This window comes from Ulvibacter sp. MAR_2010_11 (assembly GCF_002813135.1).
Classification (GTDB): Bacteria; Bacteroidota; Bacteroidia; order Flavobacteriales; family Flavobacteriaceae; genus Altibacter.
Genome location: NZ_PHTY01000001.1, coordinates 2,687,501 through 2,745,171, shown reverse-complemented (window position 1 = coordinate 2,745,171; position 57,671 = coordinate 2,687,501). Strand labels below are relative to the sequence as shown.

The 57,671-nt window shown below is 38.8% G+C and carries 46 protein-coding genes, 1 rRNA gene and 1 pseudogene (2 of these 48 running past the window's edge); 30 read left to right on the top strand and 18 right to left on the bottom strand.

Annotated features, from left to right (window positions below; genetic code table 11):
- Positions 1-3,111, top strand: the 3' portion of a protein-coding gene (locus tag ATE92_RS12600) for a metallophosphoesterase (protein WP_100804046.1). 600 nt of this gene lie to the left of the window's left edge; the window shows 3,111 of its 3,711 coding nt (coding positions 601-3,711); its start codon lies off the left edge, out of view; the stop codon is at positions 3,109-3,111.
- Positions 3,112-3,133: 22 nt separating this feature from the next.
- Complete coding sequence (locus ATE92_RS12595; RefSeq protein WP_157809634.1) at positions 3,134-6,778, top strand: phosphoesterase; 3,645 nt, start codon at positions 3,134-3,136, stop codon at positions 6,776-6,778.
- Positions 6,779-6,784: 6 nt separating this feature from the next.
- Here ATE92_RS12595 and ATE92_RS12590 read toward each other — a convergent pair whose 3' ends face one another.
- From ATE92_RS12590 to ATE92_RS12580, 3 genes are all read right to left on the bottom strand, one after another.
- The gene (locus tag ATE92_RS12590) at positions 6,785-10,504 is read right to left on the bottom strand and encodes a ShlB/FhaC/HecB family hemolysin secretion/activation protein (RefSeq protein WP_198515623.1); all 3,720 of its coding nucleotides are present in this window, start codon (positions 10,502-10,504) and stop codon (positions 6,785-6,787) included.
- Positions 10,505-10,628: 124 nt separating this feature from the next.
- Positions 10,629-11,495: a hypothetical protein gene (locus ATE92_RS12585; protein WP_100804044.1), complete on the bottom strand. Its 867-nt coding sequence runs from the start codon at positions 11,493-11,495 to the stop codon at positions 10,629-10,631.
- A 48-nt stretch (positions 11,496-11,543) separates the two neighbouring features.
- Positions 11,544-12,035, bottom strand: a complete 492-nt coding sequence (locus ATE92_RS12580) for a Dps family protein (protein WP_100804043.1) — start codon at positions 12,033-12,035, stop codon at positions 11,544-11,546.
- A gap of 207 nt (positions 12,036-12,242) precedes the next feature.
- Between ATE92_RS12580 and cysQ the strand changes: the two genes are divergently transcribed.
- From cysQ to ATE92_RS12475, 21 genes and pseudogenes are all read left to right on the top strand, one after another.
- Entirely contained in the window at positions 12,243-13,034 is a 792-nt protein-coding gene (gene cysQ / locus ATE92_RS12575; protein ID WP_100804042.1) for a 3'(2'),5'-bisphosphate nucleotidase CysQ, read from the top strand.
- Complete coding sequence (locus tag ATE92_RS12570) at positions 13,034-13,459, top strand: DUF2061 domain-containing protein (protein ID WP_100804041.1); 426 nt, start codon at positions 13,034-13,036, stop codon at positions 13,457-13,459. The genes cysQ and ATE92_RS12570 overlap by 1 nt, the downstream gene beginning before the upstream one ends.
- 1 nt (position 13,460) lies before the next feature.
- Positions 13,461-14,048: an adenylyl-sulfate kinase gene (cysC, locus tag ATE92_RS12565; RefSeq protein WP_100804040.1), complete on the top strand. Its 588-nt coding sequence runs from the start codon at positions 13,461-13,463 to the stop codon at positions 14,046-14,048.
- Positions 14,049-14,050: 2 nt separating this feature from the next.
- Positions 14,051-14,956, top strand: coding sequence for a sulfate adenylyltransferase subunit CysD (gene cysD, locus ATE92_RS12560; protein WP_100804039.1), 906 nt, complete (start codon positions 14,051-14,053; stop codon positions 14,954-14,956).
- Between the two features lie 68 nt (positions 14,957-15,024).
- On the top strand, positions 15,025-16,281 hold the full coding sequence (locus ATE92_RS12555) for a sulfate adenylyltransferase subunit 1 (RefSeq protein ID WP_100804038.1): 1,257 nt from the start codon (positions 15,025-15,027) through the stop codon (positions 16,279-16,281).
- A gap of 38 nt (positions 16,282-16,319) precedes the next feature.
- Entirely contained in the window at positions 16,320-17,630 is a 1,311-nt protein-coding gene (locus ATE92_RS12550; RefSeq protein ID WP_255396952.1) for an oligosaccharide flippase family protein, read from the top strand.
- 129 nt (positions 17,631-17,759) lie between these two features.
- On the top strand, positions 17,760-18,536 hold the full coding sequence (locus ATE92_RS12545) for a hypothetical protein (RefSeq protein WP_100804036.1): 777 nt from the start codon (positions 17,760-17,762) through the stop codon (positions 18,534-18,536).
- 41 nt (positions 18,537-18,577) lie between these two features.
- Complete coding sequence (locus tag ATE92_RS12540; RefSeq protein ID WP_100804035.1) at positions 18,578-19,483, top strand: sulfotransferase; 906 nt, start codon at positions 18,578-18,580, stop codon at positions 19,481-19,483.
- Positions 19,480-20,403: a glycosyltransferase family A protein gene (locus ATE92_RS12535; RefSeq protein ID WP_100804034.1), complete on the top strand. Its 924-nt coding sequence runs from the start codon at positions 19,480-19,482 to the stop codon at positions 20,401-20,403. The genes ATE92_RS12540 and ATE92_RS12535 overlap by 4 nt, the downstream gene beginning before the upstream one ends.
- Entirely contained in the window at positions 20,403-21,287 is an 885-nt protein-coding gene (locus ATE92_RS12530; RefSeq protein WP_100804033.1) for a sulfotransferase, read from the top strand. Before ATE92_RS12535 ends, ATE92_RS12530 begins: the two co-directional genes overlap by 1 nt.
- Positions 21,284-22,462, top strand: coding sequence for a hypothetical protein (locus tag ATE92_RS12525; protein WP_100804032.1), 1,179 nt, complete (start codon positions 21,284-21,286; stop codon positions 22,460-22,462). The genes ATE92_RS12530 and ATE92_RS12525 overlap by 4 nt, the downstream gene beginning before the upstream one ends.
- Complete coding sequence (locus ATE92_RS12520; RefSeq protein ID WP_100804031.1) at positions 22,459-23,550, top strand: glycosyltransferase; 1,092 nt, start codon at positions 22,459-22,461, stop codon at positions 23,548-23,550. The genes ATE92_RS12525 and ATE92_RS12520 overlap by 4 nt, the downstream gene beginning before the upstream one ends.
- Positions 23,532-24,692 (top strand): glycosyltransferase family 4 protein, encoded by a 1,161-nt coding sequence (locus ATE92_RS12515; protein WP_100804030.1) that lies wholly within the window; start codon positions 23,532-23,534, stop codon positions 24,690-24,692. Before ATE92_RS12520 ends, ATE92_RS12515 begins: the two co-directional genes overlap by 19 nt.
- A 12-nt stretch (positions 24,693-24,704) precedes the next feature.
- Positions 24,705-25,313 carry a sugar transferase gene (locus ATE92_RS12510; RefSeq protein ID WP_100804029.1) on the top strand — a complete coding sequence of 203 codons (609 nt, stop codon included), beginning with the start codon at positions 24,705-24,707 and terminating at the stop codon, positions 25,311-25,313.
- A complete protein-coding gene (locus ATE92_RS12505; protein WP_100804028.1) occupies positions 25,310-25,954 on the top strand; it encodes an acetyltransferase in 645 nt (214 codons plus the stop codon). Before ATE92_RS12510 ends, ATE92_RS12505 begins: the two co-directional genes overlap by 4 nt.
- A 1-nt stretch (position 25,955) precedes the next feature.
- Entirely contained in the window at positions 25,956-27,089 is a 1,134-nt protein-coding gene (locus ATE92_RS12500) for a DegT/DnrJ/EryC1/StrS aminotransferase family protein (protein WP_157809632.1), read from the top strand.
- 36 nt (positions 27,090-27,125) lie between these two features.
- Positions 27,126-29,093, top strand: a complete 1,968-nt coding sequence (locus tag ATE92_RS12495; protein WP_100804026.1) for a nucleoside-diphosphate sugar epimerase/dehydratase — start codon at positions 27,126-27,128, stop codon at positions 29,091-29,093.
- Positions 29,094-29,164: 71 nt separating this feature from the next.
- Positions 29,165-29,920, top strand: coding sequence for a polysaccharide biosynthesis/export family protein (locus ATE92_RS12490; protein WP_100804025.1), 756 nt, complete (start codon positions 29,165-29,167; stop codon positions 29,918-29,920).
- A gap of 10 nt (positions 29,921-29,930) precedes the next feature.
- Positions 29,931-32,315: a polysaccharide biosynthesis tyrosine autokinase gene (locus ATE92_RS12485; protein WP_100804024.1), complete on the top strand. Its 2,385-nt coding sequence runs from the start codon at positions 29,931-29,933 to the stop codon at positions 32,313-32,315.
- A gap of 35 nt (positions 32,316-32,350) precedes the next feature.
- Entirely contained in the window at positions 32,351-33,691 is a 1,341-nt protein-coding gene (locus ATE92_RS12480; protein WP_100804023.1) for a capsule assembly Wzi family protein, read from the top strand.
- A gap of 11 nt (positions 33,692-33,702) precedes the next feature.
- Positions 33,703-35,264: pseudogene (locus ATE92_RS12475) on the top strand (NAD(P)/FAD-dependent oxidoreductase).
- Between the two features lie 72 nt (positions 35,265-35,336).
- Here ATE92_RS12475 and ATE92_RS12470 read toward each other — a convergent pair.
- The 6 genes from ATE92_RS12470 to ATE92_RS12445 form a co-directional block, all read right to left on the bottom strand.
- A complete protein-coding gene (locus tag ATE92_RS12470; RefSeq protein ID WP_100804022.1) occupies positions 35,337-35,549 on the bottom strand; it encodes a hypothetical protein in 213 nt (70 codons plus the stop codon).
- Between the two features lie 192 nt (positions 35,550-35,741).
- Positions 35,742-35,933, bottom strand: a complete 192-nt coding sequence (locus tag ATE92_RS12465) for a hypothetical protein (protein ID WP_100804021.1) — start codon at positions 35,931-35,933, stop codon at positions 35,742-35,744.
- 287 nt (positions 35,934-36,220) lie between these two features.
- Positions 36,221-36,751, bottom strand: coding sequence for a hypothetical protein (locus ATE92_RS12460; RefSeq protein WP_100804020.1), 531 nt, complete (start codon positions 36,749-36,751; stop codon positions 36,221-36,223).
- A gap of 237 nt (positions 36,752-36,988) precedes the next feature.
- Positions 36,989-38,422: a tRNA uridine-5-carboxymethylaminomethyl(34) synthesis GTPase MnmE gene (gene mnmE / locus ATE92_RS12455; RefSeq protein ID WP_100804019.1), complete on the bottom strand. Its 1,434-nt coding sequence runs from the start codon at positions 38,420-38,422 to the stop codon at positions 36,989-36,991.
- 36 nt (positions 38,423-38,458) lie between these two features.
- Positions 38,459-40,450: an ATP-binding protein gene (locus ATE92_RS12450; protein WP_198515622.1), complete on the bottom strand. Its 1,992-nt coding sequence runs from the start codon at positions 40,448-40,450 to the stop codon at positions 38,459-38,461.
- Positions 40,443-41,267: an alpha/beta fold hydrolase gene (locus ATE92_RS12445; RefSeq protein WP_100804017.1), complete on the bottom strand. Its 825-nt coding sequence runs from the start codon at positions 41,265-41,267 to the stop codon at positions 40,443-40,445. Before ATE92_RS12445 ends, ATE92_RS12450 begins: the two co-directional genes overlap by 8 nt.
- A gap of 326 nt (positions 41,268-41,593) precedes the next feature.
- On the opposite strand from ATE92_RS12445, the gene ATE92_RS12440 reads away from it, so the two are divergent.
- Both ATE92_RS12440 and ATE92_RS12435 read left to right on the top strand, forming a co-directional pair.
- Positions 41,594-41,956 carry a DUF4870 domain-containing protein gene (locus ATE92_RS12440; protein ID WP_100804439.1) on the top strand — a complete coding sequence of 121 codons (363 nt, stop codon included), beginning with the start codon at positions 41,594-41,596 and terminating at the stop codon, positions 41,954-41,956.
- Positions 41,957-42,064: 108 nt separating this feature from the next.
- Positions 42,065-42,526: a DUF1573 domain-containing protein gene (locus ATE92_RS12435; protein WP_100804016.1), complete on the top strand. Its 462-nt coding sequence runs from the start codon at positions 42,065-42,067 to the stop codon at positions 42,524-42,526.
- A 76-nt stretch (positions 42,527-42,602) separates the two neighbouring features.
- On the opposite strand, the gene dnaN is transcribed toward ATE92_RS12435, so the two are convergent.
- The 5 genes from dnaN to ATE92_RS12410 form a co-directional block, all read right to left on the bottom strand.
- Entirely contained in the window at positions 42,603-43,721 is a 1,119-nt protein-coding gene (gene dnaN / locus ATE92_RS12430; RefSeq protein ID WP_100804438.1) for a DNA polymerase III subunit beta, read from the bottom strand.
- Between the two features lie 106 nt (positions 43,722-43,827).
- Positions 43,828-45,519 carry a gliding motility-associated ABC transporter substrate-binding protein GldG gene (gene gldG, locus ATE92_RS12425; protein WP_100804015.1) on the bottom strand — a complete coding sequence of 564 codons (1,692 nt, stop codon included), beginning with the start codon at positions 45,517-45,519 and terminating at the stop codon, positions 43,828-43,830.
- Positions 45,519-46,232, bottom strand: a complete 714-nt coding sequence (gene gldF / locus ATE92_RS12420; protein ID WP_100804014.1) for a gliding motility-associated ABC transporter permease subunit GldF — start codon at positions 46,230-46,232, stop codon at positions 45,519-45,521. The genes gldG and gldF overlap by 1 nt, the downstream gene beginning before the upstream one ends.
- Before the next feature lie 9 nt (positions 46,233-46,241).
- On the bottom strand, positions 46,242-46,538 hold the full coding sequence (locus ATE92_RS12415) for a putative quinol monooxygenase (RefSeq protein WP_100804013.1): 297 nt from the start codon (positions 46,536-46,538) through the stop codon (positions 46,242-46,244).
- A 91-nt stretch (positions 46,539-46,629) separates the two neighbouring features.
- On the bottom strand, positions 46,630-47,460 hold the full coding sequence (locus tag ATE92_RS12410; RefSeq protein ID WP_100804012.1) for an S-adenosyl-l-methionine hydroxide adenosyltransferase family protein: 831 nt from the start codon (positions 47,458-47,460) through the stop codon (positions 46,630-46,632).
- Positions 47,461-47,567: 107 nt separating this feature from the next.
- Here ATE92_RS12410 and ATE92_RS12405 point away from each other — a divergent pair, with 107 nt between their 5' ends.
- Both ATE92_RS12405 and ATE92_RS12400 read left to right on the top strand, forming a co-directional pair.
- Positions 47,568-48,521: a PhoH family protein gene (locus ATE92_RS12405; protein WP_100804011.1), complete on the top strand. Its 954-nt coding sequence runs from the start codon at positions 47,568-47,570 to the stop codon at positions 48,519-48,521.
- A 3-nt stretch (positions 48,522-48,524) separates the two neighbouring features.
- Positions 48,525-49,475 (top strand): phosphoribosylaminoimidazolesuccinocarboxamide synthase, encoded by a 951-nt coding sequence (locus ATE92_RS12400; RefSeq protein WP_100804010.1) that lies wholly within the window; start codon positions 48,525-48,527, stop codon positions 49,473-49,475.
- Between the two features lies 1 nt (position 49,476).
- Here ATE92_RS12400 and ATE92_RS12395 read toward each other — a convergent pair whose 3' ends face one another.
- The gene (locus ATE92_RS12395; protein WP_100804009.1) at positions 49,477-50,745 is read right to left on the bottom strand and encodes an acyloxyacyl hydrolase; all 1,269 of its coding nucleotides are present in this window, start codon (positions 50,743-50,745) and stop codon (positions 49,477-49,479) included.
- 79 nt (positions 50,746-50,824) lie between these two features.
- Between ATE92_RS12395 and ATE92_RS12390 the strand changes: the two genes are divergently transcribed.
- Positions 50,825-52,198: a sodium:alanine symporter family protein gene (locus ATE92_RS12390; protein WP_100804008.1), complete on the top strand. Its 1,374-nt coding sequence runs from the start codon at positions 50,825-50,827 to the stop codon at positions 52,196-52,198.
- On the opposite strand, the gene ATE92_RS12385 is transcribed toward ATE92_RS12390, so the two are convergent.
- From ATE92_RS12385 to ATE92_RS12375, 3 genes are all read right to left on the bottom strand, one after another.
- Positions 52,195-53,133, bottom strand: a complete 939-nt coding sequence (locus tag ATE92_RS12385) for a hypothetical protein (RefSeq protein WP_100804007.1) — start codon at positions 53,131-53,133, stop codon at positions 52,195-52,197. The two genes, ATE92_RS12390 and ATE92_RS12385, sit on opposite strands and share 4 nt — an antisense overlap.
- Entirely contained in the window at positions 53,133-54,563 is a 1,431-nt protein-coding gene (locus ATE92_RS12380) for an MBOAT family protein (protein WP_100804006.1), read from the bottom strand. The genes ATE92_RS12385 and ATE92_RS12380 overlap by 1 nt, the downstream gene beginning before the upstream one ends.
- A 78-nt stretch (positions 54,564-54,641) precedes the next feature.
- Complete coding sequence (locus tag ATE92_RS12375; protein ID WP_100804005.1) at positions 54,642-55,727, bottom strand: M42 family metallopeptidase; 1,086 nt, start codon at positions 55,725-55,727, stop codon at positions 54,642-54,644.
- 107 nt (positions 55,728-55,834) lie between these two features.
- On the opposite strand from ATE92_RS12375, the gene ATE92_RS12370 reads away from it, so the two are divergent.
- Positions 55,835-56,533, top strand: coding sequence for a DUF4294 domain-containing protein (locus tag ATE92_RS12370; RefSeq protein ID WP_100804004.1), 699 nt, complete (start codon positions 55,835-55,837; stop codon positions 56,531-56,533).
- Positions 56,534-57,081: 548 nt separating this feature from the next.
- A 16S ribosomal RNA gene (locus tag ATE92_RS12365) occupies positions 57,082-57,671 on the top strand (it continues 928 nt past the right edge of the window).

Sequence of the window (57,671 nt, the reverse complement as noted above, 5' to 3'; positions counted from 1 at the left end):
GAAAAGCTTTTTATTGAGATCGAAACCGAACTTGAAAAACACCAAAATAAAACCATTGTCTTTGCCATGCACCACCCAATGTTTACCAACGGGACCCATGGCGGATATTTCAATGCTCGTAAGCATCTTTATCCTACACAAGGGAATTGGCCTTTGCCTTTTTTGTCTTCATTGGTAGTTCAAATTAGATCTCAGGGTGGAGTTTCTATTCAGGACAGATATAACGAACTGTATAATAATTTAATGAATGAGCTTGCTGCAGTAGCAAAAAACAGCGACCGATTGGTATTTGTTTCGGGACACGAACATAATCTGCAATACATTGAAAGAGACGGATTCAAACAGGTTGTGAGTGGTTCGGGATCGAAAGGCGGTGGAGTTTCCTTAGGTAAAGATGGTTTGTTTGCTACGGGTTCGCAAGGTTTTGCTGTATTACATGTTTATAAGGACGGTTCTTCCTGGATACACTATTACGGTGTCGGCGAAAATTACAGTCCAAAACTCTTGTATGAAAAGGAGATTTTTTCACCAATAGAACATTACAATACAACCGGGTTGACTACAGAGTTTCCTCAAACAACTATAGCTCCTATTTACAAAAGGGATAGTCTCAGCGAGTCTTTATTTTTGAAATCGGTGTGGGGAGCTCGATATAAAGAGGCTTATTCTACGCCGGTTACGTCCAACGTGGCACTTCTGGACACCTTGTATGGCGGTTTGGAAGTAATAAGAGAAGGTGGACAAAAGGAATATCGCTCTCTTCGTTTAAGAGATAAAAAGGGGAACGAATATCGCATGCGAGCCCTGGGAAAAAATTCATTGGATTTTTCGCAAAAAATCGTACTGGATAAGACTTTGGAAGAAGCCGGATCCAAGATTAAAACCGATATAGTCGCTCAGCCTGTATTCGATATTGACTTCTATACGGCCTCACATCCTTACGCTCCCTTGGCAATACCAAAAATGGCTGCCGCAGTAAATATCTTTTACACAAATTCACAATTGTTTTATGTGCCTAAACAGAAGCGATTGGGAAATTATAATGATACCTACGGAGACGAGTTGTATTTAATTGCCATTGACCCTACCGAGCAGAGTGAAGGAGAACAAACTTTTATGTATCCCGATGATATTGAAACCACAGACGATATTCTTATTAAAATTAGAAAGGGAGGCGATGTGTTCGTGGATGAAGAAAACTACATCACTTCACGATTGTTCGATATGCTTATAGGCGATTGGGACCGTGAGCCGGATCATTGGCGTTGGGCCGAATATTATAACAGTTATGGTAAAAACGTATATGTGCCTATTCCCCGAAACAGAGACGACGCCTTTTCGAGTTTTGATGCCAAAATTCTCGACTTGGGAAGCTCTATTTTTAGCGGAACTCGTCAGCGTCATGTGTACAACGAAGACCTAAGTGATTTGCAATGGTTCAATGAAGAGGGAATTATTTTAGACCGTGCCTTGCTGGAAAGATCGGGAAGAAGTGAATGGGTTGCAGCGGCAAAATTAATTCAGGAAAAATTAACTCCTGAAGTAATAGAAGATGCCTTTAATTCAATTCCCGAGGCGGTAAGAGACACAGAACTGCAAACCATCAAAGAAAAATTAGTAGCACGAAAAGAAAAACTAGCAGACATAGCCGACCGGTATTATTCTTTATTGGCGAATCTGCAAACTGTTGTCGGGACAGATATGGACGATTATATCGAAATTACCCGTCTAGCAGACGGCAATACCAGTGTTAGAACTTTTAGTCTCGCCGAAGGAAGCAAAGGAACATTATTGACACAGCGTACATATAATCATTCCGAGACACGTGAATTATGGATTTACGGCCTGGCAGGCAACGATGTTATTGAAGTGAATGGCACGGACGACGATCTTATCTATGTGCGTGTAATTGGCGGACAAGGAAACGATATTTTTAAGATAAATGAAGGAAGAAGGGTGAAAGTCTACGATTACGAGAGCAAACCCAGTACGGTTGAAATAAACAACAAAGGAAGTCTAATATTTAGCGATTTATACGAGTTAAACACCTACGACTACAGAAAGCAAATAGACGACGACAAGCGAGTGGGACCCGCCTTTGGGTACAATCCGGATGACGGATTTCGTCTTGGAGTACAACTCATTTATACTATTAACAGCTTTAAAAGAAATCCCTTTTCAAAACGGCACGCATTAACCGCAGGTTATTATTTTGATACTTCTAGTTTCGATTTGGACTATTCGGGAGAATTTGCCAACTCTATAGGCGATTTAAACTTAAGCATTGGTGCACGCATTACCAGCCCTAATTATGTGGTGAATTATTTCGGCTACGGAAATGAAACCGGAAACCCTCAAAATGAATTGGGCTACGAATACAATCGCTTGGGATTACAAACCATTTCAGCAAATATTGGCCTACTCCGAAACTCAAGTTTTGGTAGTTTCTTTAAAGTACAAACCAAATTCGACGCTATCACCGTTAACAGTTCTCAAAACAACCTGTTCCAAGATTTCGGAAAGGTAATCATAGACGAAACTAACTATTTTGGAACGCTGGAAGGTGTTTATAGCTATCGCAGTTTTGACAATCCGCTTAGTCCATCTCGAGGAATGATATTCGACTTGAAACTTGGAGTAACAGATAACCTTTCAGATTTTAGTCGGGTGTTTGGCTATTTAAAATCCAATATCTCCTTTTACAACGCCTTGATTAAAAATGAGAAGCTTGTTCTTAAAACTACTGTAAATTCGGCCTTTAACTTTGGGAACTCCTTCGAGTTTTATCAAAGTGTTCATGCAGGGGCCAATACAGGTTTACGGGGTTATAGGGAAAGACGCTTTTCGGGAAAATCGGCGTTGGTTGGTAGTGCCGACATACGATATGCATTTGATGAGTTTCGAATTGAACTGTTTCCAATACAAATTGGGCTTTATGCGGGAGCGGATTTAGGTAAAGTTTGGGTTCCAAATCAAGATTCCGAAAAATGGCATAATTCTTTTGGCGGCGGATTGTGGATGAATGGTCAGGGTGGTCTGGGAGGTACTTTTAGCGCTTTCAACTCAATTGAAGGAATGCGTTATTCCTTCGGACTGGGCTTTACTTTTTAATAACCTTTAAGCAATACCTAGTATGATGATAAGATACTTTTTTTGTGTGATTGTTTTGGTTTTCACGCTGGTTTCATGCGCCACCCGAAACATTCAGTTGGCCAGTACTTCCGGAACAGAAGAAGGACCGGCACCTAATTTAAATAGCGAAAGATTTTACCTTTTGGGGAATACGCATGGTAATACGAGAGTATTAAAAGCAATGGAAACCATGATCGTTGAAGATTCCACTAAAAATAAACATCTCATCTTGTTGGGTGATAATGTGAAAGCCAAAGATGAAAAAATACTTAAACAGCAGTTGGACAAGTCCATTGAAGTTGTAAAATCCACAAAGACAACCCCTTATTTCATTTCCGGAAATTATGAATGGGCGTTCGATGGAATCAAAGGGCTTGAAACTATCGAAAACCATCTGGAAGAAAACATGAAGGAGGATGATTTTATGATCCCCAAAAATGGGTGTCCTCTGGAGAGTGTCGAAATTAGTAAAGAGATTCAACTTATCATTTTAGATAGTCAGTGGTATTTGGAAGATTGGGATAAGCACCCCAAAATAAACGATAAATGCGAAATTAAAACCCGCAAGCTCTTTCTGCTTGAACTGGAGGGGGAACTTAAAAAATACGCTAACAAAACGGTGCTTTTAGCGATGCATCACCCCATGTATACCAATGGTCCGCACGGTGGCAGATTTGGCTTGAGAGAACATATTTTTCCTGTCCCCGGCATAGGCTCTTTGGTTGCTGAAATTCGTTCTCAGGGCGCTATAAGTGTTCAGGATAGATTTAACAGTCGGTATAATGAGCTTATGCAGGAGCTTCAGTTGCTTATTGAAAACGATGAAAACCGGATTGTACTTATTTCGGCACACGAAAAAAGTCTTCAATACATAGAAAACGGCCAAATAAAACAAATCATTTCGGGAGGTGGCTCTAAAATTGGGATAGCTTCTATAGGAGCCGATGGACAATTTTCATACGGGAAAAACGGTTTTAGCGTGGTTGATGCAAATAAGGATGGCAGTGTCTGGGTTACTTTCTACGGAATGGACGCATCCAATACAACACGCTCTCTTTTCAGAAAAGAAATCTACAAACCCATTGTTAAACCTGTACTTGATAGCTTACCGGATTCATTTCCAGAAACCATGCAGGCATCGGTGTATGAAATCGATAAGGTTGAAAAATCGGATTTCTTCAAATCTTTTTGGGGTAATCATTACCGGGACGTCTACGGAACAAAGGTTACGGCAAAGACTGCAAATCTGAATACTCTGTACGGAGGATTAGAGGTTGTGAGACCCGGAGGCGGACATCAAACAAAATCCTTGCGATTAATAAGCAAAGACGGTAAAGAATACAATATGCGAGCACTTAAAAAAAGTGCAGTGCAATTCTTAGAGACAACCTCTTTTAAAGGAACAGATGGAGAAAAATACCTGAGCAATACCATCCCCGAAGATTTTATATTAGATTTCTATACGGCAGCACATCCTTATGCGGCATTTGCGATACCAAAAATATCCCGCGCTGCGAATGTACTGTACACCACCCCCGAATTGTACTACGTCCCGAGGCAAAAGGCACTGGGAAAATACAACGAGGAGTATGGTGACCAATTGTATATGATTGTTGAAAAGCCCACCGAAGAGTTTAAAAATCTAAGGAATTTCGGTTACCCCGATGATATTGAAAGTACAGACGATATGTTGCTTGCCCTCCGTAAGGATGAGGACTTTATTATGGATGAAGAAGCCTACATAAGAGCCAGAGTTTTTGATATGCTAATTGGTGACTGGGACAGACACAGCGATCAATGGCGTTGGGCTGCATTTGAAAATGACAACGGAAAGAAGGTATTTGTTCCAATTCCCAGAGACCGCGATCAGGTGTTTGCAAATTTTGATGGCTCTTTCCTAAATATTATGAAAAATATAGTAGGAGCAGTGAATCAATTTGGTGTGTACGGTGAGGATATCTATGACGTAAAATGGTTTAATAAGGCAGGAATGAAACTCGATAGAGCGCTTATAAAGCGAAGTGATAAAACTGTTTGGCTGGAGCAAGCCCTATTTTTACAACGAGCCATCGACCAAAATATCCTCGATGAGGCCTTTGCTATGCTTCCTAGAGAAGTTCAGGACACAACGATTACCGAAATAAAAAGTCATTTTTTAAAGCGGAAGGACAATCTGGTGGACATTGTGGAACGGTATTACAATTCGTTGATGGAGTTTCAAATGCTTACGGGTACCGACAAGGACGATTTCTTTGAAATTATCCGCTTACCGGAAGGGAAAACACAAATAAAGGCGTTTCGAATTAAAGATGGAGAAAAAGCAGATGTATTATTCGATCGAATATTTGACGGAAAGCTCACCAAAGAAATATGGTTGTACGGCTTGGACGACAAGGATTTCTTCGAGGTTTCAGGAGAACCGGATAAAGCGATTTTAATTCGAATTATTGGCGGACAGGATAAAGACACTTATACCATTACGGAGGGTAAAAGGATAAAAGTGTACGACCGTCGCTCAAAGAATAACGATATTACCGAAAGGGGAGGAGCTCATTTCAGATTTACAAACTTTTATGAAGCCAATCTGTACGATTATCAAAAAACTAAAACAAAAGGAGGAAGCTTCCTATTCAAAACAGGATACAATCCCGATGTGGGAACAGGATTGTCTGTTGGTTATACTAAGACCGTCAATAGATTTATAGAAAACCCGTACGGCACCAAAACCGAAGTGCTTTTAAATTATACCTTTTTATCTCAGGGATTGGATTTAAGATTTTCAAAAGCCTACGCCGCAGTTATTTTAGACTATAATTTGGTGGGAACAGGTCGCTATACTTCCAAAAACTACACTCAAAATTTCTTTGGCTTCGGAAATGAAACGATAAACAAAGAAGACTCGCGTACTTTAGACTACAATAAGGTTAATATGGAAATGTACAACGGGGGTATTGGTGTTGAAAGAACATCGGACTATGGCAGCTTTTTTCAGCTGAAGTTTGATGTAGAAACTATTGAAATAGTGCGTAATGGAGCTAATCTAATTAGCGAAATACAACCTTCGGTGTTTGGTGAACGCAGCTATTTTGGAATTCCAAATGCAACCTATCGCTATAAAAATTATGACGACACAAATTTTCCCACCAAAGGAATGCTTTTTAGCACTACTGTGGGCGCAATTGACACGTTCAATTCTTCATCTCTAACGGGTTTTGCAAAAGCAACTCTGCGGTTTTACAATAGCGTGCTATTCAACAATCGATTAATTTTAAAGACCGAAGCGAATACCATGTTGACCACTGGCGATCAGCCAGGATTTTATCACAGTCCGCAGCTGGGAGCCGAAACAGGTTTAAGGGGTTATAGAAACGAACGCTTTACCGGGAAACATAGTCTGGCCGGAAGCGCAGATCTGATCTATAATTTCAGGAAACTGAAAACCTTTATTTTTCCCTTAGAAGTGAGTGTGTTTGGGGGTTACGATTTGGGCCGGGTGTGGATAGAAAACGACACCTCCGAAATTTGGCACAATTCCTATGGAGGTGGTTTTATAATACAATGGACGCAGATGCTTCAGGGGAACTTCAGCACTTTTAAAAGCGAAGAAGACACTCGCATTGCGTTCGGACTTCAAGTTAAGCTTTAAGTTTTTCTAAAAACCAATGTCAAACCCTACTTGAAGGATGGCATCTTCATCTGAAACAAAATAACCTGCTTTTATTCCGAATGAGTTTAGTGCTCCAAAAATTATTCCTCCTCCTTGTGAGGTATGCCAGGTGTTTGAAGTATCATTTTCTACCCAAACTCTTCCGTAGTCAAATCCGCCGTAAAGCGCTATAGTGATGGGAGCCACCCCGGTAATAATTCGTGCAACCCGCCATTTTAAATCGGTACTCTGGTAAAAAGACGTCTGTCCCGCAAATCGTTCATCCCTGTATCCTCTTAATCCGTTATTTCCACCTAAAGACGGTGCGTGATAAAAGAAATAATCATTACCGAAATTGGTCTTTATTTCTGCTTCCGAGCCAATCACAAGATTCCCTGAAGAAACCAGTCGGCGGTCTATCCCAAGTAAAAATGACGCATACCCGAAATTATTATCTTCTAATTCGATATTACTCTTATAACCAAGCGTCACATCGAATTCCAAACCACGAGTGGGGAAGTCGGCTGCATCCTGATTTTTATAACGTACAGATCCTTCAGCTCCCACGTAACTTTGATCGCTAAAAACAGCAGGGTTTACATTTACGGGAGTAAAAAAGCGATCCGGCTGCATTTCTACTTCAAAACGTTCGTACAATGCTTGTAGTTTTATTGTTCTTCTTGCCAATCCTGCGCTTAGCTTAATTTGCCCTATCCGCGCACGGTTAAATTCCATTTCAACGACATCTTCATCGTAAACAGATTCATTTCCATATCCGAAGAAATTAGTGGCAAAGAGTTCACTGGTAAAATAGCCTTCGGCTTCCAGATTCCAATTCGGCATTATATTGGCAAAAGTACCTTTGTAGGCAATTTCAGCTGCTTGAAAGTCGAAATAATAGTTTGCGGACAAATAGTGTTTGTATCTAAAATCTTCCCCGTTAAATCCTTTGTTTGTATAGGTATCACTAGCGCCTAAAAAGAGTCCGTCGTCTGTACGGAAACCAAAATTGGGCAGTAAAATGTTATTGTTTTCATTAAAATTTCTCCAGAAGTAGGTATTGGTTTCGTACAAATCGGTAAACTGTTTTGCAGGAGTTTTGTCTTCAAATTCGGCTTTTTCGTGCTGCCAGTCGTATACTTTCAGTTTTCTACGATTGCTAATTTTAAAGGTATCATCACCATAACCTCCTACCAAACGGATCATTATTTCACGGTCACCTTCTCCCGAAACTTCAAATTCGTCGTCATCGTTCAAACCGTAAATCCATATTTCATTGGTCTCATCACGATTAAAAGTGCGTTCAAAGAAAACTTTATTGGGCCTGTCTTTCAGCAAACGTTTTAAAACCACCTTGGTTTCCCCATTGGCCAGACGTGTAATCTCTATTTTATCGTCTTTATGCGTTCCATGAATGATGACGGTTTCATTAATTCTTTCTCCGTAACGCTTTGCAATTTTATCGATATTCCCGAGGCGTGCCTTGAGATTTTGTTTTATGTTTTCTGAAGCTTCATCTTGTACCTCCTTTGGTAGTCTGTTAAATGCGTCTTCTATTATGGCATCGGTCATATTTTGTTGAATGAATTTGGCCTCCTCTTCCCAAACCGAAGCATCGTACTTGTTGAGAAACGCCTTGTCCAGATTATTTCCTTCCCCGTTAAACCATTTTACATCTTTAATATCGGGACCATAGGACTGCCAAAAACGAACATCGGGCATGATCATTTTAATAAGAGGGATGGCGATTCCGTCGAATTTAGAAAAGGCCGCATCCCGATCACGAGGAATAGGTATAAATCGAATATCATCGTCACTCACCTTGTATTCGGCCCAACGCCACTGATCTTCATGACGATCCCAATCACCTATAAGCATATCGAAAATACGAGCTCTGATATATGCGCGTTGGTCAATGGAATATTTTTCGTCTTCATTCAGTTTTTCAAGTACATCGGTTGTGCTTTCAAATTGTTTTATTTCGCCTTCGTCTTGAGGATTGGCACGATTATACCCTTCAAAATTGCGCTGTTCGTCATTGGGACGCTCTTCAATAAAGTACAATTGGTCTCCGTAATTGTCTCCCAAAAGTCTGAATCCGGGTTGCTTCGGCAAATAGTACAATTGAGTATTCGCGTGATTTATCGCAGCCGATTTGGCCAAGGGGTTGATCACTAATTGCATATAAGGATGGGTAGTGCTGAAAAAGTCGTACACAGCCTTTTCAATAAAAGTCCCCTTAAATTCTTCTTCATTATAGGATATTCCTTTTACTTTAAAGCGAAGAAATTTTAAGGCATTTTTTTCCAAACCACGCATCGCATATTCTTTGTCGTTAGCATCTGCCAAACGTGCCGAAAAGGATTGGTGTCCGCCGCCTTCCTTGGTAATCTTCAATCCCGAATAAAGGGTGTCTAGGATTGCAATTTCTGCTGTAACCGGTGTTCCAAAGTAGGAGCGGTATCTTTTTCCCCAAATGAATTTGTAAAAGCCGGATTTGTCAAGTTTTTCCTCGTCTGTAGTGATAGGCACTGTTTTTGTTGCTTCGGAAAAATCTGGAGTTTTAAAATCGGGCTTTTCTTCCGGGAAACGGTTCAGCACTGCGAATGAATTTTCGGAATCTGTTGTGATAAATTGTACTTCCGAAGAACCGTCTTCAAAATACTTCAAAATAGCAAATCCCTCTTCGCCATAGGTGAATTTACCTTCATAATCTAACGTTCCACCAATGTTTGCAATACTTCCCTTTGTTCTTCGGGTAGCTGTTTTCCCGCCTAAGGAACCGCTAACAATTTGTCTGATATTTTTACCGGTTAGGTATTGAAGACTCTCTTCATGCCCGGAAACAATGGTCACTCTATCCGATTCCTGTGCCAAAGCACTCACGGTAGTACATAGATAATTGTAGCGTTGTGATCTTAACTGCTGATTGGAAAAACTTCCCAGCTCACTAACTTCATCGATAATATTACTTACGATGGGAAGGGGTGTGATACTCTCTAAAAAAGTGTCTTTACCTGCATATTTTCCATTGCTGAAAATAGGATGGTGCACTACAATTAGGAGATTTTTCCCCCGTGAATCCTTTATATAACCTTCCAATTCTTCAACAAATCGTCGTTTTGTATTGATGTCGGTACACTTTTTATTAATTCCTTCCACACTATCCCAGTTAGTGTCGAACCACTGCGAATCGATTAAAACCATATCCAGGGTTTTGTTCACTTCAATATATTCCAACGGACAGACATTATTAGGAGCAACGCGAATATTTTTATTGTTTTTATCTTTCAGATAATCCTCCACCCATTCTATCTCGTCGGTGTTTTTACTTTCCCATTCATTATTTCCCGGTACAAACAGCGTCTCGCCTTTAAAATTTTCGGCAAGACCTAGTTGCTTGTCAATAAGCGCTTTATTTGCATCTTTATTAAGTTCTTTGGAAGTATAATCCCCTACATATAAAAGAGTGCTTTGTTTGTCGGCTTTAGCAAGATGGGTTTTAAGAAGGGATTCTATTTCCGGATTAGAGCCATTTTCAGCATTTCCTAATCCACCGGCTATATAAAAAGTATGGACCGGAGTTTTCGACTTGTTTTCTGTCACTTCGGCTATATTGGACTGTGGTTTGTAGGTCGCACAGGCCGAAAGGAGCAATATGCTTAAACCCCCAATAATTTTGTTGGTGTATCGGGTTGAACTGAAATGGGCTACTATGTGGTTCATTTGGTTGTTGATTTTGTGCAGTTGATGTATAAATGTACGGAAGGATTTTTACTTCTATTCAGATTTAGGAATTCTTTATGACCTCAATTTGAATATTAAATAATTTTCGGGTAAGGGATTCATTTTATTGCGATGTTATGGTGATTGAATATATGTTTCCTCCTTCAACTCCGTGGCGTTCATCGGCCATAAATAGCGTTTCAGAATCCTGAAAACATAAGCTTTCTAATTGTGAACGATAGCCCAGCCTTATCTCTTCAATATCACCTTTAAAAAAGTAATCTTCAGAATAATTACTCATAAGAAATACCTTGTTGTAGGTGAGCAATGCTATTGTACCGGTCTTATAATCTATGGTCGCAGAGGTTACTTGACAATCTTTCGAGTCTTTACAAACTGTATACTCCCCAATTAGTTTTGCTTCAAAATCTCCTTCTTGGGCCGGAATTTTATACAGCTTCGTCACTCCATCAAAATTGCTGCTTCTGTTACGTGTAAATACATAAAAGTAATTGTTGATGTAAATAAATGCTTCGGCGTCGAAATTTCTTTCATTTCGCTTGGGCGGAAATTCTTGCTGGTCTTCGTAATGAAATGTGGTTTTGATCGCTTCTGTCGTGGAGCCTGCTATTTGCAATACATTGGAAACTGTGTAAATGGCAAGATTTTCTCGTTTATTGTTGTTGTTTCCGAAGTCTCCTATGTATAGATTACCCTTGCCGTCTGTTGCGAGATCTTCCCAGTCATGGTTTTGGGCATTGGAAATAGTAATAGCTTTTTCAACTTTTTCGGAAGCTGCATTCACTCCATATAATGTTGCGTCATTTCCGGCATCCAGAACGATCCACATAAGATCGCTCCCTTCAAGGAATTCCATCCCGCTCGCCTCTTTAAGGTTGTTGGGTAGAGAACTTACAATAGTAAGTGCTCCGAAATTCTGACAGCCGGCAATAAGGGGAATAATAAAAAATAGAACAAATATGTTTTTCATACATAAAAAAACCTGCATTAGCGCAGGTTGATAACTTATTTAGGATGTTTAAGTTGTTGGATGGGTATCTGAAGCTTTCATTGTCCAGGCATCTAACATCCAACTTACTTTTTCCAAATTTCCAATATAACCTCCAATTTGGTCAATTGTTCCTTCATCGGATGCTGCATCGGCATTTTCGGCTACTTTTCGTAATTGTTTCAGGATTTTTCCATGGTCTTCCAACAAAATTTTTACCATTTCCACATCTGCAGTCTCTGAAGGGGATTCCTTCAAATTAGATATTTTTAAATAGTCTGTAAAATTACTGGTGGGTTGGTATCGAAGCGTAAGTATGCGTTCTGCAATTTCATCAATTTTCAGTTTTGCATCCTCATACATTTCTTCAAATTTAACGTGAAGATCGAAAAAGTTTTTGCCGACAACATTCCAATGGAAATTTCGCAATTTTTGATAGTATAAATGGTAATCGGCAAGTAAGATGTCCAATTCCTTTACGGTTTTTACCGTTTTCGCTTTGTTGAGGTTTAAATAGTTCATTAGTTGTCCTTTTTGTTTGAATCAAATTTACGTGCAATGCGCTACAACACCAATTATTACGGGAGGTTTAGTTTTTATTTAACTAGAAATCAATATTTTTTATGAAAACATTAGGGACTACTGATTCCTTTTAATGAAATAGACAGGTTGCTTTAAAAAATATCTTTCAATTATTGTACCTTTGGGCCTTCATATTGCGCCCAATCCATGAAAACAAACCTATCGATTGCAATACAAGCCGCTTTAGATGCCGGTATAGAAATTCTTAAAGTATACGAAACCAATTTTTCAGTAGAAATAAAGGCAGATCAATCCCCACTAACAATTGCCGATCAAAATGCGAATGAGGCCATTGTTGCACACCTTCAAAAAACAGATATTCCCATTATAAGTGAAGAAAACAAAAATCTGGGGTATAACGAGCGCCGGCTATGGGAAAGCTGTTGGATTGTGGATCCCTTAGACGGAACCAAAGAGTTTATTAAGAGAAATGGCGAATTCACCGTAAATATCGCGCTGGTGACCAACGGAATACCAAAACTAGGTATCATCTATGTCCCTGTTACCAAGACATTGTATTTTACTGCTGAAGACAGCTCAACTGCTTATAAAATTGAACTGATTTCAGAAAAAACTGCTATAGCTGAAATTTTTGAAAATGCTTCGGAAATTAAACCTGCTTCAGAAAGTGAAAGTCCGATAAAAATTGTGGGTAGTCGTTCTCATTTAAATGAAGACACCGAAAAATTTATTTCAGAAATTGAAAAAGAAAAAAAGGTTGAAATCGTTTCAAAAGGAAGCTCTTTAAAATTTTGCCTTGTTGCCGAAGGTGAAGCGCACATATATCCTCGTTATGCTCCTACGATGGAATGGGATACCGCAGCGGGACAGGCAATTTGCAACGCCGTTGGTGTTCGGGTACTTGATATTGCTACCAACAAAGCCATGCAGTACAATAAAGAAAATTTACTGAATAATTATTTTCTGGTCAAAAAATAGTGAAGGACGTTTCGTATAAAAGGCATTTGGCCAAAACCATTACCTGGAGAATAGTTGGGACAACCGATACTATTTTGCTGTCATGGATTATTACGGGCGATCCAATGCTGGGTTTGAAAATAGGGTTTGTGGAAGTGATTACTAAAATGATTTTGTACTTTTTTCACGAACGAATTTGGTTTAAAATCAATCTTTCCAAGAACGGTAGAATATTGGAAAGCCGAAAAAGACACTTTGCCAAAACCATTACATGGCGAGGATTAGGAACCTTGGATACCATGATTATTTCCTGGATTATTACGGGAAACCCGTTTACGGGTCTTAAAATTGGTTTCGCAGAATTAATAACTAAAATGATTTTGTATTATATTCACGAAAGAGTTTGGTACAGAATGGATTACGGATTAAAGGAGCGACATAATTAGTATGAAAAATGTGATTCCACATACCTTTAGTATTACCCGGGAACAACGAAACACCTTGATGCAACACAATGGTTTTTTAGTGTGGTTTACGGGCTTATCGGGTTCAGGGAAATCTACCATTGCCAATGCTGTAGAAAAGGCTTTGTTCGAAAAAGGAATACATACCTATACCCTGGATGGCGATAATGTACGAAAAGGGCTGAATAACAATTTAAGCTTTTCGCCCGAGGATCGTTTGGAGAATATTCGGCGTATCGCAGAAGTCGCTAATTTAATGGTGGACTCGGGATTGGTGGTTTTGGCAGCATTCGTCTCCCCCTACAAGGCAGATCGCAAGCGCATAAAACAAATTGTAGGAACTGCGAATTTTGTGGAGGTATTCGTAAACACACCCTTGGCAGAATGTGAACGAAGGGATGTAAAAGGACTGTATGCCAAGGCGAGAGCAGGAGAAATTGAAAATTTTACCGGAATTAACGCTCCTTATGAAGCCCCTGAGAATCCCGATGTAGAGATAGACACTACAAAAGTTTCGGTGGCTGAAGCCGTTTCAATTATTATAAAGAAACTAGAACATAAATTACATTAGTAATGAGTAAGTACTACTTAAATTATCTGGACGAATTAGAGTCGGAAGCCATATATATCCTTCGGGAAGTCTGGGCACAGTTTGAAAATCCTGTGATTTTGTTTTCGGGAGGGAAAGATTCTATTTTGGTGACGCATTTGGCACGCAAGGCTTTTTTTCCGTCGAAAATTCCGTTTCCTTTAATGCACGTTGATACCGGGCATAATTTTCCTGAAACAATTCAGTTTCGGGATAATCTTATTTCAGACTTAGGAGCGCAATTAATTGTGGGGTCGGTACAGGAGTCGATTGACCAAGGGCGTGTTGCCGAAGAAAGAGGCAAAAATGCCACTCGAAACGCACTACAAATTACAACCCTTTTGGACGCCATAGAATTCAATAAAGTAGATTGCGCTATAGGAGGAGGCAGACGTGATGAAGAGAAGGCGAGAGCCAAAGAGCGTTTCTTTTCGCATCGCGATGACTTTGGACAATGGGATCCTAAAAATCAGCGACCGGAATTGTGGAATATCTTAAACGGAAAGCACTTTGAAGGAGAGCATTTTAGAGCTTTTCCTATAAGTAATTGGACCGAAATGGACGTGTGGAACTATATCCTTCGTGAAAATATTAGAATCCCGTCTCTGTATTTTGCGCATCAGCGTGACGTGGTTTGGCGCAGTAATTCATGGATTCCTGTTTCTGAACATTTAAAACTGGAAGAAGGCGAAGAAGTACTTAGTAAAAAAATTAGATTTAGAACCTTGGGTGATATTACCATCACCGGCGGAATTGAATCTGAAGCCGATACACTCGAAAAAATCGTGACCGAAGTAGCTTCCATGAAACAGACCGAACGAGGTAACAGAAGTGATGACAAGCGCAGTGAAACGGCTATGGAAGATAGAAAACGTCAAGGCTATTTTTAAAGTTTAGACACTAAGAGTAATACAAAACAAAGCTTACTGCCTAGCGCTTAAAGCTTAAAGCTAATAAAATGCAAATAGACAACAACCAATTATTACGATTCACAACAGCCGGGAGTGTAGACGATGGAAAGAGTACACTTATTGGACGATTGTTGTATGATAGTAAATCAATATTTGAAGATCAACTAGAAGCCATACAAACTACCAGTAAGAAAAAAGGACACCAAGGGGTAGATCTGGCGTTATTTACAGATGGTTTGCGGGATGAGCGGGAGCAGGGGATAACTATTGATGTTGCGTATCGGTATTTTACAACTCCGAAACGTAAATTTATTATTGCCGATACTCCGGGACACATTCAGTATACCCGAAATATGGTAACCGGAGCTTCAACCGCCAACGCGGCACTGGTACTTATCGATGCGCGTAACGGCGTAATTGAACAGACCAAGCGACACGCTTTTATCGCTTCGTTGCTGCAAATTCCTCACCTTATTGTTTGTGTGAATAAGATGGATTTGGTGGATTATTCTGAAGCAATCTACGAAGACATCATCAATCAGTTTGAAGAGTTTTCATCTAAGTTGTACGTAAAAGACATTCAGTTTTTGCCTATTAGCGCTTTGGATGGAGATAACGTTGTACATCGTTCTACCAGAATGGACTGGTACCAAGGCGCGCCATTGCTTCATACACTTGAGCACATGCACATTAGTAGCGATATTAATAAAATTGACGCCCGTTTCCCGGTGCAAACTGTACTTCGTCCTCAACGGGATGGCTTTATAGATTATCGTGGCTATGCCGGACGAGTGGCAAGTGGGATTTTCAGACAGGGTGATGATGTGATAGTACTTCCTTCGGGCTTTACTTCAAAAATAAAATCGATCGACACGCTAGATGGAACTTTAGATGAAGTATTTGCACCTATGTCGGCTTCAATCACTCTGGAAGATGATATAGATATAAGTAGGGGAGACATGATTGTAAAAGCTAATAACAAACCTACTTCTACACAGGAATTTGATGCAATGTTGTGTTGGCTTAACAATGCTTCGGCCAGACCACGGGCAAAATATACCATAATGCATACTTCCAACGAACAAAAGGCGATGATTAAAGAGGTATTGTATAAAATTGACATCAACACCTATTCCAGAGAAGAAGAAAATAAGGAACTTGCAATGAACGATATTGCCCGTATTACAATACGTACAACGCGACCTTTAATGATTGATGAATACAGGGATAACAGAGTCACGGGTAGTTTTGTACTTATAGACGATGCAACTCACGAAACGGTTGCAGCGGGAATGATACTTTAGTGCGTAGGGGTTAACAACAATTTCCTAAACCAATCAACTTGAAATTTCTATTCAATTTTTTTAACAGTCAACAAATCAGGAATGCCGCTGTAGGCAGTTTAGGAATTAAATTTTTCTCTGCTTTTTTTGCTTTTGTCAATAGCATTTTATTGGCGAGAATATTAGGCGTAGAGGCATTTGGAATCTATGTGTTAGCCTTTTCTATACTAATTTTAGCCTCGGTTTTGGTTTCCCTGGGATTACCTAAATTGATGACCCGTTTTATCCCTAAATACGAAGTAGAACAAAATTTAGGGGCCGTAAAGGGGCTTTTGATTCAGGCCCTGAAATATGTTTTATTGGCGTCGGGTATTCTTGGAGTGGTGGCTTTCCTCATCTATTTAATCGGGTGGAATAGTATTGATAATGTACTGGGCAAAACGCTTTACTTTGGATTGTTGTTGATTCCCATTCTGGCCATGACGTCAATATCTGCTGCTTCCTTACGAGGATTGCGGTTTATTCTTCTGGGACAGTTTCACGATACTTTTTTGCGAAATTTGTTATTCTGTATCGGAATCTTAGTTTTCTATTACGGAGGCATGAAATTGAGTCCGATTTCGGCAATTTTACTATACACAATTGCAGGTGTAATTTCTTTTTTGGTGGGTCTTGTGTTTTTACACAGGAAACTATTTCAGAAAATCAAAACTGTTAAAGCTGAGTATTATAATAATTTATGGCTGAAAGAGGCGACACCTTTTACCATTGATAGCGGGATTCAGGAACTGAAATCCAAGGTCATCACATACATATTGGCAGTCTTTGGCAGTATTGAAGCTGTTGCGCTATTCGATGTTGCATCGCGAGGCGCTGCATTAGTGGCATTTACTTTGGACGGACTCAATACGGCTATCGCACCTTATATTTCGAAAGCATTTGAGAGTAAAAATATGGAAAGCTTGCAACGTATAGTAACAAAAACCAGTCGCATTATATTTGTTTTTGCATTACCTGTAGTTATTGTTTTTGTAATTGGAGGAAAGGCTTTGTTAAATTTTTTATATGGTAACGTGTATGAAGATTCGTATGTTCCTTTGGTAATTCTGTGTATCGGACAGCTCGTGAATGCTGCTACCGGCTCTGTCGGCTTAGTATTAAACATGACAGGATATCAAAGCACTTATACAAAAGTGAATTTTGTTATTACGATGGCCAATGCGGTACTTAGCATTCCCTTTGTTATATATTTAGATGTGCTTGGGGCCTCAATAATATTTTCTAGTTTATTAGTAATACAAAACTTGGTCTTAGTTCTGTTTCTGAACAAAAGACTTAATATTAATTCCACTATTTTTACTTTTAGATAATATATGATTTGAAAGTAATAAGCCATGGGTACATTTAATAATTTTTAGTATTACATTAATATTCATGACACTTAAAACGTACAGCAGCTTTTATTTTTTCGATAATTTATTAAACCAACCAACTAAATCATGCAGCTAAAATCACTCACTGAAATTGCCAACAAATATGCGACCGACAAGGGTACGTTAGGGCCAAGCAGCAGATGGAATACACATAACTATACAGATGTGTATGATGCTTATTTAGAAGGATTTAGGAATCTACCTATTAATTTCCTTGAAATAGGACTGGGGGTGAGAGGTGCAAATTGGAGGTCGGATATTGTCCATGGGGCCAATGAAGGAGGTGCATCTATAAAGATGTGGCACGAGTATTTTAGTAATTCAAAAATATTTGGTATCGACATTAATGAATGTGCATATCTGGACAATGACCGAATTAAGACTTATGTCGCCGACCAGGGAAATACACAAGACTTAGATAATTTTTTCAAAAATTCCAGAGTTTCACAATTCGATGTTATTATTGATGATGGTAGTCATAGACCGGACCATCAGCAAATTAGCTTTAATTATTTTTTTAAGAAATTGAAGCCCGGAGGTCTGTACTTTATTGAAGACTTATTAGCCAACGGACATGGTGATAACAAAAGCGGAAGAATGTCGAGTGATAAGGTTATTAATACTAGACGCTTACTAAAGCACTATATGAATACGGGCGAATTAGTAACACCAAACGCATTGATGGACAAAGAATACTTGGACGAACATATTGACTTTATAAGGTTTCACACACCAAGAGTGGGTGTGAGGTATGTGGTTGGAAGATCACTTCGGCATCCTATAGGTCGCGTGATGTATCACAAGTTAAACACAGAAAAGCTTTGTGTAATACGAAAAAAATAGGAGATATAAATTTATCAAAGTATCTCTTTTGGCGATAGCGAATGCAGAGATTGAATCGAAAACCCAATTTATTTATTATTGGCGCACCAAAATGCGGCACCACCACAATGTATCATTTCCTCGGAAAGCACCCCAATGTCTTCACGAGTAAAATAAAGGAACCGCATTATTTTAATACAGACAGCAATCACCGTTATTTTTTTAAGGAAAAGGATTATTTAAACTTGTTTTCTGAAGCAACTAAAATGCATTTGTATAACTGTGAAGCTTCAGTTTGGTATTTGTATTCTGAAAAAGCAATTGAAAATATTTTGAATTTTAATAAAGATGCCAAGTTTTTGATTCTGCTTCGGAATCCGGTTTCCATGTTTTTTTCACTACACCGGGAATTAATTTTCGGTGGAAGTGAAACTGAAACAGATCCCGTGAAGGCCTGGCAACTTCAGAAGGAAAGAAAAGAGGGACGCTCAGTTCCAAAAAGCGCAACGGCGCCGGAATTATTACAATATGGTGACGCATGCAAACTAGGAGCCCAAGTTGCTACCATTATAAATTTAATACCTAAAGAAAATCTGAAATGTCTACTTTTGGAGGATCTAAAAAACAATCCTGAAGCGACATACTTTTCTGTTTTAGAGTTTCTTGATCTGCCGAAAGTAAAATTAAAATCCTATGAACCGGTTAACGTGAGGAAAGCGCGAAAATCGAAGGAATTAGCGACAGTAATCGCACAAATTGCACATTTCAAAAGAGCACTGGGAATAAAAAAAGGGGTTGGAATAGGAAATAGGATAAATTCGTACAATGTTACCCATAAAGTGGATGAAATGGACCAATCTCCGGAATTCATTACGGAATTAAACAACTATTTTCATACAGATATCGACTTGTTGGGGAAGTTAATTAACAGAGACTTGTCTCATTGGAAGTATAAATTGGAGGTATGATTTCGGTGGTGATCCCATTATATAATAAAGAATCTTTTATTGCCGAAGCGATACAATCGGTCTTGCAACAGACCTTCACGCAATGGGAGTTGCTTATTGTAAACGATGCCAGTACCGATAATTCGGTTGCTTTTGCCAAACAAAGCAAGGATTCCAGAATTCGAATAATTCATATTGAAAAATCGGGAGTTTCAGTAGCGAGAAATGTGGGTATCGCCAACGCTTCCTTCTCATGGATTGCGCTTTTGGATGCTGACGATTGGTGGGACTCTACCTTTTTAGAGGAGATGGCAAGAGGGATTAAAGAATACCCCAATCAGCAGCTTTTTGCAAGTGGAAGAACTCATGTATTTCCTGCCTTCTCAAAACGCTACAACAATATTTTTTTACCAAAAGAAGGACACACTGCAATTGTTAATTATTTTGAAGTACTCCAAAGCTATTTGCCGTTAATAAATTCTTCCAATGCAGTAATAGAAAGGTCTCTTTTTGCGGAAGTAGGTTTGTTCAAGGAACATCAAAAACTGCATGAAGACCACGATTTGTGGATTCGTTTATGTCTAGGAAGAGAAGTAGTGTTTGTAAATAAAAACCTTTCTTTTTACAGAAATACCGAAGCGAATTCGGCATCAAAACTTCCGTATGAGGCCAATGACTTTTGCATTTTTTTACATACACTACTCGAGCAAAAAGGCAAGTTCAGTAATCCTGAACGAAAGTATTTTAAAAAGTATTGCAACCGATTTGTATTACTAACTTATATCAAAAATTATGCACGATATACCACAAAAGAGGACAACGAGGTATATCTATTAGCAAAGAAATTGGTCACACCTTCGCATAGACTAATTCTGAAGTTTTTACACTGGTTGCCATTTAAGGGAACCTATCCCATGTTTAAAGTGTTTCAATTAAAATAATGGAGGAAAATAATGTAAATCTGTTTGTTGTAGGTGCTATGAAAGCAGGCACTACCTCTTTTATTGATATGCTGTCTCAGCATTCGCAAATCTATGTGTCACCGGTAAAGGAACCTCACTATTTTGTAAATTCCTTGCCTGAAAATCTATACGAGCCTTCACGATTTTTTTCTTTGGAAGAATACTTGAAGAAAAAATTTCCCGAACCCCTGCATATCACAAAGGTTGAATCATCACAACAGTACAGTAAAATTTATGTTTTAGCAGGGAAGGAGCTATATAAGGTCGACGGAAGCACGGCATATCTGCATGCCCCCGAAAGTGCCAAATTAATTTATGACTACAATCCCGAAGCAAAAATTATAATAATCCTTCGAAATCCTTTGCAGCGAGCATACTCTCATTATAAAATGAATCTAGGAAAAGGGCGTACCAAACAATCGTTTGAGAATGAAATTCAGCAAGATATTGAAGCCTATCAAAATGGCATTCAAGCTTGGTATTCTTATCTTGGGATGAGCTTGTATAAGGCAGCTGTAGATAGATATAAACAGCTCTTTACTAATGTTCTGGTTATTCGATTTGAAGATCTAATTTTGAAAGAACAGGAAGTGCTTAGCGAGGTTTCCGCATTTTTGAATATTAATAGTTTTCCGGATCGCCAATATGCTCATAAAAATACCGGCAAGGAGCTGCGATTTCAAAAGCTCTTCTATTTTTTAAAAAAGCTGGGTCTTAAGGATTATTTTTCAAAAATATTTAGTAGTAATTTTAGACAATTCCTCTTTAAAATTTTCAGCAAAAGAAAGGCTAAGAATTTAGAACTTTCGAGCACGATAAAAACAAAACTGGAAGACATCTTTACTAAAGAATCCAATGTATGAGTATTTTGGACGTAGCTATTTGTTCGATCGTTTTTCTTTTAGGTTTTAACCTGAAGAACTTTTTTTCAGACTTTTCCAGGACAGATAAGAAATGGATCAACAGATTGTTTTTCTTTCATTTTGCTATTGCTATCATTTTTCATTTTTATGTAAATGCCAACGGGGGGGATGCAATCAAATACTGGGAGCTGCCCAAAACCGCAACTTTCGATGATGTTTGGTTCCTTGTGGCGAATCAAAAGGCCTCGAGTTTCATGTATTTCTTTAACTATTTCCCTTCGAATGTACTGGAGCTTTCCTTTTTTACCGGGAATATGTTGTATGCCCTATTGGGCTTTATGGGCTTTATTTATCTATACAGAATCTTTAACGAGTTATTTAAAAATGAAGCGATCTTACGCTCAATTAAACTAGTTGGGATTCGAGTTTTTCCATTAATTCTGTTTCTTCCCAACCTCCATTTTTGGTCTGCTGGCATAGGAAAAGATGCGTTGCTCTTTTTTTGTGTCATAGCCTTTATGTATTGCCTCCTTAAAATAAGGAAGCGAAAGTATCTATTAGCGTTGGTACTGTTACTATCCATATCGATTAGGCCACACATCACCTTGTTTTTGTTAGTAGCCTTCGGAATTGGATATCTTTTGGATGGCGGTCTGAAAGCGTATCAAAAAATTCTGGTAGTTCTTATTTTTATAGTGGGTATGGTATCTATTTTCGATTATGTAATTCAAACAATTCAATTGGAAAGTCTTGAAATTAGCACAATCGAAGAATTTACGACCACACGGGTGTCAAATCTAAGCGAAGCCCGAACAGGATCGGGAGTCGATACTACATCCTATCCCATTCCCTTAAAGATTTTTACCTTTTTATACAGGCCCTTATTTTTTGACATCAACGGACTCATGGCAATCCTGGCGTCTATTGAAAATTTGATACTGCTCCTGTTTACGGTCTTTGTTATTAAAAACAGACCCTTTCGTGCCTTTAAGAGTTCAAATTTTTTACTGAAAGGTATGCTTATTTACTTTCTCTTGGGCACCTTATCTTTTTCGATGATTCTTGGGAATCTCGGAATTATGCTGCGACAAAAAAATATGTTCATTCCCGCTTTTTTGCTCTTTGGAATATGGGCGATATACACCCATCGAATCTATAAATCCGGGAAAATATGAAAGTGCTTCAGGTTATAAATAGTCTGGGGACAGGTGGTGCGGAAAAACTGATTCTCGATTCCATTCCGTATTATTTGGAGCACGGAATAACCATGGATGTTTTGTTGCTCAACGGGGAGGAGCATCCGTTTTTATTGAAACTAAAACTGCAACCCGGAATTTCAATCTATAGTCTCGGAGAAGGCACAGTATACAATCCTTTCCATATTTTTAAAATAGCGAAATACATCAATCGATACGATTTAGTGCACGTTCATCTTTTTCCGGCGCTGTACTGGGTAGCGCTGGCGAAAATGATTCGTTTTTGCAAGACGCCACTTATTTTTACCGAGCACAATACGTCCAACCGTCGCAGGGGAACTATTTTTAGATGGATCGATAGATTGATCTATAGAAAATATTCGAAAATTGTCACCATTGCTTCGGAAGTTGATACAAAGCTCAAATCACATTTGAGATTTCCGAATTCAAAATTCGAACTCATTCAAAACGGTGTGAATTTGAAAAATATTCAGAAGGCCAAACCCTATAATCCCTCAGAATTTGGTATGCAACCGGATTGTAAGATTGTCATTCAAGTTTCAAGTTTCACACCTCAAAAGGATCAGAAAACGCTCATAAAAGCAATTTCTCATGTGAAAGTGCCAATTCATCTTTTTTTGGTGGGAACAGGCGAATTGGTGGCAGCATGTCAATCTTTGGTTGCAAGTAGTAATTTGAACGACAGTGTTACATTTTTGGGCGTACGAATGGACGTGCCTGAATTATTGAAAACAGCCGATATTGTAGTACTGTCCAGTAATTACGAAGGACTTTCACTTTCTTCACTGGAAGGTATGGCGAGTGGAAAACCCTTTGTGGCTTCAGACGTACCGGGACTAACCGAAATTGTAACCGGAGCCGGAATTCTTTTTCCGAAAGGCGATGATGTTCAATTGGCCAATACAATTACTTCACTTTGTAACAACGAGATGTTTGCTATGGAAACCGCAAAGAATTGCGAAAAAAGGGCTTCAGAATACGACATAAAAGAAATGGTCAAAAAATATGTAAATCTCTATTCAAAAATATGCCAAAGCCAAAACTGATACGCATTACAACCGTACCTATTTCGTTGGAAAAGCTGCTGGAAGGGCAATTGCCTTTTATGCAGGCTTACTTTGATGTAATAGCGGTTGCTTCAGATAAAAAAGAGCTTGATGCTTTTGGTGAAAGGAATAGATTAAGAACTCATGCAATTTCTTTAACACGAAAAATTACTCTCTTTCATGATGTGCTGGCAGTGCTAAAACTGTTTTTTTTCCTCAGAAAGGAGAAACCGCTTATTGTCCATACGCATACTCCCAAGGCAGGCCTCATTGGAATGTTGGCAGCCTGGTTCGCCCGTGTTCCTATCAGGTTGCATACAGTTGCCGGGATGCCTTTAATGGAAGCTTCAGGAATGAAAAGACGCATATTAAATTGGGTAGAATCTCTTACATACCGATGTGCTCACAAAGTATATCCAAATTCGAAAGGTTTGTACAATTTTATCCTTTCTGAAAAATATACTAGTGAGCAAAAGCTGAAAGTACTGGGGGAAGGAAGCAGCAACGGAATTAATACCGGCTATTTTTCGAAGCATCATTTTTCCGAAGTAATTATTAAAGAAGAGCGACTTCGTCTGGGAATCGCTGAAACCGATTTCGTTTTTGTTTTTGTAGGTCGAATTGTACGTGACAAGGGAATAAACGAATTGGTCCATGCCTTTACAAAACTTCTGGAGGATTCAAAAAATGTCAAGCTGTTGCTTGTTGGTCCTTTTGAAGACGATTTGGATCCCATCGATACCATTGTTAAGCAGCAAATAAATACAAATACAAATATTGTTTCAGTGGGCTATCAAAGTGATGTGCGTATATATTTTGCCTTGAGTGAGTCACTTGTGTTTCCAAGCTATCGCGAAGGATTTCCCAATGTAGTTATGCAGGCCGGAGCGATGGAGTTACCTTCAATTGTGAGTGATATTAACGGTTGTAACGAAATTATTATTGAAGGCGAAAACGGACTCATAGTTCCACCAAAAAGCGAAACGGAATTATATAAAGCCATGAAACTTCTTGTGGAAAATAATTCGCTCTATAAAAATTTAAAAAGCAACGCACGAAATCGTATTACGGGACGTTTTGAACAATCGAAAGTATGGCAGGCAATTTTGGAGGAATACCAACTTTTGCAAAACAAACTTTAGTAACTTTAACCGGTGTATCGAAATTTTATAAAACCCATAATTGATTTTTTAACGGCTTTTGTTGCAATTATTGTCCTAAGCCCTGTTTTTATTGCTGTTACGGTTATTCTTGCGGTATCCAATTCCGGGAATCCCTTTTTTATTCAAAGACGTCCGGGAAAGGACGAACGAATTTTTTCAATCGTAAAGTTTAAAACAATGACTAACGCCCGTGATGCCAAAGGAGAACTTTTATCCGACGAAAAGCGACTTACAGGAATTGGCAAATGGATTCGATCTACTTCAATAGACGAAATTCCGCAGTTATTCAATGTATTGATGGGCGATATGAGCCTGGTAGGTCCCAGACCGTTGTTGCCGGAATATTTATCCTTATATTCTGAAAATCAGAAGAAACGCCATCAGGTAAAACCGGGAATTACCGGCTGGGCGCAGGTAAACGGTCGCAACGCTATAAGTTGGGACGAAAAACTGAATTTAGATATCTGGTATGTTGAGCACCTCTCTTTTTTATTGGACTTCAACATATTAATTAGAACTGTAAAAAAAGTATTTAATCGTGATGGTATAAGCACACCAAATGAAGCCACTACCACTCGTTTTAAAGGAAATAAGCAATGAAAGAAATAGTAATTGTAGGTGCCGGGGGATTTGGTCGTGAAGTGAAATGCCTTATTGAAGTGATTAATTCTCGGGCACCTGAAAAATTGTTTTCAATTATAGGGTTTGTTGACGACGGAATAGACGGCGGGACAAAAATTCATGACCTGCCTGTATTGGGAACCACCAAATATATTGAAACCCTTGACAAAAAGGTCTCATTGGTCCTGGCCATTGGAAATCCAAAAGTTAAGAAGGAACTCTATACCCGATTCAAAAACTTCGATTTTCCAAATATTATTCACCCCTCGGTTTTTTTAGAGAATTACAACATCAAAATTGGTAAAGGATGCATTATATGCGAAGGAACTATTATTACCTGTGATGTTGAAATAAACAATTTTACCATTATAAATCTAGCATGCACTGTTGGACACGATACAAAAATAGGCGCATTTTCTTCTATCATGCCTGCTGTAAATGTAAGTGGAGAAGTGGTGATTGAAGAATGTGTCTATATAGGAACGGGCGCTAAAATTGTAAATCGGGTGGTTATTGGAGAAGGTAGCACTATTGGTGCGGGAGCGGTGGTTTCTAAATCGATTCCTCCCAACTGTACGGCTGTTGGTGTTCCGGCGAACCCTATAAAATTTTCAAAATAAAATGACAAATAATAAAATTTGGCTCTCCTCGCCGCATATGGGGGGAAATGAACAAAACTATATCAACGAAGCTTTCAATACCAACTGGGTGGCTCCGTTGGGACCCCATGTGAACGGCTTTGAAAAAGATCTGGAAAACTATTTAGGTGAAAACGTTCAAGTGGCTGCTTTAAGTTCGGGGACGGCGGCTTTACATCTGGCACTTGTAATTCTAGGAGTTACCAGGGGTGATGAGGTAATTTGCCAGAGCATGACCTTTTCAGCCTCTGCAAATCCGATAGTATATCAAGGGGCTACTCCTGTTTTTATAGACAGTGAGCCCGAAACCTGGAATATGTGCCCCAATCATTTGGAAGAAGCTATCAAAGACCGAATTTCAAAGGGCAAAAAACCCAAAGCAATAATCGCTGTGCATTTATACGGCATGCCTTTTAAAGTGGATGAAATTACAGCCGTAGCGAAAAAGTATGAAATTCCGCTGGTAGAAGACAGCGCCGAATCACTTGGCAGCACCTATCAGGGAAAACACTGTGGTACTTTTGGTGATATTTCAATTCTTTCCTTTAACGGAAACAAAATTATTACGACCTCAGGTGGAGGTGCCTTGGTTACCAGGCAAAGCAGCGTCAAAGAAAAGGCTATATTTTTGGCTACGCAGGCTCGGGATAAAGCTCCTCATTACCAACATTCGCAAATTGGATATAATTACAGGCTTAGTAATATTTGCGCAGGGATTGGTCGCGGACAGATGGAAGTGTTGGATAAGCACATTGTGTTAAGGCGAAAAATGCATCAGTTTTACACAACTTTGTTTCAAAATTGGGACGGAATTTCGGTTTTCACCGAGGCTTCAGAGGTCGTTTTCTCCAATCATTGGTTGTCATGCATTATAGTGGACGAAAGAGTTTCGGGTTTTTCATCCGAAAAATTGAGATTGCATTTAGAAAAAGATAACATAGAATCTCGACCTTTGTGGAAGCCTATGCATCTACAACCTATTTTTAAGGACGCGCCTTATTACGGCAGTACAATTTCAGAAAATCTCTTTAAAAATGGGCTGTGTTTACCATCGGGCTCAAATTTAAAAGAGGCTGAAAGACAAAGGATTACTCTAAAAATTTCAGAATTACTATAGATATTTAGTTATATTTACAAAGCTTAACTTACATCCATGTTATCCCCCAACACTATTTTCAAAAAGCTCTATAAAGGAGACAATAAATTAAAAATGCTGGACCAACGCTACCTACCGCGTTGGATTGTAATTTTGATAGATACTTTTATTGGAATAGCTGCCCTGTTTTTAACCTATTTTATACTATTAGGGACTCCAATTAAATTTCTTGAGGTACTTCCGGTTCATTTTCAAGGTGCTGCAATCTTGATAGTAAATATTGTGTTTTTCTTTGTCTTTAAAACCTATTCGGGGATTATACGACATTCTACCTTTACCGATATTTTAAAATTGGCCTTTTCGGCCTTTTCAACTGCCATTACTATTTTGGTGTTCAATATTATTTTTGCTTTTGTCGCTGAGGAAGGGAAAGTGTTTTTGACCACCTCGGTTTTTATATACGGGCTGTTATCTTTTACAATCATGCTTTTATTTAGAGTAGGTGTAAAAGAAATTTATCAGTTTTTGCGAAGCTCTGCTGCCGGTAATCTGAAGAAAAAAGTTGCTATTGTTGGTGTGGATGATCATACAATTTCTGTGGGAAGAGCATTGACAACCGAATCGAATTTACCCTTTCAGTTAGTTGGATTTATTACTGAAAGCTTCGATTCTAAACGCTTTAAAATTCTAGGTAAACCTGTAATACCAATTGATACCAGTTTTGCTGCTACACTTACTGCTTTAGATATTGACGGAGTGTTAATTGTAAGTGGTTCCTTGGCGGGAAAAGACAAAAATCAGATTATTGAAGATTGTATCGCCAATAATAAAGAAGTTTTTAATGTTCCCAACTTTGAAACATGGAACAAGAAGGAAGACATTCATATTCAGATTAAACCTATTGATATAGAAGATTTACTGGAGCGAACACCAATTACAACCGAAGACGATTTAATTGCGCATGATTTGCATGGTAAAACTGTATTAGTTACCGGTGGAGCCGGCTCTATTGGAAGCGAAATTGTAAAACAATTGGCCGAATTCAGTCCGGAATTGGTAGTAATTCTAGATCAGGCTGAGTCTGCCTTGCACGAACTCCAGATCTATCTCGAACTCAATTATCCCAAACTCAAGTTTATTATCGAACTGGCAGATATAAGCAATATGTATCGTTTGGGGCTAATGTTTGCAAGGTATCATTTCGATATTATCTATCACGCCGCGGCCTACAAACATGTACCACTTATTGAAAGAAATCCGCATGAAGCTGTATATGTAAATATTTTAGGAACAGTAAACCTTGCAATCTTATCGGTTAACTATAATATAGACAAGTTTGTCATGGTTTCTACAGATAAGGCTGTAAACCCAACTAATGTAATGGGAGCCTCAAAACGAGTGGCCGAAATGTACGTACAATCCCTTCAGAAGGAAAAAGGTGTTACCACACGTTTTATCACTACCCGATTTGGAAATGTTTTGGGATCCAGCGGTTCTGTGATTCCGCATTTCAGAAAACAAATTTCACAAGGTGGACCGGTTACGGTGACTCATAAAGACATTATCCGTTATTTTATGACCATCCCCGAAGCTTGTCAGTTGGTACTCCAAGCAGGAACCATGGGGAATGGTGGAGAGATTTATGTATTCGATATGGGCAAGCCGGTTAAAATCTTGAATCTGGCCGAAAAAATGATTCGTTTATCGGGTTTTGAGCCCTACGTAGATATTGACATTAAAATTACAGGCCTGCGTCCCGGGGAAAAATTGTATGAAGAACTGCTTAATGACGTTTCTACATCCATGCCAACACATCATCCCAAAATTATGATCACCAAGGTTCCGGTTGTAAATTTCGATGATTTTAAGGTGCTAATTAAGCAAATCATCAAATCGGCCACAAAAAATAAAGATGAAAAAGTGGTAAAACTTTTGAAGGAAATGGTACCCGAATTTATTAGTGAAAACTCTGATTTTGAGATATTAGATGAATCAAAACGCCCACGAATAGCAAAAGTAAAGTAGGTGCTTTCTGTCTAATAAACGTGAAACAGCTTCTTTTTTATAATCTTATATTTGTAGAATTAAACAAACGAATGAAAAAATACTGCCTACTATTTGTACTAGCCTTTAGCCTTTTTTCTTGTGCCACCAAAAAGCAAATTTTATATTTCCAGGACGCCGATACTCTAAATCAAACAGCTATCGATAAAAATTTTGAACCGCTTATTGAGCCAAACGATATTTTGCACATTGCATTGTCTTCTATGGATCAAGAGGTTTTATTGCCGTTTGTGCGAACCACCGGCCTCGAAAATAACATTGGAAATAACAATGCGGGACTGCAGGGATATTTGGTGAGCAATACCGGTCTAATTCATTTTCCTGTTTTGGGAGATGTAGCGGTAGCGGGTAAAACGCGAGGAGAGGTAGAAACGACCCTCCAAACTCAACTTGAAGATTATGTCAAGGATGTTGTGGTTGATGTGCGTATTATGAATTTTAAAATCACGGTTTTGGGGCAGGTAACTCACCCCGGCGTTTTTGAAATTAAGGATGAACGTGTTACCCTTCCCGAAGCGATTGGATTGGCAGGGGATTTTACCTTAGACGGTAATAGAAATGAAGTTGTTATCATTAGGGAAGAAGATGGAAAACGAAAGGTAGGACGTATAGACTTTACCCAAACCGATTTCTTTAACAGCCCGTTTTATTTCTTAAAGCAAAACGACGTTGTTTATGTGGAACCTTCTTTAAAGGGCGTTAAAAAATCAGGATTCCTCCCCGATATTCCTGCAATGCTATCCCTGGTGACCATAATCTTAAGCACCGTAATCATCCTTACTCGCTAACCTACTTACTATGACCGATTCTTCAGCACATTCCGAAATAAAAGAAAAGTCACTTAGAGAGCTTATAGAGCAATATGCTCGGTATTGGTATTGGTTTATTTTAGGAGTGATTGTAGCTTTAGTTTGCGCCTTTATTTATTTGAGGTACACCACACCTTCCTATCAAAGTAATGCCACGGTAATAGTTAAAGATGACAAAAGTGGAGGAGGTCCGGCCGAATTAGCGGCTTTTGCCGAATTGGGAGGTTTCTTTTCAAAATACAACAACAGTAAAATTGAAAATGAACTCGCTATTTTTAATTCGAAGCGGATTATTTCTGAAGTGGTAAAAGAGCTGGATCTTAATATTACCTATCAGAATATCGGGACTATCAAAGCTACCGAGTTATACGAATACATTCCGTTTAAAGTACAATACCTTTCCTTTACAGATAGTACCCGAACAAATCCGGTTCCTGCCTTGTTGTTTGAAGTGCTTTCTACAACCGAATTTAAAGTGGAAACTGTTGAGGGCTCAAATGCTCAGACACACACCTTTGGAGAGCGGGTTGCACTCCCTTTTGGCGACATCACAGTAATCCCGATATTGGAATACAAAGAAAAATTTGACTCGTTTATTGGGAAAACAGTTTCGGTACAATACAAACCAATAGAAAATGTCGCTCTGGCTTACCAACGTCGAATCGCCGTAAAGAATGACATTAAAAACAGCAATGTGGTAAACATTAGTATGCAATCTCCGGTTCGTGGAAAAGCCGAGGATTTTATAAATGAACTTATCTTTCAGTACAACAAGGATGCGATTCAGGATAGAGGACAGGTGGCTCAAAAAACCTCCAATTTTATCGATTCGAGATTGGAAATTATAACACGCGAATTGGATTCGGTGGAAAGGAATAAGGAGCAGTTTAAAAGTAGCAACCGACTTACAAACATAGAAACCGAAGCACAGCTTATCCTTGAAAACGCCAGTGAATTCAACAAAAGGCAATCGGGTGTTGGTACGCAGCTGGAACTGGCAAACACCATGATCGATTATATGGAAAAGTCTTCCAGTAACGACTTATTGCCGGCAAATATTGGCTTGGACGGACAGGAAATAGGAGAAGCCGTTAATAACTACAACCAGCTAATTCTACAACGAAATAAATTGCTAAAGAACTCAACCACTAAAAATCCCGTGGTTGTGAATGTGAACAATCAGATTGAACAGATACGCTCCAGTATTTTAAGTAGTTTGAAAAACACCAGCAACGGACTCAAAATCTCAATGCGCGATTTAAATTTTCAGGAAGCTGCTTTAAATTCAAAAATAGCACAGGTTCCCACCAAAGAAAAGCTCTATCGTGGTATAGAAAGACAACAATCCATTAAAGAACAGTTGTATTTGTTCTTGTTACAACAACGGGAGGAAGCATCTATTTCATTAGCGGTTACAGCTCCAAAGGCAAAAATTGTAGACAGTGCATATAGCAGTAGAGAACCGGTTTCGCCTAACAAGCCCCTTATCTATTTGGGAGCACTACTAGCAGGATTATTATTGCCTTTTACAGTTTTGTATACTTCATTTTTATTGAATTCGAAAGTTTCGAACAGACGGGATGTAGAGCGGGCAATTTCTGGAGTGATGATGATTGGGGAAGTTCCGAAACTCAAGAAAAGCGATGAAGAGCTAATTCAGCATAACGACAGAAGTATTTTAGCAGAATCCTTCAGAATTCTTCGAACTAATTTGCAATACTTGTTTGTGAGCAAACAAAAAGATACCGAAGAAGCTAAAACCATTTTTGTGACTTCAACTATTAAAGGAGAAGGAAAAACCTTTGTAGCTTTTAATTTAGCACTCACTTTGGCTCTCACGGGAAAGAAAGTGGTTTTGGTTGGAGCAGATATCAGAAATCCACAACTACACAGATATTTACCCGAAGCCGATAGAAAAAATAAAGGACTCACTGAGTACATTATTGAACCATCTCTAACAACGCAACAGTTGGCATCTCAAAGCGAATACAATCCAAATTTGAATATTGTGCTTTCAGGAATTATTCCACCCAATCCTGCTGAGTTATTAATGCAAAAACGCACCGGCGAATTTTTTGCAGAATTAGAACAATCGTACGATTATGTAATTGTAGATACCGCACCTTCTATGTTGGTAACCGATACAATTCTCATCAATAAATTTGCGGACCTTACCTTGTATGTGGTGCGTGCAGGTTATACCGATAAACGTTTGTTAGATTTCCCAAAAGATGCAATGGATGAAGGTAGATTGTCGAACCTTGCCATAGTGTTGAACAATGTGAGCATGAGCAATTTTGGTTACGGCAATAAATATGGTTATACCTATACAAACGAGAAGAAGTCGTTCATACAGCGACTTTTTAAAAGATAGAGTTTGAATTCCCTTTTTACGAATTATTTGCAATTATGAAAAAAAGTATTCCTTGTCTGCTTCTTCTTTTGTCTTTGTCATTACATGCGCAACAATTTGAATACTCGGGAAATGTAGAAGTAATCGGACTAATCTCAAATAATGACCAACTTCCCTTTTGGCTGTACACCAACTCGAGTTCAGCAATAAATTCTGAAACAAATTTTTCGGGAACAGCATTGGTAACAGGTACCTATAATTTTGAAGCGTCGTTTATAGAAGCAGGAATAGCGGGGTTTTACAGAGACGGAAGGGATAACGAATTGCAGCGGCGCGATTTGTATGTGAGATTTCAGAATAACTGGTTGAAGGCTACGATAGGAGCCAAAAAACAAGATACTAAGGAGGACGGACTTTCAGTTACCAATAAAAACTTTCTGTGGTCTCAAAATGCACGACCGTTACCCGGCTTGATTTTGGAAGCTAATAATCCTATAAAAATCTCTGAAATCTTTGAGGTAGACTGGGGAATTGCACATTACAGTCTGAATGACGATAGATTTGTAGATAACACCAGGGTACACTACAAACGGGTTGGACTAATTACAACCTTTAATGAAAAGCATAAATTAACAGCACAATTACAGCATTTTGTGCAATGGGGTGGCACCTCTCCTGTTGAAGGCCAATTACCCAACGATTTTGAAGCCTTTGTCGATGTGTTTTTTGCAAAAAAGCGACCATTCGTAACCGAGGATATAACCTATAACAATGCTTTAGGAAATCACTTAGGTTCTTTCCTTCTGGATTATGAATTTACCGGGGGTGTCGGAATATTTTCGGTATATCACGAACATCCGTTTGAAGACGGTTCAGGAACCCGATGGGCTAATTTTCCCGATGGGGTTTGGGGAGTCTTTTTTGCACCGGAAAATAAAAAAATTATTGCTTCTGCTTTGTATGAGTTTATAGATACTTCGAGTCAGAGTGGTACCGGAGTAGGGAGTGGATTCGATAATTATTTTTCAAACAATCTTTATCGCAGCGGCTGGACCTATGAGCGAAATACAATTGGGATGCCCTTTATTTTGGTAGACCCTTCAATTGTAATTACCGATACAAACACTCCAATTATCAGCAACCGTGCTAAAATTCATCATTTTGGTGTGACCGGAATCGTTAAGAATTTCGAATGGATGCTTAAATCTACTTTTGCAACTCATTTAGGAACTTATAATAACCCTTTTGATTCTTCCTTAAAGAATTGGCACAATTACCTCGCGGTAAGTTATAAAACCAATAAACACGGCATTTTCACTGCTATAACAGGAGCCGATGTTAGCAATCTCACCGATACAAATATTGGGGGTGGTTTGCAGTATTCGTATTCTTTTTAATTTTAGCATTTATGAGCATCCTGGTCCAAATTTCGGTATTACCTCGTCAGTTGCCTGATGAGGATTATATTTTGGAAGTGGCTCTCGAAAAAGCAAAGCTTCGGAAAGATGTTGTAAAAGATTGGCGTATTCGTAAACGATCTATAGATGCTCGTAGAAAACCCATTAAATTTAATCTTCAGGTGGAATTTTGGAAATACGAGGACGTAAAAGAGACGATTACTCCTTTTATGCCTCAAAATGTATCAGACAAACAAAGTATTGTAATTATCGGGGCAGGACCTGCCGGGCTGTACGCTGCGCTACGTGCAGTGGAAGCAGGGTTGAAGCCTATTATTTTTGAAAGAGGAAAAGATGTGCGGTCCCGTAGACGGGATTTGGCAAGTATTAATAAAGACGAAATTGTAAATCCGGAGTCTAATTATTGCTTTGGTGAAGGAGGCGCCGGCACCTATTCGGATGGAAAATTGTATACGCGTTCCAAAAAGAGAGGAAACGTTTTGAAAGCGTTGGAATGGTTTGTTCATTTTGGAGCCGATCCCGATATTCTGGTAGATGCTCATCCGCATATTGGTACGAACAAACTTCCGAAAATTATTACAGCAATGCGTGAGGCAATTATAGCAGCTGGGGTGAAGTACATTTCGATTCGAAATTAACCGATATCAGACTAAAGAATCAAGCGGTTGAAGCCATTCAAATAAATTCAGAAAAATGGATTGATTGCTCGAATCTCATTTTAGCAACCGGCCATTCGGCTCGTGATATATTTTACTTATTACACCAAAGAAACATTACAATTGAAGCCAAACCCTTCGCTATTGGAGTTCGAGTTGAACACCAACAGGAGCTAATAGATACCATTCAATATCATGGAGAATATGACAATCCCTATTTACCTCCTGCTTCCTATGCCTTGGTGGAACAAGTAGATGGTTTAGGGGTCTATTCCTTTTGTATGTGCCCCGGCGGTATAATCGCTCCCTGCGCCACCGAACAAGAAGAAGTGGTAACAAACGGCTGGAGTCCCAGTAAGCGCAACAATCCGTATGCAAATTCAGGGATTGTGGTAAGTGTGTCGCCGGAAGATTTACCTAATTATACTCCAAATGATCCATTTGTGTGTTTAGACTTTCAGAAGATGGTGGAAAGAAGTTGCTGGGAAGCAGCAGGGAAAACGCAGCATGTACCGGCACAGCGGATGATTGATTTTGTGGAAGGGAGGGTTTCGGTAGATTTTCCAAAAACTTCCTATCAGCCCGGAATCACTTCCGTAGATTTAAATGAAATATTACCACCTTTAATTACTAAGCGACTAAAGAAGGCTTTTGTGAGCTTCGGAAAAAAGATGAAGGGATACTATACCAATCAGGCGGTATTACACGCCCCGGAAAGCAGAACCTCTTCCCCGATTTCTATTCCGCGAAATCTCGAAACCCTCGAACATATACAAGTAAAAGGATTATACCCTTGTGGAGAAGGTGCAGGCTACGCCGGCGGAATTATTTCGGCAGCCATCGACGGAATTAATTGTGTGGATGCGATAGTCAGGAAGAATACTATTCAACCGTAAGATCTATTTTCAGTATCAAAAAAAAAGCGCTGCAATTGCAGCGCTTTTTGTTGTAACCTTTTGGTGGTTTTACTATTGAATTTCTTTTACTACAGCTGTAGAATCAGAAACTACTTGACCTTCAAGAGCAGTCTCTAAAGAATCGGTAGCAGGAGTTTCGATAACTTCTACTTCAGAGGTGGTTTCTTCAATCACTTCCTCAGTTTTTTCTTCAGTTGTTTCACGACAAGAAGAGATAGCTACTACGAACAATAAAGCAAAAGCACTGTAAATTAAATTTTTCATTTTGGGTTCTAATTAGATGTTAAATTGCGCGCGAATGTAGTCTATTTTTCGATTCAAAAAATATTTTTGAAAATTATTTTCGTTAAAAGCGTATTAATTTTTTTTGAAGTCCTGTAAAGACCTTCTTAACGCTTTAATTAGCAATCACATCAACCATTTACCGAAGCTTGTACAGTTCCTCTAAGTCAAGGATTAGTTTTCTTCTGTATTTGTCGAATCTACCACTACTTCTACCTGAATAGTCTCGGAAGTTTCCATTATAGCAGGTTCTTCTTTTACCGAATCTACATTTTGATCTTCATTACTCTCCTCTTTGGTTTCTCTACAGGATGAGAAGGCAACTAATAACATTAAGGCGAAAACACTTAGAATTACTTTTTTCATGGGTTGGATATTTAAAAGTTAAATTGAATATGAAATTAGTGTATTTTTTAATTGGAATAGAATTTCGGAAATTAACTTGTCAACCTGAAATTAACATCTTCTACGGAGTTGCAATTACTTACCAATACAGAATATAACTTCCTAATGACTATAGGAGATTAGTGGAGTAGAGGTACAAATAGGGTACAATTATTTAAAGAAAAAGGACATATTTAATTCAACAATGTGGAAACGGAAATTAAAAAAAGCCCATCAAAAGACGGGCTTTAAAAAAAATAGGAAAAAAATTATTCTCTTACTTGAACGTTGCCACCCACTATAGAATAGAGAGGGAAAGGATTGTCATCTAAACAGTATGATTCTGAATAACCTGAGTAAAATAAAGTAATTTGATCAGGACTTGATCCCGATCCTTCTCCATTATCTTCAACACTAAAATAATGATACGTGCCTTCAAGTGATGGATCGCTAGAGTTTTGAGTTACAAGACCAGACATGTTTGCAGTATTTCCATCAACCCGCAAGCAATCGATATCAAAACGAACGTCTGTGCCACCGCCAGTATATTTTAATACTCCACTTCCACTAACGTCTCCATTTTTCTTTTCTCTTGCGTGAAAAGTAAATTGTCTTTTCCCATCATCTCCCCCAACTGGTATGTCTGCTAATTGTAAGGTTCCATGACCATTTGCAGAGGGCCCATTATTAGCTTTCATAACTAAGTTTTGTGTGTCAGATTCAGAAATTGAATCGGTGTCTCGACTACATCCGTAAATAACGAGTAAAGCCAATGTCATTAATAATGCTACTTTTTTCATTTTAATTTGGTTTTAGTTAATGTTTATTATATCAACTAAAAGGTAATTCAAATCCTGATGATAATTTATTGTTTATAAGGATTTTCGTTAAAGGAATGTTTATTGCCGATTACAAGAAAAAATATGTAGGTAAAAACGTGATATTTAGTCAGTTAGTCACTAATTATTATATCAAAAATTTTAATGGAGTAAAGTAATATAACTTCCTAATGACTATAATTGATTAGTGGGTTGCGGTTACTTTCCGATACAAAAATTCGCAAAAATATTCCCCAGTAAATCATCGTTTGTAATTTCTCCGGTTATTTCTCCAAAGTAGTACAGGGCTTGCCTAATATCGATGGCCAGCAGATCTCCGCTTAAGTTATTATCAATTCCTTCCTGCACCTTTATAATTTCTTCCAAGGCTTTTAATAATGCATCGTAATGACGCGTATTGGTGACAATGGTTTCGTTATTCCGAAGGGCGCCTGTATTTACAAAGTCTAGTAAGGTAGTTTTTAGTGCCTCAACACCTTCGCCTGTTTTTGCTGAAAGCATGAATAGATTTTTGATGGACGATTTTAGATTTTCGATTTCTACTCCCGAAAGTTTATCCACTTTGTTGGCTATAATTACCAATTGTTTCTGAGGGAACCTATTTCTAATTTTCTCAATCTCCAATAGAATTGCAGAGATTTCTCCCCTAACTGAGGGAGATGCCCTATGGGCAGAGGGGGTCTCCTCTGCGATACCGGTAGTTGCATCAAAAAGGTAGATTACCACCTGCGCCTGCTCAATCTTCTCAAAAGTTTTCTTTATTCCTAAACCTTCAATGACGTCCACCGTTTCTCGAATTCCGGCAGTATCAATAAATCGGAAGCCTACACCGCCAATTGAAATTTCATCTTCAATTGTATCTCTTGTTGTCCCGGCAATATCACTCACTATGGCGCGCTCTTCGTTTAGCAAAGCATTTAGAAGCGTCGATTTCCCGACATTGGGTTCGCCTACTATCGCAACCGGAATTCCGTTTTTCAAGACATTCCCCGTTGCAAAAGAGTCGATTAGACGTTTTAAAACCTGTGTTATTTTTGAAATTAATTTCTGAAATTCTTCACGATTGGCAAATTCTACATCTTCTTCGGCAAAATCCAGTTCTAACTCAATCAAGGAAGCGAAGTTTAACAACTCTTCCCGAAGTCGTTTTATTTCGTTTGAAAATCCGCCGCGCATTTGCTGAATCGCCAATTGGTGCGATGCAGCCGAATCGCTTGCAATTAAATCCGCTACCGCTTCAGCCTGACTCAAATCCATTTTTCCGTTTAAGAAAGCTCTTAAGGTAAACTCCCCTGCGGTCGCCATCCGGCATCCCTTCCGAAGCAATAACTGAATAATTTCCTGCTGAATATAATGACTTCCGTGACAGGAAAATTCGACCACATCTTCTCCTGTATAGCTATTCGGATTTTTAAAAATAGTTGCCAAAACCTCATCAATAATACGCTCACCATCCTTTAAATGTCCCAAATGCACTGTATGTGTTTTTTGGGCCGAAAGCACCTTTCCCGAAATCGACGAAAAAACCTGAGAAGCGATTGCTATAGCATTATTACCCGAAAGTCGAATTATAGCAATTGCTCCGGCACCTGCCGGGGTAGCCAAAGCGACGATAGTGTCATTGTGAATCATTGGGCAAAAATACAAATTCCTTTTGGAGGTGTGACACTATGCTCTTTGTAATCCTTTTATAATCACTTTAAATTCTTCGTTGCACTCATGTATTTTGGACGATAGAAGAGCATCGTCACCGTTATTTTCTTCAAGAATAATTCTGCATTCCTTTAAAAGATTACTAAGGGGGTCAGCCTGAATGTAATATAAAGACATGGTGCTTTTATGAATAAGATCGGATAGATTTTTTATATTCTTATTTGCAACTGCATTGGTAAAGTCCTTTTGATAGCTTATCAAGGCATCCAGGGTGCTTAATCGGAATTTTTTAAGGTATTCCGGCTTGTTGTTAGCCATCTTTTCATAGCGGCGTAAGCTAAAACTTACTTTAGCCGTTTCAACTAATTTGTTTTTCGTCTTGCTTTTAATAGCTGCAGATTTGGTAGAATCTCGATTTACAAGTGACTTGGTTGGTTTCTTTGACCCTTTGTATTGTAACAATAATTCGTACAATTGTCTGGGCTGAAATGGCTTTGGAAGGTGATCATCTATACCTGCCTCTACTAATTGTGAATGGACCTCTCCTTTTGCCGAAGCTGAAAAGGCTATAATTACAGGATTTTTCTTCAGTTGTAAACTTCTAATTTTCTTCGCTGTTTCATAGCCATTTAGTTTGGGCATTTGTAAATCTAATAATACAATATCAAAATCGCTTTTCTTAAGTATAGACAGAGCTTCAACCCCGCTTTCGGCAGACAGATACTTTATATCCCATTGTTCTAGATATTGTGCAGCAATGAAGATATTTGCTGGATTATCATCTACCAATAGCACTCTGAGAGTCCCAAAATTATGATTTTCTGATAGCCTGGTTGAAGCATCTTCAGGAGGTAGCTTCTTGTTATAAATTGGATACTCAAGTTTGAAACTAAACATTGATCCTACGTTCAACTTACTTGTTACAGACAATGTACTGCCGTGAAGCTCTAGTAATTTTTTACTAATTGTTAAGCCCAGGCCTGTTCCTCCAAATTCCACGCTTACGTCGTAACTAGCCTGAGAAAATTCCTGAAATATCAAATCGAGTTTTTCTTCCGGAATCCCAATTCCGGTATCAGAGACTTCAAAATAAAGATTTACATCTCGTTTATTTATGTTTTCAACTAAAACAGACAGTGATACCGATCCTTCTTTCGTAAACTTGATGGCATTTCCTACTAGGTTAGTCAAAATCTGTTTAAGTTTAACTGGATCTCCAATTATATTCTGAGGTACATCGTCCCCTAAATTTAAAACCAGTTCAATACCTTTCTCTTTTGCCTTTACTGAAAATGTGTGTTTTAAAATATTTGTTATATCATGAAGGTTGAAAGGAGTCTGCTCCAATTCAATTTTATTGGCTTCAATCTTACTTAAATCCAATAGGTTGTTTACCAGGCTCAATAAATGCTCGGAAGAGTGAAGCAAAAGACGGGCGTATTCCTTCTGATTTACATTAAGTGGGGTTTTATGAAGCAAATTTCCAATTCCCAAGATCGAATTTAAGGGAGTTCTAATCTCGTGGCTAATGGTTGCTAAAAAATCTGCTTTTGCCTTAGAATCCGCTTCGGCTTGACGCTTGGCTTTAAGAAGTTCCGATTCGTAGTGCCATCGATCTGAAATATCTAATACCGTTGCCTGGTATGTGCCGGGTTGATTATTAACTCCGGGAATCTCCCTTACGTTAATCAAACCATGTAAAACACTTTTATCTTTCTTTACGATATCAAAATAGACTTCCTTTATAAAGCCCTGCATTTTAATTAGAGGAAAAAAGTGCGTTTCAAAAAATATCTGTCCGCCAATTTTAAAAAGGCTGGGAAGGGTTCGTTTGTTAATCAGTTCTTCCTTTTTATAGCCCAACCAAAAGCATAAAGTGTTATTGATATCTAAGATAATGCTATCATTCCGGAAAGAGATGGATCCGCATGGAGCATTATCATACAGGTCTAAGGCCGCTTTTAAGCGCGCTGACTCAACTTTTTTGGAAGTTTCATTCTTATTCACCTGTTTTTTGTTGCAAATATTCTTTAATGGCTTTGACGGTTTCTTCAGGCGCACTCAAATTAGGGCAGTGCCCCGTAGCATTGAGTAATTTATATGTGCTGTTCTTAATGGTTTCGGCAACATATTCACCCACGGTTGTCGGAGCTATTACATCCTGAGAACATTGCAATATCAATGAAGGTGTTTGAAGTTTTTTTATGTCGCTACGATTGTCCGATAAAAAAGTCACTCTGGCGAAGTTTTTCGATACCTCCGGATCGGTCTGGCAAAAACTATTTTTTAGTTCAATTCCCAGTTCAGGGCGATCCGGATTGCCCATAATTACAGGGGCCATTGATGCCGACCATCCCAGATAGTTGCTGTCTAGAGCCTCCATAAGATCTTCAATAGCCTCTTTTTCAAAGCCGCCAACATACTCCGTATCGTTGATATAACGGGGAGATGGTCCCAGCATGATTAATTTCGAGAATAGGGTAGGAGCCGTGTTCGCCGCTAATACCCCAATCATGGCACTCACCGAATGTCCGATAAAAATTACATCCTCTAATTTTAAAAATTCACATATAGAGATAACATCATCGGCGTACGCTTGTAATGTACTATACTTTTGTGCCGAATATGATTTTATATCCGATTTCCCCGCGCCGATATAATCAAAAAGAACAATTTTATAGTCATCCTCAAAGTGAGGATACACAAATCGCCACATGTTTTGATCGCAACCGTAACCATGGGCAAAGACCATAGGCTGAAAACCACTCCCTAAAATATTTATATTAAATTTATGAATTATGTCGGAATTCTGAGGTTTGGACATAGAATAGAATATTTGGTTAGGTTTTAGTAAATTTAAATAAATACACCGACTTGCAGTTAAAAATATCCTATTAAATGACTAGATATTTTGTTTTTATTGGCATTATTAGCACCTCGTAGCATTGCTCTTTCGCCCTCAGTAATTTAGGCTGAAATCACAATCCTGCATGACGTCTCACTATTTTGACAATTTTAAATACTGGATGGCATTGATCTTACCGTGGCTTTTCACTGAATTAACAAATCAATTCTTCAAAAATCGAAACGAGGTGTAACATTTATTTAAATTGTTCTACAAATATATTGCAACCTCAAAATCAATTAAAAATGGAAGTCATCAATCACACCACAAAACGTACCGATACCAATTTATTGGTAATCACTCATCTTTCACAATTGTTGGGATATGTTATCGGATTTGGAAGCTTAATCGTTCCTTTAATTATTTGGCTTTCAAGCAAGGAAAAAGTAGAAGGCATGGATGTACACGGAAAATCCATTGTCAATTTTCAGATTAGTCTGCTTTTGTATATTGTAATTAGCATTCCGGCAATTCTGCTATTGGGCCTGGGACTTTTAATGCTTATTGGCGTTTGTCTGCTCGGTTTCATCATGCCAATTGTTAACGCAATACGTGCGAGTAACGGTGAAGCTCCCAACGAGTTTATGACCATTCGGTTTATTTCGTAAATTAAAATGAAGTGGGGGTCTAGTCCCTAATTCATCCCCGCTTTTTTTATTTTTTTTATAAATAAGTTACATATTTGTGAAACAATTAATCAATAAAAAAAAGAAGTTATGACCTACAAATTGTTTACCAAAGTTGAAAACGCAAGCATTCTTAATGTACGTAAGCTGTTATTCGTTTTTACATTAATCCTAGGAGGAACACTGTTTGCTCAGGATACTGCTAAAAAAGGAGTTTTTAAATTTGAGACAGAAGTTATCGACTATGGTACCATTAATCAGAATTCAGACGGGGTTCGTTCATTTAAATTTACAAATGTAGGAAATGCTCCCATAGTTATAACAGGCGTTAAAGGTAGTTGTGGCTGTACGGTCCCTACAAAACCTGAAGGTGCTATCATGCCGGGCGAATCTGCCGAAATAGGTGTAAAATATGCAACCGATAGAATTGGGGCTTTTTCAAAAACAGTAACCGTTACTTCCAATGCCAGTAAAGAAACCGTTCTTTTAACCATAAAAGGAAATGTGCTTGCCGGGAAATCTGATAGCGACGAATCTAAAAAAGTACAATAATGTATAACATATTGCTATGAAATAAAAAATCCCGCCTGTTGGCGGGATTTTTTGCTTAAAGCTTAAAGCGCTTCAATTAATTATTCAACATTACTGGCATCACCAACATAGTAACTTGCTCTCCTTCGTCTAACCCATCAATAGGAGTTAAAATTCCTGCGCGGTTAGGTAAAGACATTTCCAAAGAAACTTCATCACTTGTTAGATTGTTCAGCATTTCTGTTAAGAAACGAGAGTTGAAACCTATTTGCATGTCGTCTCCTTGATAATCACAGGTAAGACGCTCTTCGGCCTTATTACTGTAGTCAATATCTTCGGCCGAGATATTTAATTCGGCTCCCGCTATTTTTAATCGAATTTGATGTGTTGTCTTATTTGAAAAGATAGAAACACGACGCACACTGTTTAAAAATTGGTTGCGGTCAATGCTTAATTTATTCGGATTTTCCTTCGGAATTACAGCTTCGTAATTAGGATATTTGCCGTCAATAAGGCGACAAATCATTTCGGTACCGTCAAAGGTAAATTTCGCGTTGCTTTCGTTGTATTCTATAGTGACTTCGTCTTCGCTACCTGCCAAAATACCTTTCAGTAAATTCAAAGGCTTTTTCGGCATAATAAATTCGGCAGTCTGAGAGGCAGAAACATCTTCCCTGGTGTATTTAACCAGTTTGTGAGCATCGGTAGCTACAAAGGTAAGTCCGTCTGTAGAAAACTGAAAAAACACCCCGCTCATTACAGGTCTCAAATCATCATTTCCACTGGCAAAAATGGTTTTACTAATGGCTGTTGCCAGAATATCTCCCTGAATCTTTGTGGAACTTGGGTCTTTTAATTCTACCGCACTCGGAAATTCTTCTCCGTTGGCATAGGCAAGTGCATATTTCCCGTGATTTGAACTAATTTCTACAGTATTATTGTCTTCTATGGTGAAAGTAAGCGGTTGTTCCGGAAATGTTTTCAGCGTATCCAACAGTAAACGGGCCGGAATACACACGTTTCCTTTTTCACTGCTTTCTACATCTAATTTCGAAGAGATAGTTGTTTCCAGGTCGGATGCCGAAACAATTAGTTTCTTTCCGTTTAAGTTAAATAAGAAGTTATCTAAAATGGGAAGGGTATTGTTGCTGTTAATGATGCCTCCAAGAACCTGTAATTGTCTTAATAAATACGAACTCGATACGATGAATTTCATTGAATCTTTTTTATAAAATTGGGTTTTTCCTGCCACTTCAATGAGAAGCAGCCTAACTACAAATATATTTCAATTGAGACGTTTGTGAAAACTAACTTATTAACAACTAACGGGCGTATTTTCGCTTCCGAATGTATTGAAAGAAAATTCCGAAAATTGCCAATAATACCAACGGTAGCAGGATATTAACGAGTTGCCATTGGGTGCGTTTTTCGATGGTTTTTTGAGGATCTAAAAATGGGACGGCAATTTCCTTACTTCGAATGTTTATAAGTCCGCTATCGTCCAACAGATAATTGACCGTATTCAGCAAAAATTCCTTGTTTCCGTAGAAGGCGTTGGTACGTTTGTCGAAACCTAATTCTAACGGCCTATTTCGGTCAAACTGATTGATGATGATATCACCATCACTTATCACAACCATCTTTGTAGGGGTGCTTTGACTCTTATCTTTTTCTGAAAGGGAAAAGGGTTTTACTCTGTTGGTGAACACCGAAGGAAACTCCCCTTCCAGCAGTACAGCCATAGGCGTTTCTTCTGAAGTATAATCGGAAGGATCCGGGCCTTCATTTACTATTTTTAAATTCTTCGGAATCTCTATATCAAAATCAATTTCAACGGGTAATCCCACAATCTTGGTAATGGGAGAGGAGGACAACAGTATTGTTTTTTGAAGCGAATTTGGCAAAGTATCAATTCCACTTACATAATCAAATTTTACAGCTTCTATGTTGGTTACAATTGGATGATCGCTCCCGCTGGCGCTCAATGGATTGTAAAACCAAGGATATCTATTAAACTGTGCCTCATTTTCATTCCCTGTAGCCAATACAATAGGAGCCGAATAAACGTCTTTAATCAGATTGGGGTTAATGCGCAGCCCGTATTTAAAAAAGAAGTCGTTTAGATTCAAATCTTTTCCGAAGACAAAAGACTTGCCTGAGGTTGTATCTTGTTGCATCTCGGTGGCGTCTACCAGCCATAAAGAAGCACCGCCGTGCATGGTATACTGATCTAAAATATATTTTTCTGAATCTGAAAAAGCTTCAGTAGGTTTGGCTGCTACAATAAGATCGAAAGTTTTTATTTGCTCCAATGTTCTTTGTGGATTCACGGCAGCCGAATCCAGAGTGAACGGCGCTATAAAGTAATAATCCCGAAGCGTCGCAAAAAAGTCGGCTATATAACGGTCGTCCAACTCTCCATTGCCTTTTAAAACAGCAACTTTTCGTTTTTTAGGATGTACCAGTTTGTTAAATCCGTCCGCAAAGGCATATTCCAGATTCTGAATGGAATTATTCACACGTTCTTCGGAAGTGGTTCCTAACTGATTTTTAAGCAAGGAAATTTTTACTGTTTTTTCGTTGTAATAGGCGAGTGCCCAGGGATAAACCAATTCGGTGCTAATTTTACCGTTTTCTTTTACCTCTACCTGAGCAGCTGTTAGGCCATAACCTGCCATTTGCTGCTGAATTGCTTGCGGATTTTCTTCGCCTTCCAACGGATTGATAAACTCGAATTTTACATTCGAATTAAAGGCTGCAAACTCCTCTAACAATTGTCGTGTTTCAAGCTGAAGTCGGCGAAACTCAGGTGGAAAGTTGCCTTCTAAAAACACATCGATTACGATGGGAGAATCTACTTCTTCAACCGTTTCCTTGGCTGCTTCGGAAAGGGTATAACGTTTGTCCTGTGTAAGATCGAAGCGTTTGTAAATATAGCTTCCCAGAACATTCAGAAGGACTAATCCCAGCAGGACGAGAGCAAAATTTCGGATATGTGTTGTTTTATTTTTCACTAGTGCTTCCGAAGTTTTAAAACCGTCAATGCTATAAAAAATACCGCTATGCTTACAAAATAAATACAATCGCGAGTGTCCAACACCCCTCTTGAAACACTGTCGAAATGGGCTTTCATACCAAAATTTTCGATGGGAAAGGTTGTGATAAGTGTTGCCAATCCTTCAAATCCGAAATACAAGGCAAAACACAGAAACACAGCACTAATAAAAGCCACAATCTGATTTGAGGATAGGGTAGAAGCAAACACTCCAATTGCAGTATATGCTACTACTAAAAAAAGCAAGCCAATGTAGGATCCAACTGTGCTTCCCACGTCCCAATTTCCGGCCGGATTCCCAAGCTCTGAAATTGTTAGGATATAAAGCAGTGTTGGGAGTAAGGCAATGAGAATAAGTAGTACAGCGCCCAAATATTTTCCAAGAACAATACTGCGTAAGGATATGGGCTTTGTGAGTAATAGTTCCAAGGTGCCCATTTTCTTTTCGTCACTAAAGGCACGCATAGTTACTGCCGGAATAAGGAATAAGAGTACCCAAGGAGCCAATTCAAAAAAAGCCGATAAATCGGCAAAACCGGCATCGAGAATATTATAATTTCCTCCAAAAACCCAAAGGAATAAGCCGTTGATAACCAAAAAAACCGCAATTACCAGATATCCGATTGGACTGGCAAAAAAGGCATTTATTTCTCTTTTTACAATTGCTAGCATTCAGTTTTATTAAGTCAGAGTGTACAATGTATCTACACTCCAGGCTTGTGCTTTAGAACGAAACATGGGTTTTGTTGTTGCCCAGACTTCTTTGAATAATTCGCTGTTACGGTAATTTTCCAAATCTGCTTCTGCATCCCATTTGCTGTATGTGAAATAGATAGTTGCATCTGCTTTATCACAATACAACTCCAAAAAACGACAGCCCGGAAAATTTCGAATTTTTTCTTTAACGATTTCAAAATTAGCCAAAAATGCAGGAATCTCTTCTTCTTTAAATTCCATTTTTACAATTCTAGTAAACATAACAAAGATTAAAGGTTGCTGAGCGAAGCCGAGGTAAAATTTTTACAATTCTTGTGAACATTGGTGTCGATTAATTTGAAGTGTTTTGACTTTATTCAAAATTTACAGTGATGGTATCTCTATATGCCAATCCGAATAGGGTCGAAGCACTTCCCACTGTGGATGGATTGCTTTTATAAATTGCGATTTCTAAATACCCGGAAGAATTCCAAAGGGCTAATTTCTTACCATCTTCTTCACGTTTTTCGGAAGGTAATTCAAAATTGATGGCATCGCTGTAATGTGTATGTACTTTTGTGAAATTTGCAGTCCGCGCAGTAATTTTAAAATTGCGCCCTTTGCCAATCTCCTCGAACAAGGATTTGGTGATGTTGCTAATTACATTTCCGTAATTGTCTATATAAATTACATTTCCAATTACTTGGTTCGCTTCCGAGTTTACCACCGGGCGTATTCCTGTTAATTCTTTAATTTTTGAAATAGTTTTGCCAATAACTTCTAAAGTCCCGCCACGCGCCAAATGGCAAGCCACTTTTACAAACACGTCGAGAACCGGAAAGTTACTGCTAACGCGATCGTGGATGTTGATTTCCACAATTTTGTCGGGTTTTATTTCTGAAGCCAACATCGAAATGATACCGTTATTGGCACATACAAAGTAATGTCCGTCCAAATACACGGCAATATGTTTGTTTTCAGGATTGAGTTCGCTGTCAATTCCTATTATATGAATGGTGCCTTCGGGAAAACTTCGATAGGCATTCTGAATAATGTAGGCAGCTTCGGTAAGGTGAAAAGGTGAAATTGAATGCGAGATATCAACAATTCGAATGGACTCCAGTTCGGTGTAAATTGCTCCTTTTACCGCACCCGCAAAGTGATCTTTCTCTCCAAAATCGGTAGTAAGGGTTATGATAGACATGGGCTAATTGTTGATATTTTGTTTCTGAAATTACCACAAAAATAGGTTACTTTTGTCAGTAGCAAAACTATTTTTGCAATGTATTCATAATTTTAATTATCCCGCTTTTGAACGAACTCATTATCGAATTAACCGAAATCAGTCCCCGAGAATTCTTCGGTCTGCAAAACGCAAATATTGACCTTTTAAAAAAATACTTTCCTAAACTGAAACTGGTCGCCAGAGGCAGTAAAATAAAAGCCTACGGCGATGAGGAAGTACTCGAAGAGTTCGACCGACGTATTACGATGTTGCTGGAACATTTTGGGACCTATAACAAAATCGACGAGAACGTTATTGAACGAATTCTGTTAAGTCGCAGCAAGGACGAATATGAGACTTCTGTTAGTAGCGGAGACGTTTTGGTACATGGAGTAAGCGGAAAACTTATTAAAGCACAAACCGCTAACCAACGGAAGTTGGTTGAAAAAATGCAGGCAAACGATATGGTTTTTGCTGTGGGACCTGCAGGTACCGGAAAAACCTATACAGGAGTTGCGCTGGCCGTTAAAGCCTTAAAAGAAAAGCAAGTTAAACGAATTATACTTACACGTCCGGCAGTTGAAGCAGGAGAGAACTTAGGTTTCCTTCCCGGAGATTTAAAGGAAAAACTGGATCCTTATATGCAGCCGCTGTACGATGCGCTGCGTGATATGATTCCGTTTGAAAAGCTGGAATCGTACATCGAAAACGGAACCATTCAAATAGCACCTTTGGCATTTATGAGAGGTAGAACGCTCGACAATGCCTTTGTGATTCTGGATGAAGCACAAAACACTACACATGCCCAGATGAAAATGTTTTTAACCCGTATGGGTAAAAACGCCAAATTTATGATTACCGGCGATCCGGGACAGATAGATTTACCTCGTAGGGTTATTTCTGGATTAAAAGAAGCACTTTTGGTACTGAAAGATGTAAATGGAGTGGCAATGATTTATTTGGACGATAAAGACGTACTTCGTCATCGTTTGGTAAAAGAAGTAATTGCGGCCTATAAAAATATTGAAAACGTAGATTAAGGAATGAGTAATACGATTACATCCACTAATTTTAATTTTCCGGGACAAAAGGCTGTATATCACGGAAAGGTACGTGAAGTCTATACCTTGGAAAATGATGTGTTGGTAATGGTCGCAACAGACAGATTAAGTGCTTTCGATGTTGTAATGCCAAAAGGAATTCCTTATAAAGGTCAAATCTTAAATCAGATTGCAACCAAAATGATGCGGGATACCGAAGATTTAGTTCCCAATTGGTTAACTGCAACCCCCGATCCTAATGTCGCAGTTGGGGAAGCCTGCGACCCCTTTAAAGTTGAAATGGTAATAAGAGGCTATTTGAGCGGTCACGCTGCAAGGGAATACAAAGCCGGAAAGCGCATTTTATGCGGAGTTGCCATGCCGGAAGGGATGATTGAAAATGATAAATTCCCGGAGCCTATTATTACACCTGCTACAAAAGCCGAAGCCGGGGATCATGATGAGGATATTTCGAGAGAGGATATTTTAAAACGAGGAATTGTTTCTGAAGCCGATTACCTTCAGTTGGAAGACTACACTCGAAAATTATTTCAGCGTGGCACAGAAATAGCAGCCTCACGCGGATTGATTTTGGTAGACACCAAATACGAATTCGGAAAAACAAAGGACGGCAAAGTTATATTAATTGATGAGATTCATACTCCGGATTCTTCCCGTTATTTTTATGCTGAAGGCTATTCAGAGAGGCAAGCAAAGGGCGAAGCTCAAAAGCAGCTTTCCAAAGAGTTTGTACGTCAATGGTTGATACAAAATGGCTTTCAAGGTCTGGAAGGACAGCAAGTCCCCTTTATGAGCGATGAATATATTGAAACTGTTTCAGAAAGATATATAGAGCTCTACGAAAATATTACAGGAGAAAAATTTGTAAAAGCCGAAACTTCAAATATCCTTGATCGCATCGAAGCGAACGTTACCGAGTACTTAAAAGCCTAGCTTATTTCTTTTCTTTAAAATTAAAGCTGTGCACGTATCCTAAACTCAGTTCAGTATAATCGGCCTGCCCCAAATTGGCGTTTATATAAATTCCCAGATAGAGATTATTTTTCGGCGCCGTATGAGTTCCCAATAAATAGTATTTAAGTCCGAGACGCGAAGAGATAAGACTTTTCATTTTGTATTTACTGTCAAACTCCCCTACCATCCACCACTCCGGAATATCAACAGGTGTATAATCCCATCCTTGATTGATACGCCAATCTATTTTATATCCGGGTTTGTGCAGGTTAACGCCTAGCTGTAAATCAATTCCTATATGATTTAATAAAACTTCCGCATTTACTGAAATTCCAAGATTTGAAGCATTCCATCCCGGGTTTTCTTTAAAGGACTCGAATTCCCTTCCGTCTTGAACCAATGAAAAGTTGCCGTGAATGTAATCGTAATAGTGTTCGTAATATCTATAATACATTCCAACACCCAACTTCCATGTATTATTAAACACCTTACCATATTCTCCTGAAAAAGTATAGATGTCTTTCTTATCATTAAAGGATAATGCCAACACATTTTCGCCATAACCCGAGCGCAAGGAAAAATAGGAATAGCTTGTGTTATTGAATGTCTTTGATGGGATCTCATTTTCTGAATTCTTCGGAAGTGTTGTATTCTTTAAAACGGCCGAAACACTGAATAAAAAGGAATTATACCCCTGATTGGGAAGTTTTGTATGTCCGTTGGAATGATGTGAATACCCTCCACCCAAACGCCAGTCAATTTTTTCGGTTTTCAGAAATTTATAATACATAAATACCCTGAAAGACCAGTTTAAATCGGTAGATACTGCCTGGTTGTTGAAATTGGTCAATGAATCGTATTTTTTTGTAAAATAGGAAACCCCGGTTCCAACCTGTACGGTTAGATTTTCCTTTTTAAAAGCCGCAAATTCAATAAAAGGCATTATTGTGAAGGCACCGCCCAAACTGTCCTTAGCGCCAAAATCGGTATAGCCAAAATACAAGCCGGTTCTGGGGCCTTTAAGTCGTTGTGCCCATTCCTGCCGATTATCTTGCTGATTCCATCCCAGACTAACTCCAAACTGTGTTTGTGGATTTCGCTCGGGGAAATTTGAATTGGGTTCGGGTGTGTAACCCAGCATCACTTCGGGAGTGATTACTATATCTTGAGTATTGGTAATATCTTCCTTCTCCTGTGCAAAGAGGCAATACGTAAATAATAGCAATAAGTATGTAAGCTTGTTGGTCATTTAGCACCGCAAGTAACAATTTCTCTTCTAATTTTAAAAATTTTAGTTTTACATTCGTTAACTAAATATAGCTTACAGTTTGAAAATTTTCGACGAATTTATCGCACAAGTAGCCTCCTACGCCTGGGGTCTTCCTCTATTAATTTTACTTATCGGTGGTGGGTTATTTTTAATTTTTAAAATTCAATTCTTGCCTTTTCGATATTTAGGGCATGCTGTTGCAGTTTTACGCGGTAAATACGATAAGGAAAGCGATTCGGGAGAAATAACTCATTTTCAAGCGCTTACAACTGCGCTTTCAGCAACTGTTGGTATGGGAAATATTGCCGGAGTTGCTGTGGCCATTGCCATTGGGGGTCCGGGAGCAGTTTTTTGGATGTGGGTGAGTGCGGTCATTGGGATGTCTACCAAATTTTTTACAGCTTCCCTTGCTGTAATGTATAGGGGAAAGGACAGTAACGGAGATATTCAGGGCGGTCCCATGTATTTTATAACTGAAGGACTCGGAAAAAACTGGAAATTTTTGGCGGTATTTTTTAGTATTTCGGGACTTATTGGAGCACTTCCGGTGTTTAACGTAAATCAATTAACCCAGGCCATAAACGATATTTTATTAAAACCTGCAGGCTTATACACAGGGCTATCCAGTAACATCGTTGTTGGATTGGTATTAGCCACTATAACGGCATTTGTTATATTGGGAGGACTCTCCAGAATTAGTAAAACTGCGTCTAAAATGGTTCCGGCGATGGTGATTTTATATTTCGTTCTGGTAGTAATCATTCTAGGTGTTCATATTGATGTGGTTCCCGGATATTTGAAACTAATTTTCACGGATGCTTTTTCTGCTTCTTTTTTTGAAGGTGACACCTTCTTAGGGGGTGTAGTTGGTGGTTTAATTCTTTTGGGAATAAGGCGAGGTGCATTTTCTAACGAAGCTGGTATTGGTACAGCACCAATGGCTCACGGAGCTGCAAAGACCAACGAACCCATTCGGGAAGGATTGGTTGCCATGTTGGGACCGGCAATCGATACCCTTATTATTTGTACACTCACTGCATTGGCCATTCTCGTAACCGGAGTTTGGGAGTCCAGTGAAGCAAACGGGGTGAGTTTGACGGCGAACGCATTTTCTGAGGCTATTCCTGTGTATGGAAAATATGCCTTATTACTCTGCATTATTGTATTTAGTATTTCTTCACTGTTTTCTTATTCGTACTACGGAACAAAATGTATGTCGTTTTTGTTCGGGGCTAAGCATAAATTTATTTACAATTATTTTTACATAGCAAGTATTATTATGGGCGCTGTCACTTCTTTGAGTATGATGATTAACCTGATTGATACTTTCTTTGCATTCATGGCGATTCCTACAATGACAGCTACTATTTTACTGTCATCCAGAGTGGTTAAAGAGGCAAAGATTTATTTTGGCAAGCTGAAAAAACCCTAATGCAAACTGTCCAGTTTCTGCTGAAGCATTGCCGTGAAGGTTGCAGCTCCATCCGGATTTAAATGACTCTCGTTCCAATAGTGCCTTACTTTAAAATGAAGTGTATCTTCTTCGGTATTCAGAAAATGGACATTCGAATATTTCACTGCCACATGCGTTAAAACACTATCACGACGCTGCAATATTTCAGAATTTCTTTGAGGTAAATAGGCTTTGTACATTGGGGTCTGACAAATAATAACGTTTAGGTGATTCGCTTTTAAATAATCCAACAGTTCATAAAACAGGGCGGTATTCGTTTTGAATATTTCCGGATTGGGTTGTTTGTTAATCTTAAATCGGGGGAGGGAATCAATTTTTGCTTCATTGTAGTTTAATGTTTTAAACCTTCCTTCGTAATTCAGAGTATCGAAGCCAAAACGATTGAACGCTGCTTTTTCAGATTTGGCGATATAATGTGCATGGATTTTTTCAGAATAGAAGGCCGGAAACGACAGATAAATCAATTTGTCTTTAAAATAAGTGGTTCGTTCAAAACAATTCACGCTGTAATATTTCAGATAAACGCTGTTTTTCCAAAAATCGGGACTGTTGTGAGGTAATTCGAAGTGACTATAGGATACTTCCAGGACTATGGTGTTTAGATTGCTTAGCTTTGGAAGCAATGCTTTTAAAAGTTTGAAATCGGTATTGTGATGCTGATCTCCGGAGGCAAGATTAAGTGTAGGGTATTTCAGTAAAGCCGGATTTACGGCATTGTTTAGCTGTGAAGACCCTAAAACCAAGACTTCAACGGTATCACCCTCATCTTGAAATAAGGTTTTATTTTTTTCATATCCTGATGGAAGTTGCAGCGTGAGATATTCAATAGTCGCATATCCCAACAGAAGCGGGATGAAAAATAAGAGCAGGTATTTTATAAAATTACGTTGCATTAAAACTGAAAATATATAAAAGCTTCCTTGGGTTCGGCATATCTTATAATTAATATAATGAGGATATAATACACTGCCCACCGCGCTAGTTTTGGTAATTTGATTTCTATTTTTTGAAGCGGAAACTCCCAATTTCGGGTAGCCATTTCAGCAATAAGTAACACTACCAAATACAATAGTTTTATTCCAATTAAACTGGAAATCACAGTGTCGGGACTCAAAGTAAAAATCCGACTCAAAATTAACCATGCTTCATCTATTGATTCAGACCTAAAAAAAACGGCCGAAATCGTAAATATCACAAACACATACATCAAGGGTATAATTCGTGGCGCCGATTGTAATTTATTAAAAAGCGTTCCCTGCTTTTTAAAAAACGGAATTCTTTCAGCAACCAAAATAAGTCCGTTAAAAACGCCAAAGGCTACAAAAGTCCAATTGGCACCATGCCAAAGTCCAACTAGGAACATCGTAATAAGCAATCCCAAAGCACGAATAAGCGCTGTAGGATGTTTGGTGTTTTTCACAAATGGAACATAGACATAATCGGTAAACCATCTGGTTAAGGTGATGTGCCATCGTTGCCATAATTCGGTGATACTCTTTGAAAGGTATGGCTGATCAAAATTTTTACTGAGTCGGAAACCAAAAAGCTTTGCAGTTCCTAAGGCGATATCGGTATAGCCCGAAAAGTCACAATACACCTGAAAGCAAAACAAAACCGAAGCAAATATCAGCATTAAACTTCCGTATCCTTCAGGGTTGGCATACACCATTGATACCGCAAGTCCGAGTTTGTCTGCCACCAGTATTTTTTTAAACAAACCCCATAGAATTTGCCGTAATCCTTCCTTGGAGGATTGTACATTAAAGGATCTTGTCATTTCAAACTGTGGCAATAATTTTTTCGCACGTTCAATTGGACCGGCCACCAATTGGGGGAAGAAACTCACAAAGCATAAAAATTCAATCAAATTATGGGTGGGTTTTATTTTATTCCGATACACATCGATGGTATAGCTCATTGTTTGGAATGTATAGAAACTAAGCCCTAAGGGAATCGCAATATTCCAGAACGAGTAGGAACTTTCAGGCAAGGTGATGGAAAATAATTCGGTAAACCCGGAAATAAAGAAACCGAAATATTTGAAGGTTACAAGTACTCCGAGATTCCAAAGAATGCTGCTCCAAAGGATTATTTTCCGAGTTGATTTTGCTGTTGTTTTTTCAAGAAACCTTCCTGCCAGATAATCTATAAGTGAGCTGACAACTAACAGAGCCAGGAATCGCCAATCCCAAAATCCGTAAAAAACATAGCTTGCAGCAAGCAGGAGGATGTTTTGGGAGACTCTTCTATTTGTACCAATACTCCAGTAGAGTACATAGACAATTACCAGAAAGAAACCGAAGTCGAACGAATTGAAAAGCACCTAGTTAGAATGTTTGTCGCTAATATAAAAAAAGGCTACCGTTTGGTAGCCCTTAATTAGTTTAGGTTATGAACACACTTATTCAAAGTAACTAAAGGACTGATCCTTTTTTATTGCGAGCAAGGATTCATATATAAGTTTGATTACATTTTCAACATCCCGTTGATGCACCATTTCGACGGTTGTGTGCATATAACGCAATGGAAGAGAGATCAAAGCACTTGCGACTCCGCCATTACTATATGCAAAAGCATCGGTGTCGGTTCCGGTTGCTCTGGATAAGGCAGCCCGCTGAAACGGAATTTTTTTCTTTTCGGCAGTAGTTACTATCAGATCCCGCAGTTTTTGTTGCACTGCAGGAGCGTAAGCAATAACAGGCCCTTCACCAATTTCGGCAAGACCTTGCTTCTTTTTGTCGATCATTGGGGTAGTGGTATCGTGTGTAACATCGGTCACTATGGCAATATTGGGTTTTATGCGCTGTGCAATCATTTCGGCACCACGCAAACCAATCTCTTCCTGCACCGAATTGGTGATATACAATCCAAAAGGAAGTTTCTTTTTGTTTTCTTTCAGAAGACGAGCTACTTCTGCAATCATAAAACCACCCATTCTGTTATCCAGGGCTCTGCAAACAAATTTATCTTTGTTAAGGATATGAAATTCGTCCGGGTAAGTAATCACACAGCCCACATGAATTCCCATGCTCAGGACTTCTTCCTTGTCCTTGGCGCCAACATCAATACAAATATTTTCAGGCTTGGGAGCTTCTTCTTTGGCCTTGTTGCGAGTGTGAATTGCAGGCCATCCAAAGACACCTTTTATGATCCCTTTTTTTGTGTGAATATTTACAATCTTGGAAGGTGCAATCTGGTGATCACTCCCGCCGTTTCTAATTACGTAAAGCAAACCGTTGTCACTAATATAGTTGACATACCATGAAATTTCATCGGCATGACCTTCAATAACAACCTTATAGGTAGCCTTCGGATTGATAACCCCTACAGCTGTTCCGTAGGTATCGGTTATAAATTCGTCCACATAAGGCTTCAGGTATTCCATCCACAACTTTTGTCCGTCCCATTCGTAACCGGTCGGGGCTGCATTGTTTAAGTATTTTTCTAAAAAAGTAAGCGATTTTTTTGTCAGAATTGATGTGGCCATAAAGTTTATTTTTCGTAAAAATCAAAATTAGTAATTAATTAATAAGCAGGCATCGCAATTTTTTTAATTTTGGAACAGTTTTAGTATTAGACTAAAACAAAAACTCAATGAAGCGTTTTTCGTATCTGTATATTATTTTTTTACTGATGGGCATCACTGCCTCCTCACAAACTATATCCAACTATTACGAGCAGGAGGGCGATAGTACTGAGGTCGTTTACTATATTATCGATGGCGATACCATTCCCAGGGAGTATATCGATTTGGACGAAGTGATTTTATTGAACAAGCTCGAATTTACTTCTAAGGAAGATCGGCACAGGTATCTTGTCTTAAGGCGTAAAACCCGAAAAGTCTATCCCTATGCCAAGTTAGCATCCGAACGACTCACCACCATGACCGAACGCTTAAAGACCATTGAGAAAAAGCGGGATAGAAAGAAATACACCAAGCGCGTTCAAAAATATGTTGAAGAAGAGTTTTCCGAAAAGCTAAAAAAACTCACTCGCACCGAAGGTCAGATTCTTGTGAAACTCATCCATCGTCAAACGGGACGTACGGCCTTTGAGTTGGTGAAGGAGTTGCGTACGGGATGGCGGGCATTTTGGTACAATACAACTGCCAATGTATTCGACATATCTATTAAAGACGAATACCGGCCCTTTTCGGTAAAAGAAGACTATCTTATTGAGGATATTTTGGAGCGTTCCTTCCAGGCAGATATTCTCGAACGACAAAAACCGGCATTTCCAATCGATTATTTAGAACTTTCCCAGCATTGGAACAAGAAGACTGTTAATAAGTAATATACTTTCTTCCTTGCGTAGCAATTTGATTTCCTTTATATTAGTAGTTCGCTCTTTTTGTTTTTGGGTGTTGCGCTTTCCTGCTAATCGCTGTAAAGCGCCGGGCTTTCCGCTCTATCCCCAATTGATTTGGGGGGATGCCACTGCAATCCCTAACACAATATGCAAACTTTTTTTTGAGTAATTGAGTCGATTTCAGGGCCTTAAAAACTGTTCATAAAAAAGATTCAAAAAATAGTAGTTTTCTTTTGGTGGAATAAAAAAAGGGGTTGTATATTTGCACCCGCTAAAACAACGAGTGACTATAAAACACGAGTTAGGATTAGGCGAGAATAATAAGAAATTTGATATCCTTTTAGTTTTTTCTTTTCTTTTTAAGGAGAGTTTACAGAGAGGTAAGTTCATTGGAATATTGAAATTGACAGCGTATGGATTACAGATGGAAACGTTTGTGATCTATATTGAATAACTAAACTAAGATAAAGACACTTGAGATTTTTTTGAGGAGAACTTTTTGGTTAATCGTATATAGCAATATTTAAGATTTAACGATGAAGAGTTTGATCCTGGCTCAGGATGAACGCTAGCGGCAGGCCTAACACATGCAAGTCGAGGGGTAACGGGGTGCTTGCACCGCCGACGACCGGCGCACGGGTGCGTAACGCGTATGCAATCTACCTTATACTGGAGTATAGCCCAGAGAAATTTGGATTAATCCTTCATAGCCTATGATCGTGGCATCACGTTCATAGTAAAGGTTACGGTATAAGATGAGCATGCGTCCTATTAGTTTGTTGGTGAGGTAACGGCTCACCAAGACTACGATAGGTAGGGGCCCTGAGAGGGGGATCCCCCACACTGGTACTGAGACACGGACCAGACTCCTACGGGAGGCAGCAGTGAGGAATATTGGACAATGGGCGAGAGCCTGATCCAGCCATGCCGCGTGCAGGAAGACTGCCCTATGGGTTGTAAACTGCTTTTATACGGGAAGAAACATCCCCTCGTGAGGGGACTTGACGGTACCGTAAGAATAAGGATCGGCTAACTCCGTGCCAGCAGCCGCGGTAATACGGAGGATCCAAGCGTTATCCGGAATCATTGGGTTTAAAGGGTCCGTAGGCGGGCAGCTAAGTCA

Coding starts and splice junctions, on each gene's coding strand:
- ATE92_RS12485 (WP_100804024.1), top strand. CDS start 29,931: ATGACCGATTCTTCAGCACATTCCGAAATAAAAGAAAAGTCACTTAGA.
- ATE92_RS12490 (WP_100804025.1), top strand. CDS start 29,165: ATGAAAAAATACTGCCTACTATTTGTACTAGCCTTTAGCCTTTTTTCT.
- ATE92_RS12480 (WP_100804023.1), top strand. CDS start 32,351: ATGAAAAAAAGTATTCCTTGTCTGCTTCTTCTTTTGTCTTTGTCATTA.
- ATE92_RS12540 (WP_100804035.1), top strand. CDS start 18,578: ATGCAGAGATTGAATCGAAAACCCAATTTATTTATTATTGGCGCACCA.
- ATE92_RS12515 (WP_100804030.1), top strand. CDS start 23,532: ATGCCAAAGCCAAAACTGATACGCATTACAACCGTACCTATTTCGTTG.
- ATE92_RS12555 (WP_100804038.1), top strand. CDS start 15,025: ATGCAAATAGACAACAACCAATTATTACGATTCACAACAGCCGGGAGT.
- ATE92_RS12440 (WP_100804439.1), top strand. CDS start 41,594: ATGGAAGTCATCAATCACACCACAAAACGTACCGATACCAATTTATTG.
- ATE92_RS12500 (WP_157809632.1), top strand. CDS start 25,956: ATGACAAATAATAAAATTTGGCTCTCCTCGCCGCATATGGGGGGAAAT.
- ATE92_RS12545 (WP_100804036.1), top strand. CDS start 17,760: ATGCAGCTAAAATCACTCACTGAAATTGCCAACAAATATGCGACCGAC.
- ATE92_RS12495 (WP_100804026.1), top strand. CDS start 27,126: ATGTTATCCCCCAACACTATTTTCAAAAAGCTCTATAAAGGAGACAAT.
- ATE92_RS12370 (WP_100804004.1), top strand. CDS start 55,835: ATGAAGCGTTTTTCGTATCTGTATATTATTTTTTTACTGATGGGCATC.
- cysQ (WP_100804042.1), top strand. CDS start 12,243: ATGAAAACAAACCTATCGATTGCAATACAAGCCGCTTTAGATGCCGGT.
- cysD (WP_100804039.1), top strand. CDS start 14,051: ATGAGTAAGTACTACTTAAATTATCTGGACGAATTAGAGTCGGAAGCC.
- ATE92_RS12415 (WP_100804013.1), bottom strand. CDS start 46,538: ATGTTTACTAGAATTGTAAAAATGGAATTTAAAGAAGAAGAGATTCCT.
- ATE92_RS12375 (WP_100804005.1), bottom strand. CDS start 55,727: ATGGCCACATCAATTCTGACAAAAAAATCGCTTACTTTTTTAGAAAAA.
- ATE92_RS12595 (WP_157809634.1), top strand. CDS start 3,134: ATGATGATAAGATACTTTTTTTGTGTGATTGTTTTGGTTTTCACGCTG.
- ATE92_RS12535 (WP_100804034.1), top strand. CDS start 19,480: ATGATTTCGGTGGTGATCCCATTATATAATAAAGAATCTTTTATTGCC.
- ATE92_RS12385 (WP_100804007.1), bottom strand. CDS start 53,133: ATGCAACGTAATTTTATAAAATACCTGCTCTTATTTTTCATCCCGCTT.
- ATE92_RS12525 (WP_100804032.1), top strand. CDS start 21,284: ATGAGTATTTTGGACGTAGCTATTTGTTCGATCGTTTTTCTTTTAGGT.
- ATE92_RS12520 (WP_100804031.1), top strand. CDS start 22,459: ATGAAAGTGCTTCAGGTTATAAATAGTCTGGGGACAGGTGGTGCGGAA.
- dnaN (WP_100804438.1), bottom strand. CDS start 43,721: ATGAAATTCATCGTATCGAGTTCGTATTTATTAAGACAATTACAGGTT.
- ATE92_RS12460 (WP_100804020.1), bottom strand. CDS start 36,751: ATGAAAAAAGTAGCATTATTAATGACATTGGCTTTACTCGTTATTTAC.
- ATE92_RS12465 (WP_100804021.1), bottom strand. CDS start 35,933: ATGAAAAAAGTAATTCTAAGTGTTTTCGCCTTAATGTTATTAGTTGCC.
- ATE92_RS12585 (WP_100804044.1), bottom strand. CDS start 11,495: ATGAAAAACATATTTGTTCTATTTTTTATTATTCCCCTTATTGCCGGC.
- ATE92_RS12580 (WP_100804043.1), bottom strand. CDS start 12,035: ATGAACTATTTAAACCTCAACAAAGCGAAAACGGTAAAAACCGTAAAG.
- gldF (WP_100804014.1), bottom strand. CDS start 46,232: ATGCTAGCAATTGTAAAAAGAGAAATAAATGCCTTTTTTGCCAGTCCA.
- ATE92_RS12470 (WP_100804022.1), bottom strand. CDS start 35,549: ATGAAAAATTTAATTTACAGTGCTTTTGCTTTATTGTTCGTAGTAGCT.
- ATE92_RS12445 (WP_100804017.1), bottom strand. CDS start 41,267: ATGTCCAAACCTCAGAATTCCGACATAATTCATAAATTTAATATAAAT.
- cysC (WP_100804040.1), top strand. CDS start 13,461: ATGAAAAATGTGATTCCACATACCTTTAGTATTACCCGGGAACAACGA.
- ATE92_RS12530 (WP_100804033.1), top strand. CDS start 20,403: ATGGAGGAAAATAATGTAAATCTGTTTGTTGTAGGTGCTATGAAAGCA.
- ATE92_RS12410 (WP_100804012.1), bottom strand. CDS start 47,460: ATGTCTATCATAACCCTTACTACCGATTTTGGAGAGAAAGATCACTTT.
- ATE92_RS12400 (WP_100804010.1), top strand. CDS start 48,525: ATGAGTAATACGATTACATCCACTAATTTTAATTTTCCGGGACAAAAG.
- mnmE (WP_100804019.1), bottom strand. CDS start 38,422: ATGATTCACAATGACACTATCGTCGCTTTGGCTACCCCGGCAGGTGCC.
- ATE92_RS12505 (WP_100804028.1), top strand. CDS start 25,310: ATGAAAGAAATAGTAATTGTAGGTGCCGGGGGATTTGGTCGTGAAGTG.
- ATE92_RS12590 (WP_198515623.1), bottom strand. CDS start 10,504: ATGAACCACATAGTAGCCCATTTCAGTTCAACCCGATACACCAACAAA.
- ATE92_RS12435 (WP_100804016.1), top strand. CDS start 42,065: ATGACCTACAAATTGTTTACCAAAGTTGAAAACGCAAGCATTCTTAAT.
- ATE92_RS12395 (WP_100804009.1), bottom strand. CDS start 50,745: ATGACCAACAAGCTTACATACTTATTGCTATTATTTACGTATTGCCTC.